Genomic DNA, 55922 nt, shown 5'->3' with positions numbered 1-55922 from the left:
TCGTCGGAGGAGTACCAGCGGTAGGGCACCTGGTTGCGGGCCAGGAACTCCCGTACGTCCGAGGAGCGGGCCGACCAGCGGTGCCCGACCACCTTCGTCGCGGGCACCGGCCGGTAGTCGCTGGTCCGCCAGGCCTCCAGCAGGTCGTCCAGGACCGGGTAGAGCTTCTCCTCCGGCGGGTCCCAGGGCTTGAGCAGATAGTGGTCGAGATCGACGACGTTGATCGCGTCGATCGCCGCGTTCGTGTCCGCGTACGCGGTCAGCAGCACGCGCCGCGCTCCCGGGTACACGTCCAGTGCCTGTTCGAGGAAGTCGATGCCGTTCATCTGCGGCATGCGGTAGTCGGCCAGGATCACGGCCACCAGCTCGCCGCGCAGCTTCAGCTCGCGCAGCGCCTCCAGCGCGGACTCGCCGGACTCCGCCCGCACGATCCGGTACGAGGCGCCGTAGCGGCGCCGCAGGTCACGGGCGACGGCCCGGGAGACCCCCGGATCGTCGTCCACGGTCAGGATGACGGTCCGCGCTGTTTCGGCGGCCTGTGTCATACGTCTCCCACCCCGAGAGCGGTCAGGACTCGCCGGCGCACGGCGAACCCGGCGCCGGCTCCGCCCATCGTATGTTCGATCGCCCCGGTCCGCTCAGGGATGGCGCAGACCGTGCGCTGCGGGTTCAGAGCGGAGCACACACGGTCAAGGCGACCGCCGCGCGGCCAGCACGCAGAACTCGTTGCCCTCGGGGTCGGTCAGCGTCACCCACGACTGCTCGCCCTGCCCCACGTCCGCGTGCCGCGCCCCGAGGGACAGCAGCCTGCTCACCTCGGCCCGCTGGTCGACCGGACGGAAGTCCGGGTGCAGCCGGTTCTTGACCTGCTTGCCCTCCGGCACGTGGACGAAGAGCAGGCCCGGCAGCCGGTCCGGCGCCGGGCGGATCTCGTACTCGTCGGGATCGTTGTTCACCACCACCCAGCCGAGTGCCTCCGCCCACCAGCGCCCGAGCGCCACCGGATCGTGGGCATCGACGACCACCTGTTCCCATTCCAAGACCATGACCGGCAGCGTAGTGAAGACTGGCCCGGTACGAAGTGATCACGACACAGGAGGCAGCGGGATGACGGGCCCGATCACGGCAGGGGTCGACGGGACGGACGAGAGCCTCGCCGCGCTCGCCTGGGCGGCCCGGGAGGCCGTACGGCGGGACACGGCGCTGCGGGTGGTGCACGCGTGGAAGCACCAGCCGGACACCGCACCCGAGGTCGCCAACCGGGACGCCCAGCGGGCGTGGGTGCGCGACGCCGTCGAGCAGGCCGTCGCGACGGTCACCGAGCGGCACCCGGGGCTGACCGTCACCACGGACGTCCTGGAGGGCCACCCGGTCGAGACGCTGGTCGCCGCCGCGACGGAGGCGGAGCTGCTGGTGCTCGGCTCACGCGGGCACGGCGCGGTCGTCGGGTTCCTGCTGGGCTCCGTGGGCCAGCAGGTGATCGCCGAGGCCGGCTGCCCGGTCGTCCTCGTCCGGGCCGGCGACAAGCCGTCGTCGGAGGTGGCCGGGCACGAGATCGTCGTCGGCCAGCAGGGCGAACCCGAGGACAGCGCTCCCGCGCTGCGGTTCGCCTTCGAGACCGCCGCCGCGCGCGGCGCGAGCGTGCGGGTCGTACGGGCCTGGACGCTGCCGCCGGTGTTCGCCTACAGCCCCGGCTCGCTCAAGCTGCTCGACGAGGCCGGCGGACTGGAGCCGTTCGAGAAGAAGGCCCTCGCCGACGCCGTGGCGCCGTGGCGCGAGCGGTTCCCGGACGTGCACGTCGTGGAGCACGTGGAGATCGGCAGCGCCGGCCAGGTGCTGCTGTCGGTGTCCGGGCGGGCGCAGCTGATGGTCGTGGGCCGGCGCGCCCACCGCACCGCCGTGGGCGCCCGCATCGGCTCCGTCGCGCACGGCGTCCTGCACCACGCCGACTGCCCGGTCGCCGTCGTCCCCCACGACTGAACCGGGCACAGCAGGCTCACTCGGGCACGGTGGGCTCCAATGTCTCCCGTGCCCGGGGCAGGATGTTCTCGATGTAGTCCTCGACCGCCGTGTCGAGCCCGATGTCGTGCTGCGCCTGCTCCGACAGATACCAGCGGTGCTCCAGCAGCTCGTGGTAGATCTCCGCCGGATCCATGGAGCCGCGCAGTTCCAGCGGTACGGCGCGCACGGTCGGACGGAACACGTCCCGCACCCACCGGTGCGCCAGGACCTCGGGCCGGGCGGCGAGAGGGTCGCCAGGAGCGTAGTCGTCCTGGGTCGCCATCCAGCTCTCCAGGTCGTTCAGCAGCCGCCGGGCCTGGTTCTCCTCGGTGTCCAGGCCGGTCAGCCGCAGCAGTTGCCGCTGGTGGTGGCCCGCGTCGACGACCTTCGGCACGAAGGTGACGGTGTCGCCGCCCGCGGAGTGCTCGATCTGCATCTCGGCGACGTCGAAGCCCAGGTCGTTGAGCCTGCGGATGCGGCGCTCGATGTAGTGGTATTTGCCCGCCGGGTACACCGAGGTGCGGGTCAGCTCCTCCCACAGCGCGCCGTAGCGGGCGCAGATCTCCATGCCGAACTCGATCGGGTCCACCGAGGGGTGCAGCGCCCCCGACGCCTCCAGGTCGAGGAGTTCGCCGCTGATGTTGACCCGGGCGAGATCGAGGTCGTACTCCCGCTGCCCCGGGCTGAGCTGGGGGTGCAGATCGCCGGTCTCGGCGTCCACGAGATAGGCGGCGTAGGCGCCCGCGTCCCGCCGGAACAGCGTGTTGGACAGCGAGCAGTCGCCCCACGCGAACCCGGCGAGATGCAGCCGCACCAGCAGCACCGCGAGGGCGTCCATCAGCCGGTGCATGGTCGCCGGACGCATCGTCGTCTCGAACATCGACCGGTACGGCATCGATCCGCCGAGGTGCCGGGTCACCAGCACCGACTCCAACGGGTCGCCGGAGCCGTCGGCGCGCCCGGTGACCACGGCCAGCGGGTCGACGGAGGGGATGCCCAGCCGGTCCAGGTCGCGCAGCAACTCGTACTCGCGCAGCGCCGGACGCTCGGCCAGCTCCTTGACGGCGATCACCTCGTCACCGGCGCGCGCGTAGCGCACCACGTGACGGGAGATACCGCGCGGCAGCGGGACGAGGACCTCCTCGGGCCACTCCTCCAGGGGCACGTCCCAGGGCAGCTCGAGAAGGAGGGCCGGGTGCTCCGGGTTCGTGGCGCTGATCTGCAAAGCCATGGCCCGACCTTAGACGGCGCGTTCGCGGGCCTGCTGGGCGGCCGCCTTCACGGACCCCCGGTGCAGTGGTCCGTGCCCCGGCAGCAGGACATCGGCGTCCAGCCTCTCGATCACGTCCAGCGAGGCCACCGCGCGGGCCCGCTCGTGGTGGAACATGTCCGGCAGCAGCTGGGGGCCCCGCACCCGGGACGTCCGGTGACCGCTCACCAGGGCGTCACCGGAGATCACCACGCCCGCGTGAGGGAGATGGAACACGGTGTGCCCGTCGGTGTGGCCCGGCGTGTGCACGGGAACCGGCCGGCCCGGCAGATCGAGGGGGCCGTCGGCCACCGGGAACGCCTCGGGGGAGGTCACCGGGTGCTGCTCGGCGCCGCGGACCTTCAGCACGTGCACCAGCCAGGGCACCACACCCGGCCGCCAGGCGTTCTTCAGGATCGCGCCGACGGTCACCTGCTGGAGGAACTCCCGGCGGGCGTGCGGGACCTCGGCCTCGTGCAGATGGACCGGGGTGCCGTAGGTCGCGCGCAGGTACTCGGCCGATCCCAGGTGGTCGTTGTGGGCGTGCGTGATCAGTACGGCCGCGACCGCCTCCGGTGAACTGCCCACCGCGGCCAGGGAGTCCAGGACCTGCTGCCGGTCGCCCGGGTAGCCGGTGTCGATCAGCGTGACGGCGTCCCCCTCGGTGAGGATCACCCAGTTGGTGTTGGAGCCGTGCACGAGGTAGATGCCGTCCGCGACCTGCCGTACGTCCGCGCCCATGATCGTCGTCCCGAGTTGTGAGGAGCCTGTCCGACGAGCACAGCAAAGCAGATCATGACGGGGGCACCGACGTCGGGTCGACCTCGCCGCCGCCCAGTGCCTCGGTCGCGACGATGACCACGGTGGGCACGAGGAACAGGGGCCACGTCGTGGATCGTCTGCGCAGTGCCGCGGCGCCGAAGTGGACGAGCGCCGCGGGCGCCAGGTCCACGCCCTCCTCCACGTCGAACGCGATCAGCGAGGTCGCCGCGATCCCCGCCCCGGTGGGCCGGCGGCGCAGGAGCGCCGACCGGATCGGGACCGGGGGCGCGGGATCCGTCGGGTTCGTCATGCGACGGACGTACGTACGCCCTCCGGGCCGGGGAACGAGTGGCGCGGACTCCGTTTCCGGTGCCGTCCGGGCCCTCAGTCGGTTACCCGCAGCAGCAGCTTCCCCGTCGACGTGCGCCCGCCCATCAGCCGGTGCGCCTCGGCCGCGTCGGAGAGCGCGAACTCCGCCGTGACCGGAAGGCTCACGGTGCCGTCGGTGACCTTGGCGAAGGCGCGCTCGGCGAGGGCGCGCAGCGCTTCGGGCGCGGACTGGGCGAGAGCGAGGATGGAGAAGCCCCCGACCGAACGGCCCTGCGCGTACAGCTCGGGCTGCCCGATCCGCCACGGCTCGGCCCCGCTCGCATTGCCGAAGGACACCAGGCGCCCGAAGGCGGCCAGCGCCCCGAGACCTCGGCGCAGGGTGTCGCCGCCCACCGGGTCGAGCACCAGGTCGACCCCCCTGCCACCCGTGGCGCGGCGGACGTCGTCGTCGAAGGCGTCGGCGGTGAACACCTCGTCGTAGCCGTGCTTGAGCGCGTGGTCGGCCTTGGCCGCCGAGGAGACCACGCCGTACACCGCTGCGGCGCCCGCCGCCCGGGCCAGTTGCCCGGCCACCGTGCCGATGCCGCCGGCCGCGCCCTGCACCAGCACGGTCTCCCCGGCCCGCAGCCGCCCCACCTCGTGCAGCAGGGCGTGCGCGGTCGGTACCACGGTGGGCAGCGTGGCGGCGGTCCGCAGGTCCAGGCCCTCGGGCAGGGGGAAGGCGGTCACGGCGTCGGCCACGACGACCTCCGCGTACGCCCCGCCGTCGACGAGGGCGGCGACCTCCTGCCCCGGGCGCAGTCCCTCGACACCGTCGCCGACGGCCCGGACCCGGCCGGAGACCTCCAGCCCCGGCCGGAACGGCAGTGACTGCACCCGGTAGCCCTCGGCGCGGGCCTTGAGGTCGGCGAAGTTCACCCCGACGTAGGCGGCGTCGACGGTGATCTGACCCGGCCCGGGCTCGGGGGTCTCGGCCTGGACGACCTTCAGCACCTCGGGAGTGCCGTATTCGTGGAACTCGACTGCGCGCATGACGGATCACCGCACCCTTCGATGAGTGTTCAACGGGAAGCGAACACTGGGACTGTAAGATATCCGTCGAACACTCGACAACCGGCCGGGACGCACCACGCGAAACCCGTCGGGGAACGCGGGGCGACGGGAGAGGCATGTCGAACCAGGCCGCGGGCGGCAGTCACCGTCCGGCACCGGTGCACACGGACCCCACGGAGGTGCCCGTGCTCACGGCGCTGTCCGCGGTCGCCGACCCCGTGCGCATCCAGCTGATCCGCGAGCTGGCGGGCTCCGCCGACTGGACACGCAGCTGCGGCAGCTTCGACGTGCCCGTCGGCAAGGCGGCGCTCAGCCATCACTTCTCGGTCCTGCGCGGCGCCGGTCTCGTCGAACAGCGCGACGAGGGGCCCAAGCGGGTCAACCGGCTGCGCCGCGAGGAGTTCGACGCCCGTTTCCCCGGACTGCTCGCCCTGCTCCTCCGCGACGGCGCCGACGACTGAGCCGTCGGCGCCCCACAGGTTGTGCGGGAGCGTCAGGGCTGCGCCTGCGCGAGGGGGGTGACGGCGATGCGGTCGACGACCGGTGCGTACGGCGACCGCTGGTCGTACGGGTTGTAGGTGTCGCCGTTGAAGTCGGGCAGCTCCTGCGCCGTGAAGGTGAGCCGGTTCGTGCCCTTCCTCAACGTGACGGGGACGGTCAGCTCCCAGAAGTTGTTGAAGTGGAAGGTGGTCGGGAACAGCACCCGGCGGGCCGGTCCGCCGTTGACCGACAGGTCGGCGTGGCGGGCGATGGGGTCCGGGTTGTAGTGGGTGGCGGGCGCCTGCTCGGCGTTGGCGTAGCGGATGGTCACGGCGTGCCGTCCGGACCGCCGGGCGACCACGTCGAAGGTGAGGGCGTTGTCCGTGCCGTCGCCGATGTCGGTGACCGCCCTGCCGCCGGAGGCGAAGGTGTAGGCGTCCGTCACCCTGGCGGCGCCGGTCAGGGTGCCGTCCTCGGCCTGGTACACCCTGGTTTCCTTGGCGCCGTTCGACGGGGCCACCCTCAGCCGGTCCAGCACCAGCTCACGGGAGGCGCCGGTGACGGTGATCTTGTTGATGCCGCCGGACAGGAACATCCGGACACGGTCGGTGCCCTTCCTCGCCCCTCCGACCTCGGGCACGTCGAGCTTCTCGCCGTTGAGGGAGAGCGCCGCCCGGCCACCGCCCAAGTGGTCGACGGACACGGTCGATTCACCGTCGGTGGGGGAGTGGACCCAGAAGGTCGCCGAGTCGCCCCTGCCCAGCGGTACCGCGCCGGGACCCGAGGCGCCGGGACGGTCATAGGCGGGCCGTGCTCCGGAGAGCGTGGCGTATTCGGCCTCGTAGATCGCCGGTGCGGTCACCCGCCCGTCGCGCAGCGCGAGATCGATCCTGTCGATGATGGCATCGCCCTTGGTGACGCCCAGGTCCGCGTCCTTCGCGGCGAGCGTGATGCGGTGCCTGCCGGCGGTCAGTTCCACCGTGGTGTCGGTGTGGCCCCAGACCACCCACTTGTAGCCGAGCGGCAACCGCAGCTCCTGCGGATCCGCGCCGTCGACACGCAGGAAGACATTGGTGGGGCCCTGCTCCTTCACCAGGCCGTACAGGTTGTAGGAGTTGGCGAAGACGCTCAGGTCGTACGTCCCGTCCTGCGGGACCTCGACGTCGAAGGCGAGGACGCCGTCGGAGCCGGTGCGCAGGCCGCCCACGTTGTAGGTGCCGGAGGTCGCGAACCCGCCGACGTTCGAGGGCGTGCCCTCGGGACCGTTCCTGGAGTAGCCGCCGCCGGTGTAGCTCGCGCTCTCCGCCTCGTACGTCCCACGCCAGCTCACCGACGGGTCGGCCGGTACGCCGCCGTTGCCGCCGGGGGAGAGGATGACCTGGTAAGCCGACATCTCGTTCATGCCGGTCATCGGGAGCGTCACCGAGCCGTCCGGGCCGACCGAGAGCTCCCGGTCGGCCAGGCGCAGCGGCTGCGCCGAGTCGCCGACCTGTCCGGTCCAGGGGATCTCCTGGACGGTGGCGCGCACGGTCGTGCCGAACACGTCCGGGTCGACGTTCTCGAAGACGACGTCCGCGTCGCCGCTCTTGCCGCCGAAGAGGGCCCTCGACTGCCTCTTGTCCTCGTCGAGGGTGGCGACGCCCTGGAGGGTGTACTGCTGGTTGGGGTGCGGGGCGGTCACCCGAACCGTGTGGCCGGACATCTGGCCGTAGGCGTTGAACAGCCACCACTGGCCGTTGCCCTTGTTGGCCTCGACGGCGGAGTCGTTGAGGTTGCCGTCGATGTTCCAGTACGCGAGGTCGGCGTCGATCTTGGACTCCTCGATCGCGGAGACCCACTGGACGATCTGGCCGGGAACGGAGAGATGGTAGTTGTGGCCGTACTCGTTGACGTTGATCGGCAGCGGCCCGACGCCGACGTCCTTCTCCATCTGCCGGTACTTCGCCACGTTGGTGCGGACGGCCGCGGGTGACGACAGCTCGTGCCAGGTCATCACGTCCGGGACGACGTCGTTGGCCTTGGCGTACTGCAGGAAGCCCTTGACCTGGTCGTAGAGGACCGAGGTGTTCGGGCCGGCGATCCGCGCGTCCGGGTCCAGGTCCTTGATGAGCCGGTAGACCTCCTTCCAGGCCGCGAAGTAGTACTGCGGGTCCTTCAGCCAGGAGACGTTGTTGTAGCTCCACTCGCCCGTGCCGAACATGTTCCCCTCGGGTTCGTTGAAGGGGACGTAGACGACGTGGTCCTTGTAGGTGCCCATGGTCTGCACCTGTTCGACCTGCTTCTTGATCTTCTCCTTGAAGTCGGCGAGCTTCGCCGGACCGTCGGCTCCAGGCCACTGGTACGGGAAGCCGCGGTAGATGTCGGTCATGTAGATGTAGACGTCCTCGCCGCCGGAGTCCACGAACGGCGGCAGCATCTCCAGGGCGTCCGCGCCCGGGTGCTGGGGGCCGTCCTGTGCCTTCGTGGACACGGTCCTGAGGTGCATGCCCTCGAGGACGGTGCGGCTGGGTACGCCGTCGCCGTAGACGCCGTACAGCGATCCGGACGCGCCGCCGTGGAAGGCGCCGGTGTCGGTGGCGAGGTCGATGGTGAGCCGTTCGGGTTCCGCCGCGCGGGCCGTGCCGCCGGCGGCGGGTACGGCGAGGAGGGCGGCGAGGGCGGTGACGGCGGTGGCACCGGCCCCGGCCCTTGTTCTGCTGCGGGTGCGTCGCACTGAGGTCTCCGTGGGGTGATCCGTCAGAAGTGTCGAACCGGTTCGAAGAATGCGTGCCGGAAGCTAGCACCGCCAAAATGGGGCCAGCAAGACTCCAGACGCTGATTGGGTGCTGTTTACCGGAAGCCTGCGCAAGGCATTGACAGCGACCTCCGTCGCTCCTACCTTCCAGTCACGCGAACCGGTTCGACAAAGGAGTGCCGCTGTGAACATCGGGGAGATCGCCAAGCGGGCCGGTGTCTCGCGGAGCACCGTCTCCTACGCCCTGAGCGGCAAGCGCGCGGTGTCGGAGGAGACCCGCAGGAAGATCCAGCGGGTCATCGACGAACTGGGGTACCGGCCCAACGCCAGCGCGCGGGCCCTGGCCAACGGCCGGACCAGCACCCTCGGCCTGGTCTTCCCGCCGGCCGGAACCCACTACACCGGCATGCAGCTCGACTTCATCGGCAGCGTGGTGGAGGCCGCCGCGGCCTTCGACTACGACGTGCTGCTCTCCCCGAGCGGCGTGGACAGCGACCGCTCGTTCCAGCGACTGCTGGGCGAGCGCCGCGTCGACGGCGCGATCCTGATGGAGATCAGGCTCCAGGACGACCGGGTCGACCACCTCCTCGCCGAGAACTTCCCCGCCGTCTGCATCGGCCGCACCGCGAACGCCGACGGCGACTGGTGGGTGGCACTGGACCACACCGCGCTCGTGGAGGCGTGCGTCAACCACCTCGCCGACCTCGGGCACCGCAGGATCGCCTTCGTGAACCGGCCCGAGCACCTGCTGCGGTCCGGCTACGAGTCCGCGCACCGCGGCCTGGACGGCTTCACGAAGGCCGCGGCCGAGCGCGGCCTCACCGTGCGGACCTACTGCTGCGGCGACGACGCCCCCTCGGGACAGGCCTGCGTGGAGCGGATCCTGCACGACGACCCGGACACCACCGCCCTGGTCACCCTGAACGAGGCCGCGCTCGGGGGGCTCTACCGGGGGCTGACCGTGGCCGGCCGCCATGTGCCACGCGACTTCTCCGTCACCGGGGTGGTGGCCGGCCGCTGGGCGGAGACGGTGACCCCGCAGCTCACCGCGGCGGACGTACCGGCCGAGCAGATGGGACGCCTCGCCGTGGAGCTGCTCGTCGAGCGGCTCGACCATCCCGACGCGGCACCGCGCCACCGACTCCTGGCACCCCCGATCTCCCTGCGCGCCAGCACCGGCCCCGCCCACTGGCCCACGACCGACGGCTGAGACCCCGACTCCCTTCACCTACACGGCCCTTGTCACCCTCGGCCGCCCCTTCACCGGCATTCCCCGGCCGGCCGCCTCTCCGCTGCTTGCCGGGCTCGCCGTGCCGAAAACCCGAAGGAACCGCCATGAACGGAACCGCCATGACCAGAACCACCGGACGACGGTTCACCGCCGCCGCCCTGACCGTCGTCGCCCTCGCCACCGGCACCACCGCCTGCTCGTCCGACGGCAGCTCGTCCGCGCAGGACGAGGACAGCGGCACCTACACCGTCTGGGACCCCTACCCCCAGTTCGCCAAGGACTCGGCCTGGGTGAAGCTGCTCGACGGCTGTGGCACCAAGGCCGGTGTGAAGATCGAGCGAACCGCCTTCGACACCAGCGACCTGACCAACAAGGTGCTCCTGGCGGCCCAGCAGGACAACTCGCCCGACGTGCTCATCGTCGACAACCCGGTCGTGTCGACCCTGGCCGAGGCCGGCGTCCTCACCACCACCGACGACAACAAGCTGGACACCTCGAAGGTCGACCCCAACCTCCTCGCGGCCGGCCAGTCGGGCGGGAAGACCTACGGCACCCCCATCGGCGCGAACACCCTCGCCCTCTACTACAACAAGGACGTCCTCGAGGCCGCGGGCGTCGACGTCGCCTCGATCAAGGACTGGTCGTCGCTGACCGCGGCGCTGGAGCGGGTGAAGAAGGCCGGCAAGAAGGGCATCACCTTCTCCGCGATCGGCACCGAGGAGGGCAGCTTCCAGTTCCTGCCGTGGTTCTGGGGCGCCGGCGCGAAGCTCACCGAACTCGACTCCTCCCAGGGCGTGTCGGCGCTGTCGCTGTGGACCGACTGGCTGAAGAAGGGCTACGCCCCCAACTCGGTCATCAACAACACCCAGACCACCAGCTGGCAGGAGTTCGCGAGCGGCGACTACGCCTTCGCCGAGAACGGCACCTGGCAGCTGGCCAACGCGGAGAAGGCCGGCTTCGACTACGGCGTCCTGCCCATACCCGCCTCGGCCGGCGGCGACGCGGCGGCTCCCACCGGCGGCGAGTTCGTCACCCTCCCCGTCCAGGGCGACACCGGCCGCTACACCACCGCCCAGAAACTGGTGACCTGCCTGACCAGCACCGAGAACCTCTACGCCACCGACACCACCCTCTCCTACGTGGCCCCCACCGCCGAGGTCCAGAACAAGCAGGTCGCCACGAACGCCGGGTTGAAGCCGTGGGTCGAGGCGGTCAAGGCGGCCAAGGGGCGCACCAGCGACGACCTGGGCACCAAGTACCCCAAGATCTCCGAGCAGCTGTGGAAGGCGGTCCAGTCCGCGCTCAGCGGAGCCAAGTCCCCGAAGGACGCGCTCACTTCGGCGCAGTCCGCCGTCAAGTGACGTGGACCCGATGAAGCAGACGACCTACCCGCCGGACCCCCGGACCGGGCCCCGTCGGACGGGGGCGGCCACCGCCGCTCCGCCCCCGGCGCACCCCGGGCCGCGCCGCCGCCCCACCTCCCCGCAGTGGGCCGCCTGGGCCTTCCTCACACCGGTCACCCTCTACCTCGTCCTCTTCTACGCCTATCCCCTCTACCGCAACGTCGATCTGAGCCTGCGGAACTACACCGTCCGCTCCTTCGTCCGGGGTGACGCCCCCTTCACGGGCCCGAAGAACTACCAGACCGTCCTCGACGACCCGACCTTCGGGCCCGCGCTGGTGCACACGGTGGTGTTCACCGCCGTGTGCCTGTTCTTCCAGTACGCCATCGGCCTGGCCCTCGCCGTCTTCTTCCACCAGCACTTCCGGTTGTCCGCGACCCTGCGCGCCCTGTTCCTCGTACCGTGGCTGCTGCCGCTCATCGTGTCGGCGTCCACCTGGTCGTGGATGCTCAACAGCGACTCGGGCGTCGTCAACGCCCTGCTGAGCGCCGTCGGCATCGAGCCACTGAACTGGCTCACGTCGCCGTCCTGGTCGCTGACCTCGGTGATCATCGCCAACATCTGGATCGGCGTCCCCTTCAACCTCGTCGTGCTGTACAGCGGTCTGCAGTCCATCCCCGGCAGCCTGTACGAGGCGGCCGCCCTCGACGGCGCGGGCGCCTGGCGACGCTTCTGGAGCGTCACCTTCCCGTTGCTCCGTCCCGTCTCCGCCATCACCCTGCTGCTGGGTCTCGTCTACACGCTCAAGGTCTTCGACATCATCTGGATCATGACCAAGGGCGGCCCGGCGGACTCCTCCACGACCTTCGCCACCTGGTCCTACCAGCTCGGCTTCGGCAACCTGCTGCCCGCCTTCGGCCCCGGCGCCGCCGTCGGGAACCTGCTCGTCGTCGCGGCCCTGGTCTTCGGCCTGGTGTATCTGAGGGTCCAGCGAAAGCAGGCCCTGTCGTGATCCGAACCTCCCGTACGTGGGGGAAGACGGCCATCGGCCTCGCCCTCACCGCCGTCATGCTCTCCCCGGTCTACTGGATGCTCAACGTGTCCTTCACCCGCGACCAGGACATGCGCAAGAGCCCGCCCGACCTGTTCCCCGTGCACGGCACGCTGGAGGGCTATCGGGCCGTCCTGGACCAGCAGCTGCCCTACCTGGGCACCAGTCTCGTCATCGGTCTGGGCACCGTCGTCGTCACGGTCGCGCTGGCCGCGCCCGCCGGCTACGCACTGGCCAAGCTGCGGCCACGCGGCGGCGGTGTCGTGAGCTTCCTGTTCCTGGTCGCCCAGATGATCCCCGGCATCATCATGGCGATGGGCTTCTACGCCGTCTATCTCAGCCTCGGACTGCTCCGGTCGGTGCCCGGCCTGATCGTCGCGGACTCCACGCTGGCCGTGCCGTTCGCGGTGCTGATCTTCACCGCGTTCATGTCCGGCATCCCGGAGGAGCTGCTCCAGGCGGCGAAGACCGACGGCGCCGGACCCCTGCGCACCTTCCGCTCGATCGTGCTGCCCATGAGCCGCAACGCCGTGGTCACCGTGTCGCTGTTCGCGTTCCTGTGGTCCTGGTCCGACTTCGTCTTCGCCAGCACCCTCGTGGGCGGCGGCGCGCACGAGCCGATCACCCTCGGCATCTACCACTACATCGGCAACAACAACCAGGAGTGGAACGCCATCATGGCCACCGCCGTCGTGGCCTCGCTGCCCGCCACGGCGATCCTCGTCCTCGCCCAGCGCTATGTCGCCGCCGGCGTGACCGCCGGAGCGGTGAAGGACTGACCCCTCCTGGCAGACAGCTGTCGTTCCCCTGGAAGAAACGAGTAGCCCTTTCATGACCGCCGTCCGCCCCGGCCCGGCCTTCTCCCTCCACGACATCCCGTTCAGCACGCGCGGATCCTGGTTCGACATCTCCCCGGTACTGGCGGAGAACACGCTCGCCGACGACCTCCACCTGGTCTCCCACCAGAACGGCATGCACGCCGTCCTGCGCCTCGTCCCACTCGAGCCGACCACGGGCGACCGGGCCGGGACCCGGGTCGCGGCGACCGCGAGTGTGCTCGGCTGGACCCACGAGAGCGGGCACGTCGACCTCGCGTACGAGGCCGCCGACACCGTACGCCTGCGCGGCACCGGACTCGGTCTGCGCGTGACGGCGGCGGCACGGGCCCTGACGCCCTTCACGGGCACGTACTTCTACCGCGACCCGGTGGACGGCTCGTACGTGTTCACCTCGTACGAGACCGGTCGCCGTTACCGGGTCACCGTCCTGTCCGGCGTCGTGGACGACGTCGTCGGCAGCCAGGCAATCGGCGAGACCGAACGCGGGCTCACGATCGCCGCCGGGGCCGACGGCGGATGGGAGGCCGCCGTCGAGGAGTTCGACAGCGCACGCCGCCCCTACCGCGCCCGGACGACGTTCGGCGGCGTTGTGGCCGCGGCGGAGCAGGCCTTCGCCGGCTTCGCCGACGCGGTGGCCCCCTGGCGCTCCTCGAGCGCCCCGGCCGCCGAACTCGCCGTCTACGTCCTGTGGTCGGCGACGGTCGACCCGGCGGGGCTGGTCACCCGGCCGGCGGTGCTGATGTCCAAGCACTGGATGGACAAGGTCTGGAGCTGGGACCACTGCTTCAACGCCCTCGCCCTGGCACCGGGCGTGCCCGCCCTGGCCCGGGACCAGTTCTCGCTGCCGTTCGACCACCAGGACGAGAGCGGGGCGCTGCCCGACTCGGTGACCCATTCGGAGGTTCTGCGCAACTTCGTCAAACCCCCCATCCACGGCTGGACACTCTCCCGCCTGCGCCGCCGCCTGCCCGAACCCCTCGACCACCTCGAACTCGCCGACACCTACGACCGGTTGAGACGCTGGACGGACTTCTGGCTCACCGCGCGCCGCGCCCCGGACGCCGCGCTGCCCCACTACCAGCACGGCAACGACAGCGGCTGGGACAACGCCACGACCTTCGACCCCGAGCGCGTGGTGGTCACCGCCGACCTGGCCGCGTTCCTCGTCCTCCAACTGCGCGAACTCGCCGTCCTGGCAACGGAACTCCGCCGGGACGACGACGCCCGGGACTGGACGAGAACCGCGGACGCGACCCAGGCGGCCCTGCTCGACGAACTGTGGACGGGGGAGCGGTTCGTCGCGCGAGGCGCCCACAGCGGCGAGACCTGGAGCAGTTCCAGTCTCCTCGACCTGATGCCCGTCGTGCTGGGCGAGCACCTTCCCGAGGACGTGGCCAAGACGCTGGCCGCCCGCATCGAGGCCCATCTCACCCCGTACGGCCTCGCCACCGAACGGCCCGACTCGCCCCACTACCGCCCCGACGGCTACTGGCGCGGTCCCATCTGGGCACCCGCCACCGTCCTCATCGAGGACGGCCTGCGCCGCTGCGGCCACCAGCGGCTCGCCGACGAGATCAGCGCCCGCTTCCGGTGGCTGTGCGAGACCCACGGCTTCGCCGAGAACTTCGACGCGCTCACCGGCCGGGGCCTGCGCGACCGCGCCTACACCTGGACCGCGGCCGCCTACCTCCTGCTCACGGAAGAACACGTCCGCCGGGAGGCCTCTCCGGCCACCGACCCGGGCGCGTGACGCAACGCTGCCCGGAGGCGGTTCACTGCACGCCGCGCGGCCGGAACTGGATGCTGATCCTCGGTTCGGTTGCGCGGGTCGACTTCGGGATGCTGTGCTCCCAGGTCCGCTGACAGGAGCCGCCCATCACGATCAGGTCGCCGTGGCCCAGCGGCCGCCGCACCGTCTCGCCGCCGTGGCCGTGCGCCGGGCGCAGCAGCAGGTCGCGCGGTGCGCCCACGGAGAGGATCGCGACCATCGTGTTCTCCCGGGCGCCCCGCCCGATCCGGTCGCCGTGCCAGGCGACGCTGTCCCGGCCGTCGCGGTAGTAGCAGAGTCCGGCCGTCACGAAGGGCTCGCCCAGCTCCTCGGCGTAGTGCGCGCTCAGCGCCCGGCGGGCCTGCGCCAGCAGGGGGTGCGGCAGCTCCTCGTCCGCCGCGTAGAAGGCCAGCAGCCGCGGTACGGCGACGACGTTGTCGTACATCTTCCGGCGCTCCGCGCGCCACGGCACCTCGGTCACCAGGTGTTCGAACAGCGCGTCGGATCCGGTGAGCCAGCCCGACAGTACGTCGATCCAGGCGCCGGCGCCGAGCGTGGTGCGGCGCAGCCCGGTCAGGGGGCCGAGCCGTGGCTCGTCGGTCTGGTCGAAGAGGGAGCCCTGCAGGTGGTGCGCGGTCATGGTCCCAGCGTACGCCTTAATCGAAAATATGTTCCATACGGATGATGCGCGCTGATCCGGCTGATCCGGTCTGACGGATTCCGAGCGAGCCTGCCCGAGATCTTTCGATACATCGATGTATCCGATACATTCGCGTATCGAACGGAGGTCCGGCAGTGGCGGCGGAGCAGACGGAACAGAGCGAGCGGGCGACCGGGCGGGTCACCAGGCGCCGGGTGCGGACCCGGGCCAACCTGCTCGACGCCGCGTTCGCCGTGTTCGCCGCCAAGGGCTTCGGGCGGGTCTCCATCGAGGAGGTCTGCGAGGCCGCCGGCTACAGCAGGGGTGCCTTCTACTCCAACTTCGCGACCCTGGACGAGCTGTTCTTCGCGCTCTACCGGGAACGCGCCGACCTGATCGCCCAACAGGTCGCCGACGCCCTCGCCGGCGACGGCCCGGACCTCGACGTACCGGCCTCCGTGGACCGCGTCACCGAGGTGCTGCTCCTCGACCTCGACTGGCTGCTGGTCAAGACGGACTTCCTGGTGCACGCGGCCCGTGACCCGGCCGTCGCGCAGACCCTCCTCGAACACCGGGCCAGGCTGCGCCGCGCGATCGCCGACCGGCTCGCCCGGGCCCGCGGCCACACCCCCCTGCCCGCGGTCCTCGGTGACGCCGACGCCGCCGCTCACGCGGTGGTCGCCGCGTACGACGGCGTCACCACCCAGCTGCTGCTGGACAAGGACGTGGACGGGGCCCGCGCCTGGCTCAAGCAACTGCTCACCGCGCTGCTGACCGACGGCAGCACCCCGGAATAGAACCTCCCCCAGTCAGAGAAAGGCAACGGTCGCCATGGACGCGGACGTCATCGTCGTCGGAGCGGGCCTCGCGGGCCTCGTCGCGGCGCACGAACTCACCAGCAGGGGCCGGCGGGTCGCCCTGGTCGACCAGGAGAACGCCGCCAACCTCGGCGGCCAGGCGTTCTGGTCCTTCGGCGGACTGTTCCTCGTGGACTCCCCGGAGCAGCGCCGCCTCGGTATCAAGGACTCCCTCGACCTCGCCTGGAACGACTGGCAGGGCAGCGCGCGGTTCGACCGCACCGAGGACGAGGACTCCTGGGCGGTGCGCTGGGCCCGCGCCTACGTCGAGTGGGCGGCGGGGGAGAAGCGGGACTGGCTGACCGGGCACGGGATCTCCTTCGTGCCGACCGTCGGCTGGGCCGAGCGCGGCGATCTGCGCGCCGACGGCCACGGCAACTCCGTCCCGCGCTTCCACGTCGCCTGGGGCACCGGCACCGGGGTCGTCGAACCCTTCGCGCGGTACGCCAAGCAGGCCGCGAAGGACGGGCTGCTGACCTTCCACCACCGGCACCGCGTCGACGAGCTGGTCCTGACGGACGGCGCCGCCCGCGGGGTCCGCGGCACCGTCCTCGCCCCCGACGACTCGGCCCGCGGAGTCGCCTCCAACCGCGACCCGATCGGCGAGTTCGAGCTGACCGCGCAAGCCGTGGTCGTCACCAGCGGCGGCATCGGCGCCAACCACGAGATGGTCCGCCGCTACTGGCCCGAACGCCTCGGCACCCCGCCCGCCGAGATGGTCACCGGCGTCCCCGCCTACGTCGACGGCCGCATGCTCGAGATCAGCGCCGAGGCCGGCGCCCGGCTGGTCAACCGCGACCGCATGTGGCACTACACCGAGGGCATCCAGAACTGGGACTCCATCTGGCCCGGCCACGGCATCCGCATCCTGCCCGGCCCGTCCTCGATGTGGTTCGACGCCCTCGGCCGCCGGCTGCCCGACCCGTGCCTGCCGGGCTACGACACCCTCAACACGCTCAAGTACCTGCGCACCACCGAGGACATCGCCGGACACGACCACTCCTGGTTCGTCCTCAGCCAGAAGATCGTCGAGAAGGAGTTCGCGCTCTCGGGCTCCGAGCAGAACCCCGACATCACCGCCAAGGACCGCAAGGCCGTGCTCCGCGACCGGATCCTCGGCAAGGGCGCCCCCGCCCCGGTGCAGGCGTTCCTCGACCACGGTGCCGACTTCGTCGTCGCGGACACCCTCGACCGGCTCGTCGAGAAGATGAACGCCCTGACCGACAAGCCCCTGCTCGACGCGGACGGGCTGCGCCGCCAGATCCGGGCGCGCGACCTGCAGATCACCAACCCGTACAGCAAGGACGCCCAGGTGCAGGGCATCCGCAACGCCCGCCGCTACATCGGCGACCGCCTCGGCCGGGTCGCGACCCCGCACCGCATCCTCGACCCGCAGGCGGGCCCGCTGATCGCGGTCAAGCTGCACGTCCTGACCCGCAAGACCCTCGGCGGCATCCAGACCGACCTCGACTCGCGCGCCCTCGGCACCGAGGGGCAGCCGATCGAGGGTCTGTACGCGGCGGGCGAGGTGGCCGGCTTCGGCGGCGGCGGCGTCCACGGCTACAACGCCCTCGAAGGCACCTTCCTCGGCGGCTGCCTGTTCTCCGGCCGCGCGGCGGGCCGGGCGGCGGCGCAGCAGACGGCCTAGCGGCACAACCCAGCGGTACGGCTCAGCCGAGCAGGCCCAGCAGTACGGCCGCGTGGCTCTCCTCCGGGGACTTCGCGGCCGTCAGCAGGGTCACCGGGCCCTCGCCGACCAACGTACGGACGTGGTCGAGGAGTTCGGCCGCCTCGGGAGCGGCCAGCTCCGCCTCGTAACGGCGGGCGAACTCGTCGTACGACCCCTCGCCCGTGTGGTACCACTTGCGCAGCTCCGACGAGGGGGTCATCGCCTTCGGCCACTCGTCGATCCGCGCCGCGTCCTTGGCCAGGCCGCGCGGCCACAGCCGGTCGACGAGGACCCGTACACCGTCCTCGGGTTCGGGCGATTCGTACACGCGACGCACACGGACACTCATGCGGCCGAGCCTAGGACCTGTCCGGCCGATCATGCCGCAGACGCGGGGTGTGTCACGCGCATCTGCCGCGTTGTCGTCGGTCCCCGACGCTCCGCGTCGACTCCCTCCTCCGCCTTGCAGCTGCACGCACCACACCCCGCTCACCGGCACTTCGCAGACACCGCAGCTTTCCTGCGACTTGATCGGCCGGACAGGTCCTAGTCATGGCCGCCCGGCGACGCCGCGCGGCTTGACCTGAATGAGGGCGATTCCCGGCAGCCGGTTCCCTAGTCTGAGGGACGTTTGATCACTCGCCACCCCCCAAGGAGCGCACGTGACCCACCCCCGCAGACGCCCCGCCCTGCTGCGTCGCGAAGCCGTCGTCGTCACCGTCCCCGTCGCCGTGGCGGCTCTCCTCACGGCGGCCGGGCCCGCCACCGCCGCCGGTTCGGTCGGTGCCCCCGGCGTGGGCGATCCGTACTTCCCGCTCGCCGGAAACGGCGGCTACCACGTCTCCCACTACGGACTGACACTCGGTTACGACCCGAGCAGCCGTCACCTCACCGGCAAGGCCGTCCTCACCGCCCGCGCCACCCAGCGGCTCACCCGCTTCGACCTCGACCTCAAGGGCCTGAGGATCACCGGCCTGACGGTCGATCACCGCAAGGCCGCCTACCAGCGCGACGGCCAGGAGCTCGTCGTCACCCCCGCCCGCCCCCTGCGCAAGGGCCAGTCCTTCCGCGTCGCCGTCACCTACGACGGCAAGCCCGGCCCGGTCACCGACCCCGACGGCTCCCTCGACGGCTGGATCCCCACCGACGACGGCGCCTTCGTCGCCGGCGAACCGCAGGGCGCCATGACCTGGTTCCCCGCCAACAACCACCCGCTCGACAAGTCGTCGTACGACATCACCATCACCGTCCCCAAGGGCCGCACCGCCGTGTCCAACGGCGTCCTGCTCGGCCAGAGCACCAGGAACGGCAAGACCACCTTCCACTGGCGCCAGAAGGAACCCATGGCGGCCTACCTCGCCACCGCCACCGTCGGGACGTTCCAGGTCAACCAGTACACGACCCGCGACGGCATCAAGGTCTACGACGCCGTCGACGCCCGCGAGGCCACCGCCGCCGCGCCCGTGCTGAAGATGCTGCCCTCCGTACTGGAGTGGGAGAGCAAGCTGTTCGGGCCCTACCCGTACCGCGCCGCCGGCTCCATCGTCGACCACGCGCCGAACGTCGGCTACGCCCTGGAGACCCAGACCCGGCCCGTGTACGACAGGGCCCCCGAACTGAGCACCCTCGTCCACGAGAGCGCCCACCAGTGGTTCGGCGACTCCGTCTCCCTCACCTCCTGGAAGGACATCTGGCTCAACGAGGGCTTCGCCACCTACGCCGAATGGCTCTACTCCGAGCAGCACGGCGGCGACAGCGCCCAGAAGTCCTTCGACGCCCTGTACGCCCGCCCCGCCACCGACGGCCTGTGGGCGTTCCCGCCCGCCAACCCCGGCAGCGGCGCCAACATCTTCGGCACCCCCGTCTACGCCCGCGGCGCCATGACTCTGCAGGTCCTGCGCAACGCCGTCGGCGACCGCGTCTTCCTGCGCATCCTGCGCGCCTGGGCCCAGCAGCACCGCTACGGCCACGGCACCACCGCCCAGTTCGAGCGCCTCGCGGAGCGGGAGTCCGGGAAGGACCTCGGGGTGCTGTTCCGGACATGGCTGTACGAGCCGGGCAAGCCCAGCACCCCGTAGCCGAACGGGTGCTCGGACCTGACGAGTTCCACACAACTGTCGGCCAGGGTCGACCCATGATCAGGTACCGCCCGCACGCGGCGCTGCTCGCCGCATCCCTCCTGCTCACCGGATGCGGCGGCGGCGCCGCGGCCTCCGCCGACGCCGCGCACTTTGGAGGGCGAGGCCGCTGGAGGGATCCTTCGACTACGTTGTCGCCATCAACTACCACCGGAAGTCCGGCACTTCGAATCGCCCGCTGAGAAAGGGCTGTCTCCCGCGTGTGCGCACATGTACTCGTCGCCGAGGACGACGCGATGCAGGCCGAGCTGATCCGACGCTCCCTGCTCGCCGAGGGCCACACGGCCACCGTCGTCCACGACGGGCCCGCCGCCGTCGAGGCGGCCCGCAGGCTCGGCCCCGACCTGGTCGTCCTCGACCTGATGCTGCCGGTCCTCGACGGGTACGCGGTCTGCCGGGCACTGCGCCGCGAGGACGACGGCATCCCGGTGCTCATGCTCACCGCCCGCGCCGACGAGGAGGATCTGCTGCTCGGCCTGGAGGTCGGCGCCGACGACTACATGACCAAGCCGTACAGCCCGCGCGAGCTGATGGCCCGGATCCGGACCGTGCTGCGGCGCAGCGGACGGGCGGCGGCGCGGCGCGAGGAGCCTGCCGTGCGCGCGGGCGGGATCGTCGTCGATCCGGTGCGCCACGAGGTGCTCTGCGAGGGGCGGCCGGTCGAGTGCACGCCGGCCGAGTTCCAGATCCTGCTCGCCCTCACCGGCGAACCCGAACGGGTCTTCTCCCGGCGGCAGTTGCTCCAGAGCACCCGCGGTTTCGACCGGTCATCCACCGAACGGGCCATCGACGTGCACATCATGAACCTGCGCCGCAAGATCGAGGCCGACCCGCGCAGACCCGTACGCCTGGTCACCGTCTTCGGTGTCGGCTACAAGCTCAGCGGCGGTCGTGGATGAGCCGGATACCCCTGCGTAAACGGCTGCTGGTGCGGATGGTGTTCACCTCCGTCCTGATCGCCGTCTGCTCCGTCGCCGCCACCGCCTGGCTGGCCGTCGCCACCACCACCCGCGCCCTGCGCGAGGAACAGGGCCAGGCCCTCGCCGACGACATGGACATCCTCGCCGAACTCAGCGGGTACGCCGCCGGCCACCCCGACTGGACGGGCGTCGAGAAAACCGTCCGCTCCCTGTCCGAGAAGACCGGCCGGCGCATCGCCCTGACCACCGAGGACCGCACGCCGATCGCGGACTCCGCACCCCGCGGCGCCTCCCTGCCGCCCATCGCCGCCGCCACCGTCGACCCCCTGCGCAGCGACACCTACACCGAACGCGGCGCCCAGCTCAGCGGGATCGACCCGCGTGTGGTCGGCCCCTACCGGCTCACCTCCGACGAGCGGGCGAAACTGGATGCCCTGGCCGCGAAACAGCGGACCTGCGCCGCGCAGCGCGGCTACGAAACGACCCTCACGCACACCCCCGGCGGACGGCCGGTGCTCACCGCCGACGACGGCTCCACGGAGCCGCCCTACGTTGCCGAGGCATGCTTGGCCACCGATGCGCTCCTCGCTCCGACGCCCACGGAGCAGAAGGCCCTCGGCGAGCTGCGGGAACAGGCCAAGGACTGTTTGCCCGGAGAGGGCGAGAAAAGCTACGCGCCGCTCGTCGTCGCCGAGGTCACCGGCGGCTCGGGCGCGACCCTCTCCGTGAGCCCGAACGTCGGCGACAAGGAGAGGCGCGTCCTGCAGAAGTGCGTCGACGCCGCCCGGATCGCACAACTCGAGCCGTATGTCGCCCCCGCCGCCGAACTCTTCCTCGGCGGCGGCGACAACCCCGCGACGCCCCGCTGGAACATGTCCCCGGCCAACAAGACGAAGGTCGTCGGCACGGCCGGCCTGGTGCTCGCCGTCACCGTCGCTGTGTCCGCCGTCGTCGCCACCCGGCTGGTACGGCCCCTGCGCGCCCTCACCGCGGCCGCCCAGCAGCCCCCGGACAGCCACGCGCGCGTGCCCGTCACCACCCGCGACGAAACCGGCATCCTCGCCGAGGCCTTCAACGACCTCGCCGAGCGCCGGGAACGCCTGGAGGCCCAGCGCAAGGCACTCGTCGCCGACGTGGCCCACGAACTGCGCAGCCCGCTCACCAACATCCGCGGCTGGCTCGAGGTCACCCGGGACGGCCTGGTCGATCCCGACCCGGTCCTGCTCGGCGCCCTGCACGAGGAGGCCGTACTCCTCCAGCGGGTCATCGACGACCTGCGCGATCTCGCCGCCGCCGACGCCGGGACGCTGCTGCTGCACCGCGAGCCCGTCTCCGCCGACGACCTCCTCGCCCAGGTGAGCGCCGCCCACCGGGTCGCCGCCAAGGAAGCCGACGTCACCCTGCGCACCGATACCGACGGCAGCCTCTGGCTGGACGCGGACCCGGTCCGGCTGCGGCAGGCCCTCGGCAACCTCGTCACCAACGCGGTACGGCACACCCCGCCGGGCGGCACGGTCACCCTGAGCGCCCGGCGCGAGGGCGAGGCGGTCGTCCTGGCGATCGCCGACACCGGCACCGGTATCGCGGCCGAGGACCTGCCGTATGTGTTCGACCGGTTCTGGCGCGCGGAGAAGTCCCGTAGCCGCCGCACCGGGGGCAGCGGCCTCGGTCTGGCGATCGTCCGTCACCTGATGGCCGCCCACGGAGGCACCGCCGAGGCCGCGAGCACCCCCGGGACCGGCAGCGTCTTCACCCTGCGACTGCCCGCCGCGGCGGCGCCCGCGGAGGACTGAGCGGGGGCGCGGGTCGAAAACCCCTGTCCACGGCGGTCATGAACCCCGGCGCACCTTGGCGCGCCGCCTGATCGCGCGCCGTTCCGTCTCGCTCGTGCCGCCCCACACCCCGAGGGTCTGGTCCGTGTTCATGGCCCATTCCAGACACGGCTCCCGCACGGGGCAGCGCCGACAGACCGCCTTCGCCTGTTCCGTCTGCAGCAGGGCCGGTCCCGAGGTGCCGATCGGGAAGAAGAGGTCGGGATCCTCGTGGCGGCATGCTGCTCGCTGTCGCCAGTCGTCCATCGAAGTCACCTGCGATCGAAGTCGTATGCGCTCTTCCGGATGCATTGCTCCCGAGCGGGTCACCGGAGGGACGCGGGTGAAACGACTCCGCAGGGCCATTTCACTGCTCCCGCATGCCCCACGGGGAGCCGTACGCCGTCAGCAGGTCGAGGAACGGGCGGGCCGGGAACGCCTCGGGGCCGAGGACACCGGTGCCGGACCAGGCGCCCGTGGCGAGCAGTTCGAGGGCGACGACCGGATTGACGGCCGTCTGCCAGACCACGGCCTGGCTGCCGTACTCGGCCATGGACCACTGGTTGTCGACCACGTGGTACAGGTACACCTCGCGCGGCGCCCCGTCCTTCACGCCCCGCACCCAGGTGCCGGCACAGGTCTTGCCGTGCATGCGCTCGCCCAGCGTCGCCGGATCGGGCAGACAGGCCGCGACGACGTCACGGGGCGAGACCGGCACCGGGCCCGCCGCGCTGGGCACGGTCACCGGCGCGGTGCGGTCCAGCTCCAGACGGTGCAGCGTCTTCAGCGTCTCCACGAACTCGCGGCCCAGGCCGTACTTGAAGGTGACCCGGCGCGCGTCCACCCAGCGGGGGACGAGCAGGACCTCCTCGTGCTCCACGTTCACGCACTCCACCGGTCCGATGCCCTCGGGGAAGTCGAACACCTCGGGCTCGCTGAAGGGTTCGGTGGTGAACCAGCCGCGGTCGGCCTCGTAGACCACCGGAGGGTTGAGGCACTCCTCGATCGTGGTCCAGATGTTGAAGGAGGGCGCGAAGTCGGTGCCGTCGACGGTGAGGTTCGCGCCGTCGCGGATGCCGATCTCCTCGATCTCGTCGAAGAGTTCGTCGGCGGCGTACCGGGCGAAGACGTCGGACAGGCCCGGCTCCACGCCCATGCCGACCAGGGCCAGACCGCCCGCCTTCTCCCACTCCTGCGCCCGCGCGAACTGCGCGTCGCCGAGTTTGACCCCGCACTCCTCGTACGGCCGCTCCGGGTGCGGCCGGGACAGCGACATCGCCATGTCGACATAGGTGGCGCCGGCGGTGCGCGCCGCGCGGAACAGGGGCATCACGAAGCGCGGGTCGGTGGCGTTGAGGAGCACGTCGCAGCGGTGCCGGGCGAGCAGCCCGGCCACCGCGGCCTCGTCGCTCGCGTCGACGCGCTCGGCGTGGAAGCGGTCGTCGCCGTCGAGCGCGGCGACGGCGGCCGAGGCCCGGTCGGGGTCGTAGTCGGCGACCACCATCGCCTCGAAGAACGGACGCCGGGCGGCGATCCGGGTGACGGCGGTGCCGACGCCGCCGGCGCCCACGAGCAGAACACGCATGACGAGAACTCCCTCGGTCGGAGGTGTGCGAGTGAAGGGGCCCTGCCGGAGATACAACGCCCTGCCCTCACGTAAGGTCAATGGCGTTGGCATAAGGACACCCAGACGCGGGAGCGGCCATGCCGAAGACGGTCGTACCGGAGGAGAAGCGGCGCAGACGCCGGCCCACGAAGAGCGGTACGCTGCTGTCCGAGCCGCTGATCGTCGAGGCGGCGCTGCGCCTGCTGCGCGAGCACGGCAGTACCGGTCTCACCGCGCGCCGACTCGGCCTCGCCCTCGACTGCGACCCGAGCACCCTGTACCGGTACTTCCGGGGCATGGACGAGCTGACCCTGGCCATCGGTGACGCGCTCATCGGCGAGGCGCTGCGCGGCTGGGCGCCGACGGGCGAGTGGCGGGCGGACCTGCACGCGATCGGCCTGCGCATCCACGCCGCGTACGTCGCCCATCCGCAGGCCGCCCAGCTCACCGCGAGCCGGGTCACCGGGCGGGCCAACGAGCTGGCCGCCGACGAGGCCGTCCTGGACGTGCTGCGCACCGCAGGCTTCCCGCTGCCGGAGACGGTCCGGATCTACCACGCCTTCATCGACCAGACCCTGGCCTTCGCCGCCCTCGACGCCGCCTCGCTGGCCCTGCCCCGGGCCTCGCAGCGCGCCGACGACGCGAAATGGGCCTCGACGTACGCCCGCCTGCCCGCCGCCACCCACCCCCGGATCGCCGAGGCGGCCCCGCTGCTGTCCACCCGCATGGTCACCAGCGCCTATCCGACGGCCCTGCGGATGCTGCTGGACAGCGCGGCGGCGACGCTGACGCGGCTCGCTTCCTGAGTCAGTTCCTCAATGCCTGCGCCGCCGCCGTCACCACCGCGTCCGCCACCGCCGCCAGGGCCGGCGAGTCGAGTTTCCACTGCTGCCAGTACAGGGGGACGTCCAGAGGGCGGTCGGGTGCCAGGGACACCAGCCGGCCCGACCGCAGCAGGTCGTCGGCCTGCACCACGGGCACCATGCCCCAGCCGAACCCGGCGGCCACCGCGTCCACGAAACCCTCCGAGGTCGGCACGGCGTGTCGTACCGGACTCGCGCCGCCGGAGCCCCGCCGCAGCCCGCGCACGAACGCGTCCTGGAGGTCGTCGCTCCGGTCGAACGTCATGACGGGGGCCCGGGCCAGCGTCTCGTGCAGCGGGCCGTCGTCGAGATGGCGGGCCACGAAGTCCGGGTTCGCGGCGGCCAGGTAGCGCATCGTGCCGAGGGTGCGCACGGAACAGCCGGTCACCGGCTCCGGCGAGGAGGTGACCGCGGCCATGACCAGCCCCTCCCGCAGCAGTTCCGCCGTGCGCGTCTCGTCCTCCCGGTGGAGTTCGAAGCAGAGCGGCGGCTCCTGCGGCACACGGCTCAGGGCCGGCAGGAACCAGGTCGCCAGCGAGTCCGCGTTCACCGCGACCGTCACCCGCGTCGGCTCACCGGCTCCGCTCATGCCCAGCTCGGACCGCGTGTCGCGCTCGAGCCGGGCCAGCTGGCGGGCGAACCGGACGACGATCTCGCCGGACTCCGTCGGCCGCACCGGCTTGGTGCGCAGCAGCAGCACCCGGCCCGTGCGCTGCTCCAGGGCCTTGACCCGCTGACTGACCGCCGACGGCGTCACGTGCAGGGCGGCCGCCGCCGCGTCGAAGGTGCCCTCGTCCACCACCGCCAGCAGGGTCCGCACCTGGTCCAGAGGAAGGTCGGTCATCACGAGTGCTAATGATACGTAAGAATCTTTAGCTGTACGTGCAGTGATCGCCTCCCTAGCGTGGAGGGCATGTCCACCGCACTCGCCGCCGCGGCCGCAGGCTTCGGCACCGGTCTCTCGCTCATCGTCGCCATCGGCGCCCAGAACGCCTTCGTCCTGCGCCAGGGGATCCGCCGGGACGCCGTCCTGGCCGTCGTCGGCATCTGCGCCCTGTCCGACGCCGTCCTCATCACCCTCGGTGTGGGCGGGGTGGGCGCCGTGGTGGTGGCCTGGCCGAAGGCGCTGACCGTGGTCGGCTGGATCGGCGGCGCGTTCCTGCTCGGGTACGGGCTGCTCGCGGCCCGCCGGGTGGTCCGGCCCGGCGCGGACGCCCTGCGCACCGACGGCGAGGCCGCGGGCTCGCGCCGCCGGGCCGTGCTCACCTGTCTGGCGCTGACCTGGCTCAACCCGCACGTCTACCTCGACACCGTCTTCCTGCTCGGCTCGATCGCCGCCGACCGCGGCCCGCTGCGCTGGACCTTCGGCCTCGGCGCCGCGCTCGCCAGCCTGTGCTGGTTCGCCGCCCTGGGCTTCGGCGCCCGGTTGCTCGGCCGTTTCCTGACCCGGCCCTCCGCCTGGCGCGTCCTGGACGGCCTGGTCGCCGCCACGATGATCACCCTCGGCGTGCTGCTCATCACAGGGGCCTGATGTCCGCAATCTGAGATTGCATGTCCAAAAGAGCCGCGAAACCACAGGAGGTACTGGGATAGTGGCCCCCGGAACCGAAAGATGTAACGAGCAACCAGGAAGCGTGTGGACACCAGCGAGAGCAGCACCGCACCCGAGGCCGAGGCCGACGACGGTCCGAGTCCGCACGGGGGCGCCCGGCGGGGTTGGCGCCGCTGGGCGATGGACACCCGCCCCCTGCGCAGGCCCGCCTACCGCAGGCTCTGGTCCTCGACCATCGTCACCGCCGTCGGCAGCCAGCTCACCGCCGTCGCCGTGCCCAAGCAGATCTACGACATCACCGGCTCCTCCGCCTGGGTCGGCTACGCCAGCCTCGCCGGGCTGGTGCCGATGGTGCTGTTCGCCCTGTGGGGCGGCGCGGTCGCCGACACCATGGACCGGCGCAGGCTGCTGCTGATCACCAACAGCGGGATCGCCGTCACCTCGGTGCTGTTCTGGCTCCAGGCGGTCTCCGGGCTCGACTCGGTGGGCGTGCTGATGCTGCTGCTCGCCGCCCAGCAGGCGTTCTTCGGCCTCAACGCGCCCGCCCGCAACGCCTCCATCGCCCGGCTGGTCCCCGCGGAGGAACTCGCCGCGGCCAACGCCCTCGGCTCCACCGTCATGCAGACCGGCCTGGTCGCGGGCCCGCTGCTGGCCGGCGCCCTGATCCCGGTGATCGGCCTGCCCGAGCTGTACCTCGTCGACGCCGTCGCGCTGTGCGTGACGCTCTGGGCCGTCGTACGCCTCCCCGCGCTGCCGCCGCTCGCCGCCGCCACCGCCCGGCGGGCCGGCGTGCGCGAGATCGCGGAGGGCTTCCGCTACATCGCCCGCCACAAGGTCCTGCTGCTGTCCTTCCTCGCGGACATCATCGCGATGGTCTTCGGCATGCCCCGCGCCCTGTTCCCGCAGCTCGCCGCCGAGACGTACGCCTCCTCCGGCGAAGGCCTCGCCCTCGGCCTGCTGTTCGCGGCGATCCCCATCGGCGCCGTGCTGGGCGGACTGTTCTCCGGGACGTTCTCGCGGGCTCGCCGGCACGGCTGGATGGTGATCGGCGCGGTCGTCGCCTGGGGTGCCGCGATCACCGGGTTCGGGCTCAGCGGCAGCCTGTGGCTCGCGGTGGTGTTCCTGGCCGCCGCCGGCATCGCCGACATGGTCTCGATGGTCTTCCGGGGAGCGATCCTCCTGTCCGCCGCCAACGACGAGATGCGCGGCCGGATGCAGGGCGTCTTCACGGTCGTCGTCGCGGGCGGACCGCGCCTCGCCGACGTCCTGCACGGCACGGCGGGTGCCGCCTTCGGCCCCCGGGCGGCGGTCGCCGGCGGCGGTCTGCTCGTCGTCACCCTGATGCTGGGCCTCGCCGCCGCGCTACCGGCCCTGCGCCGCTACCGCGTCTGAGGCGGCCGCCACGGCGTCCGAGGCGTCCGAGACCGGTGCGGGCGCGCTACAGCGCCCTGCGCCGCTGCGTCCCGTACTGCTCCAGCAGTCTGTTGCGGGTCATCTCCAGCCGGTGGGCGAGGATCTCGGCCACGATCCGCACCAGGGTCACCCCCAGCGCCGGGTCCTCCTCGCAGAGCTTGAGCACCGGCCGCGCCTCGAACTCGTAGGCGCGGACCGGGCTGAAGGCCTCGGCGCCGAAGTCCCACCGGTACGGCGGGAACAGCCAGGACCAGCCGAGCAGGTCGCCGGCGCCGAGGCTGGCGACCGTGACCCGCTGTACCGAGGTCACCGGCTGGACGAGGGAGACCGCGCCGGAGCGGATGACCCAGAAGCGGTCGGCCACGCCGCCCGCCTCGAAGATCCGGGTGTCCTCCGGGAAGGAGACCTCCCGGGCGAGTTCCATCAGACGATGGCGCTGGGGCGGGGGAAGGGCGGTCAGCAGTTTGGTCGCTTTGGTCATGGCGCGGTGCTCCTCGCCGGGCGATCGGTCGCGGTGCTTTCTCCACAGCCCATTTCAGCCGCTGCCGGGCCGCCGGGCACCTCGGAGGAGGTGACTTTCGGCGCGAGGGCAGGAAAAAGCCCTGGCTGGACGGGGGAAGCCAGCCAGGGCTGTCAAGGAAGGTGCACGGAGGAGGATTGTTCTCGACCCCGCTCACCGCCTATGGATGAACCGTAAACCATCCACGGAGATTTCGCGTAACCAGAACCCGGCCACGTGACCTGTTTCACTTTCTCCCACCCCGCGGACACCCACGATCAACCCCGGACGACCCTGATCGTCCGCAGTTCGGGATCGGTCGGATCGGGAAGGTTCATCCCGCCGTCCAGGCCGGTGCGCAGATACCGCAGTACCGGTTCGGTGAGCCGCTCACCCGGCAGGACGGCCGGGATGCCGGGCGGATACGGCGTGATCATCTCGGCCGCGAGCCGTCCGGCCGCCTCCTCCAGCGGCACGCTCTCGGCGGGCCCGAAGAACGCGTCCCGGGGCAACTGGGCCTGCGCCATCCGCAGTTCGGCCGGCTCGGGCACCTCGATCCGGGGAGCGGGCCGCAGTTCCGGTGCGGCGTGTGCGAGTTCCTTGAGGGCGGCGAGCAGTTCGCCGGCCGTCCCGGAGTCGTCCCCGTGGGTGATCTGGGCGCCGATCCGGCGATGGTCGGAGAGGTGCATGTCGACGGCCCGGTGCTCGCGCAGCCAGTCCGCCGCCTGGAAGCCGCTGATCCCCAGCCCCGTGAGGTCGATGACCACCGGCAGCGGGTCCAGGTCGTTGGCGAGCCCCGGACCGCAGAAGTCATCACGGCCGTCGACGTGCATCCCGTTGATCTGCTCGATCGCGGCCCGCGTCTCGGCCGCCAGGGTCAGGGCCCCGCCCATCAGCTCCTCGCCGTGCAGGGCCATCTGCCGGCGCCAGCCGTCGAGCCCGGCGTACAGCAGGACCGAGGGGCTGGTCGTGCCCAGCAGGTCGGCGCGCATCCGCAGCACCTCCGGCGGGACGAGACCGCCCCGCAGATGGAACACGGAACCCTGTTCCAGACCGCTGCCCATCTTGTGGATGCTCGTGACACAGATGTCGGCCCCCGCGTCCATCGCCCAGGACGGCAGGTCCGGATGGAAGGGCAGATGCGCGCCCCAGGCCTCGTCCACGACCAACGGCAGCGAACGGCGGTGGCACACCTCGGCCACGGCCCGCAGGTCCGCGCAGGTGCCGTACGGCGTCGGGCTGGTGATCAGTGCGCCCTTGGCGTCGGGGTGGGCCGCGAAGCCCCGCTCGAAGCTCTCGGCCGACGGCGGATGGGCGAGGCGCCGCACCGGGTCCCAGCGCGGCTCGATCCACACCGGCTCGATCCCGGACAGGATCAGCCCCGACACCACCGACTTGTGCGCGTCCCGCCCGATCAGCAGCTTCTCGTGCGGACCGGCCACCGCGAGCATCGCGGCCTTGACCGACAGCGAACTGCCGCACGTCGTGAAGAACGTGTGCTCGGCATGGACCGCGTCGGCCATCAGCTCCTCGGCGCGCTCCAGCACCCGCCCACGGGTGAGCCGGTCGTCGAGCCCGCCCGACGCGAGCACGTCCCCGAGGAACACCGCGTCCCCCAGCACCGCCCGTACGTCCGGGTCGGCGCCGCGGGCCTGCTTGTGCCCGGGCGGGCTGAACGCCAGCCGTCGCTTGCGGTGATAGTCGGCGAGGGCTTCCAGAACGGGGGCTCGGGTGTGATCGGCAGACATGGCCGCCGGGTTCCCGGCAGCCGTCCCGCCAATCCGACCCGGCCCGCTCAGCACTCCACCGGGTGCTCAGTGCTCCACGGGGTGCCGGCCGGGCGTCACTATCTCGTCCAGAACCCTGAGCACCGCCTCGTACGCCAGTCCCCGCATCCGCGCCTCGCGCGCCGCGTCGGGATCGGCCCGCTCCAGGTCCCCGCTCCGGGCCCGCCAGGTCCGCAGCTCGTCCCGCGCGCAGGCCCTGGCGCGCTGGATGCGGCGCAACAGTTCGTCCGAGTCCACGACATCGGTCATGCCCCACGGGTACCCCTGCCGGGCCGGCCGACGACTCCCGCCCGGCAGGTTTGACGTCGGCGCGGGCGGCCAGCCGAACAGAAGAGGACCGTGCCGCCCGGCGGGGGAGAGAGCGCCGGGCGGGGGAGCGGCGGCGGGCGCGGAGACGGCCGCAGGACCGTGGACCGACGATCCGGCCCGCTCACCGTGCCCTCACCTCAACCACCCAGACGGGAACTGCCAGGGGAGCGAAAGGATGCGTGTCAACCACTCGACCGACCGCGCGGACGCACCGACCGGGCCCGACCCGTGCGCGCCACCGGGGCCCTGCCGGCCCGCCGACGTCCGCAGGGCCGTATGGCGGGCGGTGGCCGGACGGTGTGGCGCCACCGGCTGTCCGTACGACGAGGAGGCCCTGTCCGACGCGCTGCTGGTCGCCTCGGAACTCACGACCAACGCCATCCTCCACGGGGGCGGGGTCACCGCGTACGACGTGGACGTCCACGGGCGGGCCGTACGGGTCTCCGTGAGCGACCGCAGCGACCGGATGCCGGTGGCCGCCGAACCGGTCGACGAACACGGGCGACATCGCACCGGCGGCCGGGGCTGGCCGATCGTGTGCCGGCTGTCCCGGGACGTGAGGGTGTCCGACCTGCCCTCCGGCGGCAAGCGCATCACCGCCGTCGTCCCCGTGTTCTGAACTTCCCTCCGCGCTCCGCCGAGCCGGACCGCGACGCCTTTCCCCGGGCGGAGTTTGTTCCTCCGGGTGCAGGGCAGACGGAGGTTCGTGCTTCGGACCGGAGGCGCGCCGACGGGAGTGGTGTGTCCGCTCCGGGGCGCTCCCACCGCCCCGGACGGCAGCGGCCCTCCCGTGGTCAATCCTTGAGACGACCGTTCAGGAGCGATTCCGCATGCTCATCGACATGTCGACAAGCCGTCCCGCAGCATCCGCCCGCTCCGCCGCGCAGACCCGGCGGACCCACGACGACGCCCCCGACACCGCGCGCCGGTTCGAGCGGCTGAACAGCCTGGAGGACGGTCCCGAGCGGGACGCCGTGCGCGACGAGATCGTCACGGCCTGGCTGCCCATGGCCCACCGGATCGCCAGCCGGTTCCGCGACCGTGGCGAGGCCGTCGAGGACCTCCGTCAGGTGGCCGCGCTCGGCCTGGTCAAGGCCGTCGACCGCTTCGACCCCGAGCGCGGCGCCTTCGAGAGCTACGCCGTGCCCACCATCACCGGCGAGATCAAGCGCCACTTCCGGGACCGCATGTGGGCCCTGCGCGTGCCCCGCCGGGTCCAGGAACTGCGCAACAAGGTGCGGCTCGCCCGCCGGGACCTCACCCAGAACCCGGGCTCCCGTGAGCCCTCGGTCGCCGACCTCGCCGCCCACACGGGCCTCACCGAGGAGGAGGTCGGCGCCGGCCTGGAGGCCCTGGAGAGCTTCAGCACGCTGTCGCTGGACGCCGAGCTCCCCACCGGCGACGACGGCTACAGCCTCGCCGACACCCTCGGCGGCCCGGACGCCTCGTACGACACCGTCATCGACCGGGAGTCCGCCAAGGAAAGCCTGCGCAGCCTCCCGGAACGCGAACGCGCCATCCTCTACATGCGCTTCTTCGAGGACATGACGCAGAGCCGGATCGCCGACCGGCTGGGCATCTCCCAGATGCACGTCTCCCGGCTCATCAGCCGCAGCTGCGAGCGGGTGCGCCAGGAGGCCCTGGGACATCGGCACGACGGCGACGCATGAACGACGTACCGATCCGGACCAGGACCAGGACCAGGGAGAGGAAGAGACCCATGCTGAGGCCCCACCCCGCCGTGCTGCGCGCCCTCGTCGAGGAGTACGAGACGCTGACGGCCCCCGGCACCCCCGAGGCACGGGCACGGGCACAGGATCTCGCGTACACCCTGTGCGTCTCCACCGGAACACGGGACGTGGGGCCTGCCCTGGAGGCGGCGAGGGGCTGGCTCACCGCGGCCGAGGCCGCAGATGTGGCGATGGCCGCGGAGGTGGCGGTGGCCGTGACCACTGCCCCGGCACGGGACATGGCCGGCGATGTAGCCCCGTGTCCGTACCGGGACGAGGGTCCGCACGTGTATGCGTGAGCGGCCGGGGCAGGCGAGTCACAGCAGCCGCGTGTGCGCGGTTGTGCCACGCCGACCGGACGGAGGTTCGATGACCGCGGCCGCACCACGAACGGCGGACGAGGACCCGGAGCGCGACGAGGTGCTGCGGCTGCGCGCCGAGGTGCGCGCACTGCGCGCCCGGGTCCGCGCCCACCCGCTGATCGCGCAGGCCCAGGGCATGCTGCAGGAGCGGTACGCGCTGCCCGACTCGGACGGCGCGTTCACGCTCATGCGGCGGACCTCGCAGCGGTTCAACGTCAAGATGCGCACGCTCGCCGCGGTGCTCGTGACCACCCCGCGGCCGGACGACCGGACGGCACTGTGGTTCCCCCGGCGGGTCCGCCACCCCGAGCCGGCGCTCGGCTTCATGCCGCAGGACCCGCCGGGCGGCCGCAGCCGGGGCGCGGTGCTGGGCGCCGTACTGAACCGCACGCTCACCGTGGTCGGCACCGACATGGGCAATGTACAGACCGTCGACCGCGTCGCCGGAGGCCTGCGGATCGAGCGGCACACCGGGCTGACGGAGGAGTTCCTCGACTTCTTCGCGCACGTCGGCGAGGAGGGCACGGCCTGCGCGAAGGCCGCCCGCGACGTCGCCCAGGTCACCGTGCGGGACGTGGAGGAGGACCCGGTGTTCACCGAACCGGCCCGGGAGGCCATCCTCGCCGCCGGAAGCAGGGCCTGCCACAGCGTGCCGCTGACCGCGTCGTCCGGCGCCTGCGTCGGCATGGTCTCGGCCCACGCCGACCACCGCCTGGACACCCTGGAGGCCTCCCAGCTCAGGACCCTCGACGCGCTCGGCGCGGAAGCTGGCCGCTGGCTGGCCTGGCACGAGCGCACGGTCCTCCTGGACGCCCTGGAGCACCTGCACGCCCTGGGCCGGCTGGAAAGCGGGACGGCACGGCACGGCAGGACGTGAGAGACGGCCGGTCCGCCCCCCGGCGGCGGGTGGCTGGCCGTCCCCGGGGCAGTCGCGGTCACGAGGGCTAGTAGGGGAGGACGGCATGAACACGAGTGCTCTGGCGCACGACGGCAGGATCGAGGCCGAGCGGGCCGCGCGGGGATCCGTGGTGAAGGGGGCCGCGCGGGCCGGGTTCGTCGCCCGGGGCGTGATCTATCTGCTCGTCGGGGTGCTGGCCCTGCAGATCGCCTTCGGGGAGCGGAGCCGCCAGGCCGACCGGCAGGGGGCCCTCGGCGAGATCGCGCAGCGGCCGTTCGGCGCCGTGGTGCTGTGGGCGCTGGGCATCGGCCTGGCCGGGATGGCCCTGTGGCGGCTGTCCGAGGCCGCCTTCGGCGCGGCCGGACCGGCGGGACGCACCGCGAAGAAGCGGCTGCCGGCCCTCGCCCGGTGCGTGTTCTACGCCTTCGTCGCCTACTCCGTCCTGTCACTCGCCGCGGGCTCGGGAGACGGGGGCGGCTCCAGCGACGAGCAGTCCAAGGACGTCACCGCCCGACTGCTCGACGTGCCCGCGGGTCAGTGGATCGTGGGCGTGGCCGGCGCCGGGATCGTCGTCGCCGGGGTGTGGATCGGCGGCCGGGCCGTCACCCGGGCCTACCACGACCGACTGCGGTTGGGCGAGATGTCCCCGCGCACCCGGCGGCTGGTGGACGTCACCGGCGTGGGCGGCGGCGCGGCGCGCGGCCTGGTGTTCGCCGCCGCGGGCGCCTTCGCCGTACGCGCCGCCGCCGACTACGACCCCGGCCACGCCAAGGGGCTCGACGACACGCTCCGCTCGTTCGCCCACACGCCCGTCGGACCGGGGCTGCTGGCCTGCGTCGCGGCCGGTCTCGTCCTGTTCGGACTGTTCTCCTTCGCGATGGCGCGCTGGCGCGACGTCTGACCTTCGGCCGACTGGGAACCCGGAGCACATGAACGAATCCGAGTTCCCGCCGGACGGACGGCCCGTCGACATGTACCTCGACCTCCTGCGCGTCCGCATGGACAGCGAGGACTACCGGCTGCTGATGAAGGTCGTGGCCCCCGCGCTGCGTGCCCTCGACGAGCAGCCACCTGAAAGTCTCGACTTCGCCCTGGACCCGGACGACGGCGACGACCTGCCCCAGGAGATCCGGGACGAGGCCGCCCTGGTCATCGCCACCGCCCTCACCGGCCGCCTGGACAACCAGCTCGTCGAGATACACGTCGACGGCACGGGCCCGGTCCGGGTCGTCACCGACGCGGCCACCGCGAAGGACCCCACCCGCCTCGCCGAGATCGCCGGCTGCATCCGGCAGCGGCAGAGCGACACCGAGGAGTTGCGCGGCATCGCCGCCGCCAGCGACCTGCCCACCGACTTCTGACCGTCACGCCGCGCGGGCCACCTTCACGCCGAGCGGCCGCGCCAGCCCCAGCACCGCCTCGTCCAGCCGCTGGAGATGCCGCAGCACCCGGTCGGTGACCCGCCCGTAGCGCGGTGTGCCGTACTCGCCCGGCTTCAGCAGCGAGGCGATGCTCGGTCCGCTGAGCACCTCGGCCGTGGCGGGCTCCCCCGCGACCCGGGCGGCGATCGCGCCGATGTTGTGCAGGATCCGCTGCCCGACGCCGCGCAGCCGGGGATCCGCCGCGATCGACGGATGCGAGGGCAGCAGCTCCGCCGTCGCCGCCAGCGACCGGGCGTGGTACGCGCAGGTCTCGAGCAGCGCGACCACGTACCGGGCCGTGTCCCGCCGGGTCCGCAGCGGCGTCACGGGATGCGTCAGCGGCTGGGTGGCCGCCCGCAGGTCCGCCAGCGCCTGGTCCAGGTCGCGCGCCCGGTCCAGCAGATCCGCCGGCGGCCCGCCGCTGAGCTGGTCGACGGCGGCCGAGGTGACGTCCGTCAGCCGGTCCAGCACGGTCGTCAGCAGCTCGTTCGTCCGCCGGTCCGTGCGCACCGGCAGCACCAGCGCCGCCGCGAGCGCCCCGCAGACCGCCCCCAGCGCCGTCTCCTCGATCCGCAGCACCAGCACCGACAGGCTGTAGGTGTGCAGCAGCGTGTACAGCACCCCCAGCGCCGCCGTGACGAAGAACGACGACAGCGTGTACGACAGCGGCGCGGTGTAGAACATCGCGAACACGCACAGCAGCACCACCGCGAACGCCGTCCACGTGTGATGGCCGACGACCCCCGCGAGCGCGATGCCCGCGACCACCCCGAGCACGGTCCCCAGCAGCCGGCGGTAGCCCTTGACCAGGATCTCCCCGGTGGACGCCGTGTTCAGGAACACGATCCAGCAGGTCAGCACCGCCCAGTACCAGCGGTGCGAGGAGAGCAGCTCGCCCCCCACCATCGCCAGCGACGAGCCGACGGCGACCTGCACGGCGGCCCGCGTGGTCGGCCGCCGCAGCCCCGTCTCGGCCTCCTCCTGTTCGGCGCCGATGGCCGCGTCCTCCGCGTCCAGCTCCTCCCGGGAGCGGGCCGTCTCGGGACTGTCGTCGGACTCGTCCAGCGGCCCGTCCAGCGCGATCCGCAGCCCCAGCACGGACCGCGCCGCCTCACCCAGACCCCGGAAGACGTCCTGCACGGCCGGCGACGCCTTCGGCAGGTTCTCCTCGTCCCGGTACGCGAGCAGCCGGTTGCGCACCTGCGCCGTGCCCGCCCCCTCCGCCTCGGGATGCCGTACGAGCAGTTGCAGGGCGGTCAGATCCCGGCGCAGGACGTCGAGCGCCTCGTCCCGCACGGGCAGCTGACCTCCTTCCGGCACCGGCGCACCCGGCAGATGCAGGGTCAGCGTGTCGGCCCGCTCGGCGCTGCGCGCGGTCAGCAGCAGCAGACCGAGGCGCTCGGCGGTGATCTCCGCGTCGGCGATCCGGCGCTGCACCAGCCGGGCCACCGCCTCGTCCGAGGTGCCCTCCTCCAGCCGGCCCTGGATCATCATGGCCGTCTCGTGCAGCCGCGCGGTGCCCTCCCGCAGATGCTCCAGCGCCTTGTCCACGTCGTCAGGGCCGGCGTCCAGCAACTCCAGCTGGGCGTCGATCAGCTGCGCCAGCCGGGCCCGGAACGCCTGCCGCAGCCGCTCCAGGATCCCCGCCGGGGTCTGCGGCACCAGCACGAACCGCGCCACCGCCCCGCACCCGAACGCGAGGACGATCACCCCGCAGAACCCCGCCAGGTCCTCCGTCGTGACACCCACGAACAGGGCCAGGAAGTAGACCTGGAAGCCGATCAGCCCCAGCGCGGTGCCCCGGTCGCCGAACCGGCGGCCGTACACCGCGCAGAAGATGAGCACGACGAAGAAGACGTCGCCGGCCACCTGCCGGGAGGCGAGCACCGCGGCCAGCGACACCGACGCGAGCGCCACCGGCAGCCCCAGCGCCAGGGTGACCGCCTGCTGCGGGCGCTGCTTCTCCCGGATGGCGAACGTGGCGACCATCGCCGCGATGGCCCCCGCGACCAGGTGCTGGACGTCCGCCCCCAGCAGCGAGAGCACGGCCAGCGTGAGCGAGATGGCGGCCACCGTCCGCAGTCCCGCGGCCAGCCGCAGCAGTCCGGGATCGGACGCGGCGACCCGGTCCCGCCACCGTGCCGCCGCGCTCACCCCCGCTCCCGTCACCCGGACCCGGAGTCCGTGCCCTCGACGTGCGCCCGCACCTGCTCGGGTGTCAGATAGCTGTCGGTGTACTCGAAGTCCTTCAGCTTGGCGGCCCGGCGCGCCTGGAACCCGGTGCGGACGAAATCGTCGCCCGCCACGGCGTTCAGCGTCCAGTTCGTCAGGACACGCGCCTTGGCCACGCCCGTGCGCAGCGCCGACCAGTGGTAGCCGCGCGCCACGACCTGCGCGGGCAGCCCCCGCAGCTCGATGCCGAGCGGCTTGGACACGGCGTCGGTGCCACCGAGGTCCACGACGAGACCGAGGTCCTTGTGCACGTACGGCCGCATCGGCTGCCCGCGCAGCTTGGCGATGACGTTGTCGGCGACGACCCTGCCCTGCCGCATGGCGTGCTGCGCGGTCGGCGGGCAGACCGCGCCCTCCTCACCCTTCGCGGCCTTCGCCTCGTCCGGAACGGCGGCCGCGTCGCCCAGCGCGAACACGCCGTCGTGGCCCGGCAGGTCCATGTTCGAGGTGACGGCGAGCCGCCCGCGCACGGTCTCCGCGCCGAGCGTGGCGATCAGCGGGCTCGCCACCACCCCGGCCGTCCAGATCAGCGTGCGGGTGGGGACCACCCGTCCGTCGGTGAAGGTGACCTCCTCCGGTCCTGCCTTGGCGATGGACACCCCCAGCGAGATGTCGATGCCCCTCTTGCGCAGCACCTCCTGGGCGCTGTGGCCCAGCTTGTCGCCGAGCTCCGGCATCAACTTGGGCGCGATGTCGATGAGATGCCACTTGATGAGGTTCGGATCCAGCCTGGGATACCGCTTGACCGCGTTGTGCGTGAGCATCTGCAGACAGGCGGCGGTCTCGGTGCCCGCGTAACCGCCGCCCACCACCACGAACTGCAGCCGGGAGGCCCGCTCGTCGGGGTCGTGACTGGCGTCGGCGAGGTCGAGCTGGGTGATGACGTGGTCGCGGACGTACGCGGCCTCGGCCAGCGACTTCATCCCGAAGGCGTGGTCGGTCAGCCCCGGGATGTCGAAGGTACGGGTCACGCTGCCGGGAGCCAGCACGATGTAGTCGTACGGCACGTTCACGATCTCGTCGGTGATGGTGCGGACGACGCAGACCTTCGACTTCAGGTCGACGCCGATGGCGCCGCCCGGGATGATCCGGGTGCGGTACTTCTTGCTGCGGCGCAGTGACAGGGCGATCGACTGGGGCGTCAGCACCCCGGAGGCGACCTGCGGCAGCAGCGGCAGATAGAGCTGGTAGGCGAACGGCGTCACCAGAGTGATCTCGGCTTCCGAGTCGGCGAGCTTGCGTTCCAGACGTCGAACGCATCCCACTCCGGCGAAGCCCGCGCCCACCACCAGGATCCTGGGTCGTGTCACGGTGTCCATCCCTTTCTGCGGCTCCAGGCGGTCTGCCCGACGTCATGCGCGTGCCCTCCCGCGAGCGCTTCGCACCTCATCGATCCCACCGCGCCCGGACCGGTTGCGCCAGCCGGGCGAGGCATGCAGACGAACGTTTCTCCTGAGGCTCCCGTCGTACCCCGCGCAAGCGTCGTGTACGCCCGGGACCTTTGGGAAGGGTCGTGTACGTCCCGGACCTTCGGGTAGGCCGACGTACATGACACATGCGGTGGCCGGAGGGGACTGACGTGGTGTGCGCGGAGGGCTCCGACGACCGGGGGGTGCGGGAGGCGGCGGCGCGGCACGTCGTCGACGCGGTGGAGTCCCTGGTGGCCTGCTGGTTCGCGGCGGCCGAGGAGGCCGCGCCCCGGCTGCCGGCCCGGCAGCTGCTCGCGCTCAGGACGGTCCGGCGCAGACCGGAGCTCAATCTGACGGCGCTGGCCGAGCACCTCGGCATCGGCGTGCCCACGGCCAGCCGCCTCTGCGACCGGCTGGAGGCCGCGGGCCTGCTGGAGCGGACCGTGCAGCCACGCAACCGGCGCGAGGTGCAGCTCGTGGTCACCGCGTACGGACGGCGGGTCCTCGCGGACGTCACCGAGCGGCGGGTGCGCCGCCTCGCGGCCGTGTTCGCCGGCATGACCCCGGCCCAGCGCACGGCTCTGGAACAGGGGCTGTACGCCTTCCACCGGTCGCACACGGCGCAGGGCCGGCGGCGGCCGGAGGCCGAGGACGGCTGACGCCCCCTCAGAGGTCCCCGGCCGCCCCGGAGGCGGTGCCGCCGAGGTGGCACAGCAGCAGACAGACGTCGTCGTCGCGCTCCGAGTCGCTCAGCATCGGATCCAGGATGCGCTCCGCGGACCCGTCCAGATCCCGGTCCAGTTCCGTCGTACGGAACGCGCCGAGCGCCGCCGCGAGCCGTGCGATACCCGGGTCTATCCCCTGGGCGCGGCGCTCGACCAGCCCGTCCGTGTACAGCGCCAGCGTCGAACCGGGCGCGAGCGGGACCGTGTGGTCGGCGATCTCCTGCTTCAGCGGGATGCCCAGCATCGCCCCGGGCTTGGCGTCGAGCGTGCGCACCCGCCCGTCCGGACCGCGCAGCACCGGAGGCGGATGCCCCGCGGCCGCCCAGGTCAGTGACGGCTCGCCGGGCTGGAAGCGGGCGATCACGGCGGTCGCGTACAGATCGGGCTGCAGATGGTGGAGGAAGAGGTGCAGCCGGGTCAGCAGCTGCCCGGGGCTGCCCCCGTCGACGGCGTAGGCGCGCAGCGCGGTGCGCAACTGGCTCATCATCACGGCCGCGTGCAGCCCGTGCCCGGTGACGTCCCCGATGACGACGATGAGACTGCCGTCGGGCTGGCGGAACGCGTCGTACCAGTCGCCGCCGACGTTGAGCCCGTAGGTGGCGGGCAGATAGCGGGCGGCCAGCCGCAGACCCGGCGTGCTGGGCAGATCGGTCAGCAGGGCGCGCTGGAGCGTCTCGGCGATGTCCCGGTTGTGCTCGAAGCGGCGCGCGTGGTCCAGGGCGGTGCTCGCCCGCCGGGTGAGCTCCACCAGCATGACCGCGTCGTCCGCGTCCCAGCGCTCACCGGGCGGGGTCAGGGTCAGCACGCCCAGCGGCGCGCGCCGGGTCGCCAGCGGCACGCACAGCAGCGGCCGGGCGGGATCCAGCGCGGACGGCGGATGGTCGTCGATGCCCGGCAGCCCGCCGGGGCGGGGCGAGGCGTACTGGGGCCGTCCGGTACGGGCGGCGAGCACGGCCGCCGCCGGGTGCGCGGTGGGCCGCTGCCGGTCGTCCTCGGCGTCGAACAGCCAGACGTCGACCGTCCGGGCGTACTCGGGGACCAGCAGCTCGGGCAGCCGGCGCACGATCTGCTCCTGGTTGAGGGACGCCGTCAGCGCGGCGCTGGCGTCCGCCAGGAAGGTCAGCCGGCGCCGCGCGCTCTCCGCCTCCCGGCGGGCCGTGCGTTCCGCCGAGAACGCCTCGCGCTGGGCCCGCCCGGCGGCGTCCAGCTCCGCGTGCAGCGCCAGCACGCCCTGGTTGGTCTGGTGCAGCTCCTCGCGGTGGAAGTCGACCAGCTCCTCCTGCTCGGCGAGCCTCTCCAGGACGAGCGAGGTGTCCTCGTCGGCGCCCAGCAGTGCCTCCGCGAGCAGCGTCGCGTCGTCCGCCACGTCGGCGCAGACGGCGGCCTCCGACGGCTCCGGGCAGGGCGCCGACGTCCGCCACGCGGGCTCCTCGGCGCCGGAGGCCGGCAGCACCTCGAGGCCGAGCAGCCCGTCGGCCGCCCGCACCGTGAGCCGCCAGTCGCCGCCCTTGGTCAGACACTGCCGCAGCCGCCCGCTCAGCGCGGCCGCGAGGCGGGTGCGCTCCAGGGGCGGCACACCGTACGCGGCCGCCAGCCGGGCGGTGGCGATCCGGGCGCGGGCCGCGTCGGTGACGGTGGTGATCTGCCAGCTGCGCGTCATGGAAGGTCCGGCGGGTCGGGGGACAGGACGGCCACCGCGGTGTCGTCGCGCACCGGACGCGCGGAACTGCCGGCGTCGCGCACGGTGACGGCCGCGGTGACGGCGGGGTCGGCGGTCAGCAGACCGGGGCCGGAGGGCGGCACCCAGCGGCTGGGCAGCCCGTCGGTGTGCAGGACCAGCAGCCGGTCCGCCGCCCAGGGCAGCTCGGTCTGCGGCACCGTCGCGGGCCGGTGCACACCGACGATGCCCGGCCGGGACAGCAACGGCCGCCAGCCGCCGCCCTCGTACAGCCGGGCCCCTATGTTGCCGATCCCGGCGAACCGCAGGCACGCGGCCCGCGGGTCGAGCTGCGCCACCGCGACCGCCGCGCCCCGGGTGCCGCGCAGTGCCCCGTCGAGGCGGCGCAGGAGATCGGCGGGGGACAGATGGGCGCTGCGGCGCAGCTCCCCGGCCGCCGCCGTCGAGGCGCGGGCGGCCTCGGGGCCGTGGCCCAGCCCGTCGGCCAGCATCAGGGTGAGCCGGCCGGCCGCGCGGACACAGGTCCACAGGTCCCCGGAGTACTCCGCGCCCGCGAACGGCACATTGATCCCGCCGGCCCGCGCGCCGACGGCGGGCGCCTTCGGTACGGCGCCGATCCGGGCGAGTGCCACCGTGCCGCGGCCGGGCGCGCCGTGCACGCCGAAGTCGTCGGCCAGCCGGCGGCAGGTGCCGAGCCCGGCGCCGAGCGAGCCGGTCGTGGAGAACCCGTCCACGAGGGCGGCCGGCACGTCCGCGATGCCCGGACCGTGGTCGACCGCGGCGATCTGCGCCACCACGGCCCCGTCGTGCCCGGTGGGCGGCGCCACCACCTCCACGAGGAGCCGGCCCCCGCCCGCGTGCTTGAGCAGGTTGGTGGCCAGTTCCGTCGCCACCAGGGCGGCGGCCGCGGTGCGCGACTCGTCCAGACCGGCCAGCGCCGCCGCGCCCTCCGCGGCCACCCGGGCGTCGCGCACCCGCGTCGAGTCGTGCACCGGGACGTCCCAGACGCGTGCCATCACGACCCCCCGCGCTGCCGTGGCGTCCGGGCCGTCCACGAGATCACCGTGACGGTGGTCCCGACGCCGGGCGTGCTGTCGATGGCGAACTCGTGGACCAGCCGTCGCGCCCCGCCCAGCCCCAGGCCCAGCCCGTCGCCGGAGGTGTACCCGTCGCTGAGCGCCTGCTCCAGGTCGGGGATGCCCGGCCCGCGGTCCGAGAACGTCAGCCGCAGCCCCTCCCGCCGCGCGTCGGCGACCCGGGCCGACTCCATCTCGCCGCCCCCGCCGTACACCAGGGTGTTGCGGGCCAGTTCGCTGGCCGCGGTGACCAGTTTGGTCTGGTCCACCAGACCGAATCCGAGCGTGGCGGCCGACTGACGGACATGCTGGCGGACCCAGACCAGGTCCAGGTCGGAGCGGATGGGCAGCCGGGCCTCGACGCCCGCGGCGGCGGCGCTCACCGCGGGTCCCGGTGCGGGCCGCCGGACCGGACCGCGTCCGCCCGGCCGAGCAGCTCCAGGGCCGCCTCGGCGCTGAGCGCGGTCCGCAGGCCCGGCAGGGTCAGCCCCAGTTCCACCAGCGTGAGGGCGACCGCGGGCCGCATGCCGGCCACCACGGTCTGCGCGGCCAGCAGCCGCGCGTGCGCCGCGATCTCGGCCAGGACCCGGCCGAGGAAGGAGTCGACGATCTCGACCCCCGAGATGTCGATGACCACGCCGGCCACCCGGCTGCGGACGATCGCCTCCGCGATGTCCTGCTGGAGCCGCGCGGCCATCCCGTCCTGCAGATCGCCCTGGAGGGTGACCAGCAGGACGTCGCCCAGTCTGAGCACCGGTACGGAGGCCGTGGCGGCGCGGGGGAAGTCGTCGTTCACCGCGGACCCGCACCACCGGGCGTCGACTGCACGATGTCCGCGCCCAGCCGGTGCAGGGCGTACCCGAGGGCGTCGGCCAGGCTCGCCCGGGTGAGCACCGTGCCCAGATCCAGACCGAGGTGCACGATGGTCTGCGCGATGGCGGGCCGGATACCCGAGACGACGCACTCCGCGCCCATGAGCCGGACGGCCGCCACGGTCTTCATCAGGTGCTGGGCGACCAGGGAGTCCACCGTCGGCACCCCGGTGATGTCCAGGATCGCGAACCGGGCCTGCTCGTCCACGACGGAGTTCAGCAGCGTCTCCATGACGACCTGGCTGCGGGCGCTGTCCAGCGTCCCGATCAGCGGCACCGCGACGATCCCGTCCCAGAGCCGGATGACCGGCGTGGCGACCTCCAGCAGCTGCAGCCGCTGCCGGTCGATGAGCGCCTCGCCCTCGTTGAGCGCCGTCCCCAGCACGACCAGTCGCAGGGTGCCCATCAGGACGGTCAGCGCGGTCGTGCACTCCCGCACCCGGTCCGCGGGCGCGTCCGGCAGGTCCGCGACCAGAAGGTTCACGGCGGGGGCGCGCAGCGCGTCCACCTCGGTCGACACCTGGGACGGGGTGAGACCGACGCGGGCGCGCGCCGCCGCCATCCGGGCCAACTGCTCGCGCACCAGGGTGAACCCGGCACTCTCCGGGTCCTCCACCCGTTCCGTCGCGGCCACTTGGGCGAGGGCGTCGACCACGACCCGCCCCGCCTCCACCGCCTCGTCCCGGGACACGGTGAACACCGAGCGGAACAGGGGCTCGTCGGCCCACCGCTGGGCGAGCTGCTCCTGCCGTCGGCGCAGGAACGCCCCGACCTCGTCCTCGGGTGCCCTGTGCTGTGCGGCCGTGTGGTGCTCCGGCAACCTGCTTCACTCCTCGGTGCGTTGTGCAGCCGCGGTCCCGCCGGGGGCGACGGGACCGCCTGGTGACCCTTGCCGGGCGACAACCCTAACCAGGCGTCGGCCCCGGCGTCAGGGGGCCTCGGACGGGGACGCGGGGGGCCTGCCGAACCAGTCGAGACACACCACCAGCGCGTCGTCGTCCGGCTCGGGTCTGCCGCGGTGGCGCGAGAGTTCGCGCAGGACCGCGGCCGGCACCTCCGCCGCAGGCAGCAGCGCGGCGGAGTTCACCGCCCGGGCCAGCGCGCGCTCGCCGTAGATCTCGCCGCCGGGCCCGGGCACCGCGTGGACCCCGTCGCTGACGAACAGCAGCCGGTCCCCGGGGAGCAGGGTGAACTCCTGGGCGACGTAGTCCGTTTCCTCGAACATGCCGAGCGGCAGCTGCGCCTCCAGGTCCACGGCGGCCAGTACCCGGTCGCGCAGCAGCAGCATCCGTGGCGACCCCGCGTCGACGACCCGCATCCGGCCCGTGGACAGCTCGATGTCCACCAGCAGGACGGACAGATGCGCCTCGCCCCGGTAGTGGGCGTGGATCGCCTGGTCGGCCAGGGCCGCCTGGTCCGCGATCGGGATGCCCGCGCGGCGGGCGTTGCGCAGCGCGTTGATGCCGAGGCTGGTGAGCAGGGACGCCTCGATGCCCTCGCCCATGCCGTTGGTGACGTACACCATGAGATGGTCCGCGGAGGCCGACCAGTCGAAGTTGTCGCCGTGGATCGCGTAGGCGGGTTCCAGCTGGGCGCCCAGCGCGTACACGTCCCGGGCGCAGGAACGCGCCGGGAGGAGCTGCCACTGCATCTCCGCCGCGAGCGTCAGCCGGTCCGTGCGGCGGGCCTGGAGATAGCGGTCGGTGTCGCGCTCCGCGACCAGCAGCTCGTGGCCCAGGAGCCGTGCCACCTCGGCGAGTTCGGCGAGCCGCGCGGCGTCCGCCGCGTCGGCGGGCAGGGTGACGGACAGCACGCCCAGCCGGTCGCCGCGCACGGTGACGGGCAGATGCGCGCGCACCCGGCCGCCGTCGAGCCGCTCGACGTACGGCTCCTGGGCGCCGTAGGCCCGTCCGGGAGCACCGGCGTGTACGGGGACGGGCTCGGGTCCGGTGCCGTGCGGCGCGGGGGAGACGGGCAGCAGGACGGCCGCGCCGTAGTCGGCGAGGCTCAACTCGGCCGTCTCGGCCGCGTAGTGGGCGCACAGCACCTCGTGCAGGGCCTCGGGCACCTCGTGCGCGGCCGCGGAGCGCAGGGCGCGCCCGGTGGTCACGAGCCGGTTCACGATGTCGGTCACGCCTTTCTCCGGGAGGGGTCGGGACAGGGCGATGCGGCCGCGGCCGCCCGCTCCACGGGCCGCCGCTCGGGCGCGGGCGGCAGGGGGCGAGCTGACAGCGTCGGCGAAGCCTGCGAGAGTGGGTCCGTGATGTCCCCCTCCTCGCGCCCGCGGCCCCATGAGGTCGCGCGGGTGACCTCGGAGGCGGCGGAGCTGCTGGAGGTCCTGTGGGGCCGAGCCTCCACCGCCCCGGTCTCCGCCTCCCAGTTGCGCGTGCTGTTCATCCTGGAGCACAACGAAGGCATCAATCTGCGGACACTCGCCGACCACCTGGGCTCGACACCGCCGTCCACCAGCAGGCTGTGCGACCGGCTGCAGGCCGTGGGCTTCGTCGAGCGCAGGGCCGCCGAGAACAGCCGCCGCGAGCTCCAGCTGTTCCTGAGCCGGCGCGGCCGTGCCTTCCTCAGCGACCTGCGCGCGCGCCGCGAGAGCGCGCTGCAGGCCGTGCTGGAGCAGATGCCGGCCGCGGAGCGCGGTGCGCTGCTGCGGGGCCTCGAGGCCTTCTGCGCCGCCGCGGCCGCGCAGATCCACGAGACCGGTTCCGTCGACGCGGCCACGGCCTGAGGATCTCCGGCACCCGGTGCGGGCCGCCGCGGCGCGCCACGGGTGGTCGTCCTCGCCCACCGGCACATCCGTGATCCCTCCCGCGTGACTGCCCCGCACACTTTGTTGCCTCACGCTCATAGTTGTCAAATGGCAACTGTTGCTCCGAGGTGGTCGCACACCTGCGCGTTTCACGGGTGTTCGGCGCCGCCCGGCGGATCAGGCCCCCTGGTCCGCCTCCTCCGCCCCCTCCTCACCCCGGTCGATGAGCGCCAGGGCGTCGTCCACCTTGTCCGAGACCGGCACCGTGAGGCTGACCCCGGTCAGGTCCAGCACCCGCCGTACGGCGGGCGTCGGATCGATGACGTGGACGCTGCCCGGCAGCCCGCGGGCCTCCTGGTACACGCGCAGGATGATGTTCATCCCGGACGAGTCCATGAACGGGACGGCCGAGAGGTCGAGCAGGAAGTGCCGTCGGCCGTGGTGGAGCTGGTTCGCCAGCTGGGCCTGGAACTCGGTCGCGGTGTCGAGGTCCAGATGGCCTTCGACCGTGACCAGGGCGATGTCCTCGCGGACCACGTCGACCTCGACGGAAAGGGGGTTCTGGGCGGTGGACACGAGTACCTCCGAAAGCTGACGGTCAGGGCCGGTTGCCCCGGCGGACGGCCGCGCGGCGAGGACGGGGGCAACGGGTGGGACGGATTCCTCCGGCGGGCCGCGGCCTTTTCGCCGCGCCCAGCGAATACCCCGGAACCCGCCCCTCATGCCCACGGCCGCGATCACCGGCGGGCCTGTGACGGCGCTCCCGCGGCCCTCGCCGGCCGCCCCGGTATGCGGACGCGACGGCCGGGTAGCCGGTGGCATGGAGCGTGAGAAGGGAGCGGCGTGACCATCGACGGAATCTGGTCGTACGCGATGCGGAGCGGTCATGAGGAGGGGGAGGACCTGACGGACTGGACGGTCGTCGCGGCCGACGGCGCCATCGGGCACGTCGAGCGCGAGGCCGCGCCCCACGGCCTGCGGCATGTGGTGGTCGACACCGGGGTCTGGCTCTTCGGCAGGAGCGTGGTCGTCCCCGTGGGCCTGGTGACGGGCATCGACCGTACGGCCCGCACGGTTTCCCTGTCCTGCACCGGCGACCGGGTCCGGGAAGCGCCCCGGTTCCGCACCGACGGCGAGACCACGGACCGCCGGTACCTGGCCGAGGTCGGCGCGTACTACGAGCGGCTCGGCTCCTCCGGCACGGAGCCGCGTTGACCGGCTCAAGAGGCTGTCCGACGTGAGGGGGGACGAACTCGCCCCGACGCAGCCGGCGGTCGTGCCGGTGACGAGCGCCGCGTCGGCCCGCGCCCACGCGCGCGCGGTGGTCGACGCCCACTGGGGCGACCGCGGGCGTCCGGTGCGCGAGCGGGACGTCATCGACCTGCTGCTGGTCGTCTCGGAACTGGTGACCAACGCGATCCGGCACGGCGGCGGCCTGGCCGGATTCGAGGTGACGCCCGTGCCCGACGGCGTCCGGCTCCGCGTGCACGACCACAGCGACGCGCTGCCCGCCGTCGCCCACGACGCCGGGGAACTGCCCGCGGGCCACCGTGTCAGCGGCTACGGCTGGCCCCTGATCGTCCGGCTCAGCCACGAGATCGCCATCGAGGCGCGCCCGGCCGGCGGGAAGACGATCCGTGTGCTGGTACCGCTGCGCCTCACCACGGCAGGAAGACGTGAACCTGCTTCCCCGCCGCGTCCGGCACCACGCTGACCTGGGTGCACAGCGTCTGGATCAGATACCAGCCGATGCCGCCGCCCCCGCTGTCGGGCCGGAAGGGCCGCGGGGACGGCACGACGCCGCTGGTGTCGTGCAGCGTGACGTGCACGCCGTCGAAGGTGGGACGCAGGCCCAGCTCGAAGGGGCCGGGCGCGTACTGGACGGCGTTGGAGGCCAGTTCCGTGACGATCAGCACGATGTCGTGCCAGCACTCCGGCGCCGAGGGCGGTGCGGCCAGGGCGAGCTCGTCGAGGAACTCCTCCGCGGCCAGCCGCGCCCCCGTCACGTCGTGCGGTTCGCCCTCGAAACGTACGGTACGGCCCCGGACGGCCGGGGAGGCCGATGAGTCGTCGCCGCGCGGCTCGATCGCCATGTCGTGGGTGCGGGCCCGGTGGCGAGCCGGGACCGACGTCCTTTCTTCGTACGGATCTTTCGCGTCGCCACTCACTGGGTTCCCGGCGCCGCCCGGCCTACGCGTCCCGCACCCCAGCGTCCCGCGATCACTCCGCGTCGCGCACCGGCCACAAGACGACGCCGGACACGGGGGACCGCGGGCCCGCTCGGTCGATCCGCACCGACGGCATGGCTCAGCGGAACACGTCGTCCGCGTCGTCCCAGCTCAGCACCTCTTCCGGAGCGCTCTGCCGGGGCAGCCGCGCCCTCGCCTGGTACATCGCCTCGATCTCCGCCGCGTAGTGCGCCACGATCGAGTCGCGGCGCAGCTTCATCGACGGGGTCAGCAGACCGTTCGTCTGGTCGAAGGGCTGCGGCAGGATGCGGAAGGCGCGGATGGACTCCGAGCGGGACACCGTGCTGTTGGCCGCGGCCACCGCCCGGGCGATCTCCTCCCGCAGCGCGTTCTCCTCGCGTGCCTCGCGGCTGTCGCCGTGCAGCGTCAGATTCCCGCGCCAGTGCGCCAGGAACTCGGGGTCCAGGGTGATCAGCGCGCCCACGCAGGGCCGGTTGTCGCCCACGACCACCGCCTGGTGGACGAGCGGATGCATCCGCAGCCGCTGCTCCAGCGCGGCCGGTGCCACACTCTTGCCGCTGCTGGTGATGATGACGTCCTTCTTGCGGCCCGTGATGGTGAGATAGCCGTCGTTGTCCAGGAAGCCCAGGTCTCCCGTGGCCAGCCAGCCGCCCCGCAGCACCGCCCGGGTCGCGGCGTCGTCGTTGACGTAGCCCTGGAACACCGACGGGCCGCGCACCAGGATCTCCCCGTCGTCCGCCACCCGGATGTCCGTGCCCGGCAGGGCCTGCCCGACGGTCCCGGACTTCTCCCGGCCCAGCGGCTGCATGGTGACCCCGCCGCTGGTCTCCGTCAGGCCGTAGCCGTCGTGGACGTACACGCCGATGCCCTCGTAGAACAGGGACAGGTCGCGGTGGAGCGGGGAACCGCCCGAAGTGGCGCGGTGGACACGCCCGCCCAGCGCCGCGCGGAGCTTGCGGTACACCGTCCGCTCGAACAGGGCGTGCTGGAGCCGCAGATCGAAACCGGGACCCGAACCGCGGCCCAGCCGCTGCCGCTCGACGGCCGCCGCGAAGTCCCGCGCGGTCTCCGCGGCCCGCTCGAACAGCGCCCCGCGGCCCGCCTCCTGGGCCGCCCGCAGGAAGTTCTTGTAGATCTTCTCGAAGACCGAGGGGACCGCGTACAGATAGGTGGGCCGGAAGGACTGCAGTGCCTCGGAGAGCGCCGCCGCGCTCAGCTCGGGCTGGTGGCCCATCACGATGCCCCCGCGCAGGCACAGCCCCTGGATCATCAGGCCGTACACATGGGAGAAGGGCAGGAACGCGAGGACGGAGGCCTGCTCACCCGCGGGCGCCGCCGTCTGCCCCCAGCCGGCCAGCAGGGTGTCGCAGGGACTGGCCAGGCTCCGGTGGCTCAGCGCACAGCCCAGGGGACGGCCCGAGGTGCCGGAGGTGTACGCGATCACCGCGGTCGAGTCGGGCAGCACGATACGGCGCAGTGAGTCCACGGTGGTCAGCGGGATAAGCTCCCCGCGCTGCGCGAGCTCCTCCAGCGCCCCGGTGTCCAGCTGCCAGACGTGCCGGAGCATGGGCAGGGTGGCGCACACCGACCCCACCGTCATGACGCTCTGTTCGTCCTCGACGACCACGCCCACACAGGCCGAGTCCCGCAGGATCCACTCGACCTGTTCGCGCGAGGACGTCGGGTACACGGGCACCACCTCGGCGCCCACCGCCCACAGCGCGTAGCTGAGAACGGTCCACTCGTAGCGGGTGCGCGCCATGATCGCGACGCGGTGACCGGGGGATATCCCGGACGCCACGAAACCCTTGGCCAGGTCCACCACCTCGTCGCGCAGCTCGACGGCCGTCACCTCCTCCCAGGTGGGGGAGCCGGGGGCACGGCGGGCCAGCACGGGCAGCGTGGGGGTACGGGCCGCTGTCTCGAAAACGCTGTCGGCGAGCCCTGCGGTCAGGGGCGGAACGGCTGGGGGAGCGACAGCGAAGTCGCGCATACGCTGCTCCTGACGTGTACGAAGGGTGACCCCGTCGACGAGAACTGTTATCGACGCTGGCGAATGTAGCCCAGGTGGGACCGGTTGTGGCCGGGAACGGATTAAGTAATGAGCGTTGATGATCTCGGCCGTGTCGGGGAGGCGGGACGGAAATGAGCCACGCCTCAGGTCTGGGTGTGCCGTACGCAGGTGGTGACCACCTCGCGCAGGTTGCCCGTGCGCTCGTACACCTCCCGCTGCACCTGCGACCCGTTGCCGTTCCGCAACAGTGCCGCGCAGGCCTCCCGGGCCCGCTCCAGGTCTCCGCTGTCCGCCAGCGCGTCCTCGACATGCTCCAGCAGAGCCCGTACGACCGTCTCGGCGGGCGCGTTCCGCATGGTCACGGGGTCGACCAGGTCCCCGGTCAGCCCGGAGCGGGCGGCCCGCCAGTCGGCCAGCCGCAGCGTGCTGACGCTGTGGTCCACCGGCTCCGTACCCGCCTCCCAGGCGCGGGCGGCCGTCTCGACGAGTCCGCGGGCCAGCGTGGCCACGAGCACGGCGTTGTCCGCGTGCAGACACACGTCCGACACCCGCACCTCCACCGTGGGCCAGCGCGCGGACAGCCGGGCGTCGAAGTAGACCATCTTCTCGTCGAGGATCGTCCCCGTGGCCAGCATGTCCGCCACCCGCCGGTGGTACCGCTCGGCCGACCCGAACAGCTCGGTCGGACCGGCCGACGGCCAGCGCAGCCACACCCGGCTGCGATAGCTGCTGTACCCCGTCTCCCGGCCCTGCCAGAAGGGGGAGTTGGCGCTCAGCGCCGTCAGCACCGACAGCCACGGCCGGATCCGGTCGATGACCGCGACGCCCTCCTCGTCGGAGCCGATGGAGACATGCACGTGACAGCCGCACACGATCTGTTCCCGGGTCGCGATGCGGTACTGCTCCGCCATCCACCGGTAGCGGCTGCCGATGCTGACGGACGGCCGCACCGCCAGCGGGGACGTGGCGAGCGCGGCGACGGCGCACCCCGCCTCCTTGGCGTGCTGTGCCGCCTCCGCGCGGATCCGGACGATCTCCTCGCCGAGCTCACCCATCCCCGACTGGGGATGAGTGGCGAACTCGACCATCTGGTTGTGCAGTTCCTTCTGGAAGACGGGCTCCTGCTCCGCCTTCTCACACCGCGCGGCGCGGGCGAGAACAGCGGCGGACAGCGCCCTGGGCTCCCCGGTCTCGGGATCGACCAGGAGGAGTTCCTCCTCCACTCCGACGGTGCGCACGCGATGCGGCCTTTCTCTGCGCCCGGATGGTATGCAACCGACTGCCCCTGGAGGCGCCTTCTCACACGGACGACGGCCTCAGCCACACCGTGGCCAGCGGCGGCAGGGTGAGCGTCAGCTCCCCGTTCGCCGCCTTGACCGGGTCGGGATGCGTGACGTCGCTGCCGCCGTACCGTTCGGCGTCGGTGTTGAGGACCTCCTCCCAGACCGGGGCGTCGCCGGGGACGGCGAGGAGATAGTCGTGGCGGACGACGGGCGAGAAGTTGCTGACCGCGAGCAGCGGGGAGCCGGCGGCGCCGTACCGCAGGAAGGCGAAGACGTTGTCGTCGGCGGCGTCCCCGAGCACCCACCGGAAGCCGGCCGGGTCGGTGTCGCGCTCCCACAGGGCCGGGGTCGCCCGGTACAGCGTGTTGAGGTCCCGGACCAGGTCCCGCATCCCCCGGTGATCACCCGCGGACGCGTACCCGGGATCGAGCAGCCACCACTCGGGACCGTGCGCCTCGGACCACTCGGCCCCCTGCGCGAACTCCTGCCCCATGAACAACAGCTGCTTGCCGGGATGGGCCCACATGAACCCCAGGTACGCCCGGTGGTTGGCGCGGCGCTGCCACCAGTCGCCGGGCATCTTGGAGACCAGCGCCTGCTTGCCGTGCACGACCTCGTCGTGGGAGATCGGCAGGACGTAGTTCTCGCTGTAGGCGTACACCATCGAGAAGGTCATCTCGTTGTGGTGGTACTTGCGGTGCACCGGCTCCTTCGACACGTACTGCAGCGAGTCGTGCATCCAGCCCATGTTCCACTTCAGCCCGAAGCCGAGACCGCCGCTGTCGGTCGGCCGGGTCACCCCGTCCCACGCGGTCGACTCCTCCGCGATGGTGATGACACCCGGGTTGCGCCGGTACACGGTCGCGTTCATCTCCTGCAGGAACGCCTTGGCGGCCAGGTCCTCGTTCCCGCCGAAGACGTTCGGCTCCCACTGCCCGGAGTCCCGCGAGTAGTCGAGGTAGAGCATCGAGGCGACGGCGTCCACCCGCAGCCCGTCGATGTGGAACTCCTCGCACCAGTACGTGGCGTTGGCGACGAGGAAGTTGCGCACCTCGGTCCGCGCGTAGTCGAACTCGTACGTCCCCCAGTCCGGGTGCTCGGCCCGCCGCGCGTCCCCGGGTTCGTACAGCGGATCCCCGTCGAACCGGGCCAGCGCCCAGTCGTCCTTGGGGAAGTGGGCCGGCACCCAGTCCACGATCACCCCGATGCCGGCCCGGTGCAGGGCGTCCACCAGGTACTTGAAGTCGTCGGGCGTACCCAGCCGCGAGAACGGCGCGTAGAAACCGGTGACCTGGTAACCCCAGGAACCGGCGAAGGGATGATGGGCGACCGGCATGAACTCGACGTGGGTGAAGCCGAGGTCCTGCACATACGCGGGGAGTTCCTTGGCCAGCTGACGGTAGGTCGATCCGGGGCGCCAGGAGGGCAGATGGACCTCGTACACCGAGAACGGCGCCCGGTGCACGGGAAGGGCGCCGCGCTGCGTCATCCACTTCTTGTCACGCCACCTGTGGCGCGAGGTGTGCACGATCGACGCCGTGTCCGGCGGGACCTCCGCGTACCGTGCCATCGGGTCGGCCTTGAGGAAGCGGTCGCCGTGGCGGGAGGTGATCTCGAACTTGTAGCGGGTGCCCTCGCCGATGCCGGGCAGGAACAGCTCCCACACCCCAGCCGCGCCGAGCGACCGCATCGGGAAGGCGGTCCCGTCCCAGCAGCAGAAGTCGCCCGTGACCCGCACCCCCCGGGCGTTCGGCGCCCACACCGTGAAACGGGTGCCGGTCACCCCCTGGTGGGTCATCGGCTCGGCACCCAGCGCCTTCCACAGCTCCTCGTGCCGGCCCTCCCGGACGAGATGCAGATCGAGGTCACCGAGCGCCGGCAGGAACCGGTACGGGTCCTCCACGGCGTGCGTGTCGTCGCCGTAGGCCACCAGCAGCGTGTACGCGGGCACCGCGTCGAGCGGGAGTACGGCGGCGAAGAGGCCGTCCTCCTCCGAGGCGAGCGGGGTGGCCGCGCCGTCGACCACCACGCTCACGGAGTCGGCGAAGGGGCGCAGGGCCCGGAAGAGGACGCCCTCCCGCACCCGGCGCGCGCCCAGCAGGGCGTGCGGGTCGTGATGGGCGCCCGACAGCAGGCGTCGGCGGTCGGCGGGGTCGAGCGCGGGCGCCGCGAGCGACCGGGGACCGGCCGCTTCGGGGAGGGCGGTGTCGCGCAGGGCCATGGGTCAGCCTCCTCGGACGGCGAGTCGTTCGATCGCCGCCATGGGTACAGGTAGCCAGTCGGGCCGGTTGCGGGCCTCGTAGAGCACTTCGTAAACGGCGCGATCCGTCTCGTAGGCACGCAGAAGCGCGTGCTTCTTCCGCGGATCCCAGCCCGCCCGGGTCGCGTACCCCGCGCAGTAGGCCTCCCGGCAGCGGCGCGCCCACTCCGGACGCCAGGGGCGGCGCTGCCGGGCGGCGTAGTCGAAGGAGCGCAGCATGCCGGCGATGTCCCGGACCGGGGAGTGGGCGAGCCGCCGCTCGGCCAGCGGACGGGACGGTTCGCCCTCGAAGTCGATGACGAACCAGTCGCGTCCGGCCCGCAGCACCTGCCCCAGGTGCAGGTCGCCGTGGATGCGCTGGGCGGGCGGACCCTGGTCGCACACCGCGAGCGCCGCGAACGCGGTGGTGAGACCCGGGACGAAGGGCCGCAGCGCGGGCACGTGGTGCGCGGCTGCCTCCAGCCGTTCCGTCATCGCCGCCGCCGTACGCCCGTCCTCGGCGTCCGGACCGGCGGGGAGGGCCGCCGCCAGCGCCAGGTGGACGTCGGCCGTCGCCCGGCCCAGCTCCTGCGCCTCGGCGGTGAAGTCCTCGCCGCGGGCCAGCGCCTGCAACGCCAGCGTCCAGCCGTCCGAGGCGTCCGGCAGGAACGGCTGCAGCACACCGAGCGTGGCCTCCTGGGGGTGCGTGGTCCGGAACCAGGCCACCGGCGCGGGGACCCGCCCGCACCCCTGCCCGGCCAGCGCCACCGGCACCTCCAGGTCCGGGTTCACCCCGGGCTGGATGCGCCGGAAGATCTTCAGGATGTACGCGTCGCCGTACACCAGCGAGGTGTTGGACTGCTCGGCCTCCAGCAGCCGGGGCGCGAGCCCGGCGGGCAGCGAGACGGACGGGTCCGATTCGAAGCACAGGGGACCGAGTGTGCCCGGGTGCCGCATCCGCTCCAGGAGCAGTTGCGCCGACCGCGGGTCCTGCAACGCGTCATGGACCGTCAGCCCGGCCAGCGGGCCCTCCTCGACCCGGCCGATCAGGGCCCGGCCCAGCCGCGGCGACAGATGCTCCTGGAGACCGAGCAGCAGCTGGTAGCAGTCGCCGGCCGGGGGAGTGCCCCCGGGGGTCGGTACCCCCGACTGCCCGGCGTGCACGAGCAGATGGAGACAGCCGGGATACAGCTCCGTCATCGACAGCATGCGCAGATCGGTGAGGGGCCGGTCCTTCCCGGCGAACCAGCGCTGCCGAGGCAGCCACTCCCGCAGCAGCGCGACGAGCGGCCCGCCGGAGTGGAAGGCACTCGGGGTGCTCGGTCTGAGAGAGGCGGTCTTCATCACGGTGACCCATCCTTTCCTCGGCGCACGCTCACCGGCGTCGGCCGACCCGGGCCGCGGCTCGGGTGAGCCGGAACCAGTAGAAGCCGTGGCCCGCGAGGGTGAGCAGGTAGGGCAGCTCACCGACGGCCGGAAAACGCACCCCGCCGAAGAGCTCGACGGGATGACGTCCGTCGAAGCGGCGCAGGTCGAGTTCGGTGGGCTGGGCGAAGCGCGAGAAGTTGTGCACGCACAGCACCAGGTCGTCCCCTCCATCCTCTGTCGAGGGGGCTTCGCGCAGGAACGCAAGAACAGCGGGGTTCGAGGACTGCAGCTCGGTGAAGGAGCCGAGGCCGAAGGCCGGGTTCTGTTTGCGGATCTCGATCATCCGGCGCGTCCAGTGCAGCAGCGAGGACGGGTCGGACATCGAGGCCTCGACGTTGGTGACCTGGTAGCCGTAGACGGGGTCCATGATGGTCGGCAGGAACAGCCTCCCGGGGTCACAGGACGAGAAGCCCGCGTTGCGGTCGGGTGTCCACTGCATGGGGGTGCGGACGGCGTCGCGGTCGCCGAGCCAGATGTTGTCGCCCATGCCGATCTCGTCGCCGTAGTAGAGGATCGGCGAGCCGGGCAGGGACAGCAGCAGGGCGGTGAAGAGCTCGATCTGGTTGCGGTCGTTGTCGAGGAGGGGTGCGAGGCGGCGGCGGATGCCGATGTTGGCGCGCATCCGCGGGTCCTTCGCGTATTCCGCGTACATGTAGTCGCGTTCCTCGTCCGTCACCATTTC

55 protein-coding genes (1 of these 55 running past the window's edge) are annotated in these 55922 nt (G+C 72.4%); 25 read left to right on the top strand and 30 right to left on the bottom strand.

The genetic code is table 11. The features are described from left to right. Window positions 1-545: the start of an FAD-dependent oxidoreductase gene (locus tag ACIRF9_RS27055; RefSeq protein WP_403827260.1), read on the bottom strand. Its footprint begins 1132 nt before the window's first position; 545 of the gene's 1677 nt are visible here — the first part of the coding sequence; the start codon lies at window positions 543-545; the stop codon falls past the left edge of the window. 144 nt (window positions 546-689) lie between these two features. Then, a complete protein-coding gene (locus ACIRF9_RS27050) occupies window positions 690-1046 on the bottom strand; it encodes a VOC family protein (protein WP_403827258.1) in 357 nt (118 codons plus the stop codon). A 61-nt stretch (window positions 1047-1107) separates the two neighbouring features. Between ACIRF9_RS27050 and ACIRF9_RS27045 the strand changes: the two genes are divergently transcribed. Further along, the gene (locus tag ACIRF9_RS27045) at window positions 1108-1980 is read left to right on the top strand and encodes a universal stress protein (protein WP_403827256.1); all 873 of its coding nucleotides are present in this window, start codon (window positions 1108-1110) and stop codon (window positions 1978-1980) included. A gap of 16 nt (window positions 1981-1996) precedes the next feature. Here ACIRF9_RS27045 and ACIRF9_RS27040 read toward each other — a convergent pair whose 3' ends face one another. From ACIRF9_RS27040 to ACIRF9_RS27025, 4 genes are all read right to left on the bottom strand, one after another. Further along, window positions 1997-3232 (bottom strand): DUF4032 domain-containing protein, encoded by a 1236-nt coding sequence (locus ACIRF9_RS27040; RefSeq protein ID WP_403827254.1) that lies wholly within the window; start codon window positions 3230-3232, stop codon window positions 1997-1999. Window positions 3233-3241: 9 nt separating this feature from the next. Continuing rightward, entirely contained in the window at window positions 3242-3991 is a 750-nt protein-coding gene (locus ACIRF9_RS27035) for an MBL fold metallo-hydrolase (protein ID WP_403827252.1), read from the bottom strand. Between the two features lie 52 nt (window positions 3992-4043). Beyond that, a complete protein-coding gene (locus ACIRF9_RS27030; protein WP_403827250.1) occupies window positions 4044-4322 on the bottom strand; it encodes a hypothetical protein in 279 nt (92 codons plus the stop codon). Between the two features lie 74 nt (window positions 4323-4396). Then, on the bottom strand, window positions 4397-5374 hold the full coding sequence (locus ACIRF9_RS27025; RefSeq protein WP_403827248.1) for a zinc-binding alcohol dehydrogenase family protein: 978 nt from the start codon (window positions 5372-5374) through the stop codon (window positions 4397-4399). A gap of 137 nt (window positions 5375-5511) precedes the next feature. On the opposite strand from ACIRF9_RS27025, the gene ACIRF9_RS27020 reads away from it, so the two are divergent. Continuing rightward, entirely contained in the window at window positions 5512-5856 is a 345-nt protein-coding gene (locus tag ACIRF9_RS27020) for an ArsR/SmtB family transcription factor (RefSeq protein WP_403827246.1), read from the top strand. A gap of 32 nt (window positions 5857-5888) precedes the next feature. On the opposite strand, the gene ACIRF9_RS27015 is transcribed toward ACIRF9_RS27020, so the two are convergent. Continuing rightward, window positions 5889-8588 (bottom strand): cellulosome protein, encoded by a 2700-nt coding sequence (locus tag ACIRF9_RS27015; RefSeq protein ID WP_403827244.1) that lies wholly within the window; start codon window positions 8586-8588, stop codon window positions 5889-5891. A 205-nt stretch (window positions 8589-8793) separates the two neighbouring features. On the opposite strand from ACIRF9_RS27015, the gene ACIRF9_RS27010 reads away from it, so the two are divergent. The 5 genes from ACIRF9_RS27010 (at window position 8794) to ACIRF9_RS26990 (ending at window position 14823) form a co-directional block, all read left to right on the top strand. Then, window positions 8794-9819 carry a LacI family DNA-binding transcriptional regulator gene (locus ACIRF9_RS27010; protein ID WP_403827242.1) on the top strand — a complete coding sequence of 342 codons (1026 nt, stop codon included), beginning with the start codon at window positions 8794-8796 and terminating at the stop codon, window positions 9817-9819. Between the two features lie 140 nt (window positions 9820-9959). After that, on the top strand, window positions 9960-11201 hold the full coding sequence (locus ACIRF9_RS27005; RefSeq protein WP_403827741.1) for an extracellular solute-binding protein: 1242 nt from the start codon (window positions 9960-9962) through the stop codon (window positions 11199-11201). A 10-nt stretch (window positions 11202-11211) separates the two neighbouring features. Further along, window positions 11212-12195 carry a carbohydrate ABC transporter permease gene (locus ACIRF9_RS27000; protein WP_403827240.1) on the top strand — a complete coding sequence of 328 codons (984 nt, stop codon included), beginning with the start codon at window positions 11212-11214 and terminating at the stop codon, window positions 12193-12195. Between the two features lie 56 nt (window positions 12196-12251). Then, window positions 12252-13013 (top strand): carbohydrate ABC transporter permease, encoded by a 762-nt coding sequence (locus ACIRF9_RS26995; RefSeq protein WP_403827739.1) that lies wholly within the window; start codon window positions 12252-12254, stop codon window positions 13011-13013. A gap of 52 nt (window positions 13014-13065) precedes the next feature. Further along, window positions 13066-14823 carry an amylo-alpha-1,6-glucosidase gene (locus ACIRF9_RS26990; protein WP_403827238.1) on the top strand — a complete coding sequence of 586 codons (1758 nt, stop codon included), beginning with the start codon at window positions 13066-13068 and terminating at the stop codon, window positions 14821-14823. A gap of 22 nt (window positions 14824-14845) precedes the next feature. Here the strand turns inward: ACIRF9_RS26990 and ACIRF9_RS26985 are convergent, their stop codons facing one another. Further along, the gene (locus tag ACIRF9_RS26985) at window positions 14846-15481 is read right to left on the bottom strand and encodes an alpha-ketoglutarate-dependent dioxygenase AlkB (protein ID WP_403827236.1); all 636 of its coding nucleotides are present in this window, start codon (window positions 15479-15481) and stop codon (window positions 14846-14848) included. 155 nt (window positions 15482-15636) lie between these two features. Here ACIRF9_RS26985 and ACIRF9_RS26980 point away from each other — a divergent pair, with 155 nt between their 5' ends. Together ACIRF9_RS26980 and ACIRF9_RS26975 are read left to right on the top strand one after the other, a co-directional pair. Further along, window positions 15637-16278, top strand: a complete 642-nt coding sequence (locus tag ACIRF9_RS26980) for a TetR/AcrR family transcriptional regulator (RefSeq protein WP_403827234.1) — start codon at window positions 15637-15639, stop codon at window positions 16276-16278. A gap of 34 nt (window positions 16279-16312) precedes the next feature. After that, complete coding sequence (locus ACIRF9_RS26975; protein ID WP_403827233.1) at window positions 16313-17986, top strand: FAD-binding dehydrogenase; 1674 nt, start codon at window positions 16313-16315, stop codon at window positions 17984-17986. Window positions 17987-18008: 22 nt separating this feature from the next. Here ACIRF9_RS26975 and ACIRF9_RS26970 read toward each other — a convergent pair whose 3' ends face one another. Beyond that, window positions 18009-18356: a DUF488 domain-containing protein gene (locus ACIRF9_RS26970; protein ID WP_403827232.1), complete on the bottom strand. Its 348-nt coding sequence runs from the start codon at window positions 18354-18356 to the stop codon at window positions 18009-18011. A 313-nt stretch (window positions 18357-18669) separates the two neighbouring features. Here ACIRF9_RS26970 and ACIRF9_RS26965 point away from each other — a divergent pair, with 313 nt between their 5' ends. The 3 genes from ACIRF9_RS26965 to ACIRF9_RS26955 all read left to right on the top strand — a co-directional run bounded on the left by ACIRF9_RS26965 (window position 18670) and on the right by ACIRF9_RS26955 (window position 22858). Continuing rightward, window positions 18670-20085: a M1 family metallopeptidase gene (locus ACIRF9_RS26965; protein WP_403827230.1), complete on the top strand. Its 1416-nt coding sequence runs from the start codon at window positions 18670-18672 to the stop codon at window positions 20083-20085. A gap of 260 nt (window positions 20086-20345) precedes the next feature. Then, window positions 20346-21044 (top strand): response regulator transcription factor, encoded by a 699-nt coding sequence (locus tag ACIRF9_RS26960; protein WP_403827228.1) that lies wholly within the window; start codon window positions 20346-20348, stop codon window positions 21042-21044. After that, window positions 21041-22858: an ATP-binding protein gene (locus ACIRF9_RS26955; RefSeq protein ID WP_403827226.1), complete on the top strand. Its 1818-nt coding sequence runs from the start codon at window positions 21041-21043 to the stop codon at window positions 22856-22858. Before ACIRF9_RS26960 ends, ACIRF9_RS26955 begins: the two co-directional genes overlap by 4 nt. Window positions 22859-22894: 36 nt before the next feature. Here the strand turns inward: ACIRF9_RS26955 and ACIRF9_RS26950 are convergent, their stop codons facing one another. Together ACIRF9_RS26950 and ACIRF9_RS26945 are read right to left on the bottom strand one after the other, a co-directional pair. Then, window positions 22895-23143, bottom strand: coding sequence for a WhiB family transcriptional regulator (locus ACIRF9_RS26950; protein ID WP_403827224.1), 249 nt, complete (start codon window positions 23141-23143; stop codon window positions 22895-22897). 100 nt (window positions 23144-23243) lie between these two features. Beyond that, the gene (locus tag ACIRF9_RS26945) at window positions 23244-24461 is read right to left on the bottom strand and encodes a saccharopine dehydrogenase family protein (protein WP_403827222.1); all 1218 of its coding nucleotides are present in this window, start codon (window positions 24459-24461) and stop codon (window positions 23244-23246) included. Between the two features lie 119 nt (window positions 24462-24580). On the opposite strand from ACIRF9_RS26945, the gene ACIRF9_RS26940 reads away from it, so the two are divergent. Next, entirely contained in the window at window positions 24581-25288 is a 708-nt protein-coding gene (locus ACIRF9_RS26940; protein ID WP_403827221.1) for a TetR/AcrR family transcriptional regulator, read from the top strand. 1 nt (window position 25289) lies between these two features. Here ACIRF9_RS26940 and ACIRF9_RS26935 read toward each other — a convergent pair whose 3' ends face one another. Beyond that, window positions 25290-26189 carry a LysR family transcriptional regulator ArgP gene (locus ACIRF9_RS26935; RefSeq protein ID WP_403827219.1) on the bottom strand — a complete coding sequence of 300 codons (900 nt, stop codon included), beginning with the start codon at window positions 26187-26189 and terminating at the stop codon, window positions 25290-25292. 69 nt (window positions 26190-26258) lie between these two features. Here ACIRF9_RS26935 and ACIRF9_RS26930 point away from each other — a divergent pair, with 69 nt between their 5' ends. Both ACIRF9_RS26930 and ACIRF9_RS26925 read left to right on the top strand, forming a co-directional pair. Beyond that, a complete protein-coding gene (locus ACIRF9_RS26930) occupies window positions 26259-26876 on the top strand; it encodes a LysE/ArgO family amino acid transporter (RefSeq protein WP_403827217.1) in 618 nt (205 codons plus the stop codon). 105 nt (window positions 26877-26981) lie between these two features. After that, window positions 26982-28289, top strand: a complete 1308-nt coding sequence (locus ACIRF9_RS26925; RefSeq protein ID WP_403827215.1) for an MFS transporter — start codon at window positions 26982-26984, stop codon at window positions 28287-28289. 46 nt (window positions 28290-28335) lie between these two features. On the opposite strand, the gene ACIRF9_RS26920 is transcribed toward ACIRF9_RS26925, so the two are convergent. The 3 genes from ACIRF9_RS26920 to ACIRF9_RS26910 form a co-directional block, all read right to left on the bottom strand. Beyond that, on the bottom strand, window positions 28336-28791 hold the full coding sequence (locus tag ACIRF9_RS26920; protein WP_403827213.1) for a cyclic nucleotide-binding domain-containing protein: 456 nt from the start codon (window positions 28789-28791) through the stop codon (window positions 28336-28338). 296 nt (window positions 28792-29087) lie between these two features. After that, a complete protein-coding gene (locus tag ACIRF9_RS26915) occupies window positions 29088-30557 on the bottom strand; it encodes an aminotransferase class I/II-fold pyridoxal phosphate-dependent enzyme (protein WP_403827211.1) in 1470 nt (489 codons plus the stop codon). Between the two features lie 66 nt (window positions 30558-30623). Beyond that, window positions 30624-30845: a hypothetical protein gene (locus tag ACIRF9_RS26910; protein ID WP_403827209.1), complete on the bottom strand. Its 222-nt coding sequence runs from the start codon at window positions 30843-30845 to the stop codon at window positions 30624-30626. 235 nt (window positions 30846-31080) lie between these two features. On the opposite strand from ACIRF9_RS26910, the gene ACIRF9_RS26905 reads away from it, so the two are divergent. The 6 genes from ACIRF9_RS26905 (at window position 31081) to ACIRF9_RS26880 (ending at window position 35256) form a co-directional block, all read left to right on the top strand. Then, on the top strand, window positions 31081-31524 hold the full coding sequence (locus ACIRF9_RS26905) for an ATP-binding protein (RefSeq protein ID WP_403827207.1): 444 nt from the start codon (window positions 31081-31083) through the stop codon (window positions 31522-31524). Window positions 31525-31735: 211 nt separating this feature from the next. Further along, window positions 31736-32575, top strand: coding sequence for a SigB/SigF/SigG family RNA polymerase sigma factor (locus tag ACIRF9_RS26900; protein WP_403827205.1), 840 nt, complete (start codon window positions 31736-31738; stop codon window positions 32573-32575). 50 nt (window positions 32576-32625) lie between these two features. Continuing rightward, window positions 32626-32934 carry a DUF5133 domain-containing protein gene (locus ACIRF9_RS26895; RefSeq protein ID WP_403827203.1) on the top strand — a complete coding sequence of 103 codons (309 nt, stop codon included), beginning with the start codon at window positions 32626-32628 and terminating at the stop codon, window positions 32932-32934. 70 nt (window positions 32935-33004) lie between these two features. After that, entirely contained in the window at window positions 33005-33874 is an 870-nt protein-coding gene (locus tag ACIRF9_RS26890; RefSeq protein ID WP_403827201.1) for an ANTAR domain-containing protein, read from the top strand. Window positions 33875-33959: 85 nt separating this feature from the next. Continuing rightward, window positions 33960-34796, top strand: a complete 837-nt coding sequence (locus ACIRF9_RS26885) for a DUF1206 domain-containing protein (RefSeq protein ID WP_403827199.1) — start codon at window positions 33960-33962, stop codon at window positions 34794-34796. A gap of 28 nt (window positions 34797-34824) precedes the next feature. After that, window positions 34825-35256, top strand: coding sequence for a hypothetical protein (locus tag ACIRF9_RS26880; protein WP_403827197.1), 432 nt, complete (start codon window positions 34825-34827; stop codon window positions 35254-35256). Window positions 35257-35259: 3 nt separating this feature from the next. On the opposite strand, the gene ACIRF9_RS26875 is transcribed toward ACIRF9_RS26880, so the two are convergent. Both ACIRF9_RS26875 and ACIRF9_RS26870 read right to left on the bottom strand, forming a co-directional pair. Continuing rightward, window positions 35260-37470 (bottom strand): FUSC family protein, encoded by a 2211-nt coding sequence (locus ACIRF9_RS26875; RefSeq protein ID WP_403827195.1) that lies wholly within the window; start codon window positions 37468-37470, stop codon window positions 35260-35262. 11 nt (window positions 37471-37481) lie between these two features. Further along, window positions 37482-38867, bottom strand: a complete 1386-nt coding sequence (locus tag ACIRF9_RS26870; RefSeq protein ID WP_403827193.1) for an NAD(P)/FAD-dependent oxidoreductase — start codon at window positions 38865-38867, stop codon at window positions 37482-37484. A gap of 260 nt (window positions 38868-39127) precedes the next feature. On the opposite strand from ACIRF9_RS26870, the gene ACIRF9_RS26865 reads away from it, so the two are divergent. After that, the gene (locus ACIRF9_RS26865; protein WP_403827191.1) at window positions 39128-39616 is read left to right on the top strand and encodes a MarR family winged helix-turn-helix transcriptional regulator; all 489 of its coding nucleotides are present in this window, start codon (window positions 39128-39130) and stop codon (window positions 39614-39616) included. Between the two features lie 7 nt (window positions 39617-39623). Here the strand turns inward: ACIRF9_RS26865 and ACIRF9_RS26860 are convergent, their stop codons facing one another. The 6 genes from ACIRF9_RS26860 to ACIRF9_RS26835 all read right to left on the bottom strand — a co-directional run bounded on the left by ACIRF9_RS26860 (window position 39624) and on the right by ACIRF9_RS26835 (window position 45442). Beyond that, on the bottom strand, window positions 39624-41342 hold the full coding sequence (locus ACIRF9_RS26860) for a PP2C family protein-serine/threonine phosphatase (RefSeq protein ID WP_403827189.1): 1719 nt from the start codon (window positions 41340-41342) through the stop codon (window positions 39624-39626). Then, window positions 41339-42376 carry a SpoIIE family protein phosphatase gene (locus ACIRF9_RS26855; RefSeq protein WP_403827187.1) on the bottom strand — a complete coding sequence of 346 codons (1038 nt, stop codon included), beginning with the start codon at window positions 42374-42376 and terminating at the stop codon, window positions 41339-41341. Before ACIRF9_RS26855 ends, ACIRF9_RS26860 begins: the two co-directional genes overlap by 4 nt. After that, the gene (locus ACIRF9_RS26850) at window positions 42376-42819 is read right to left on the bottom strand and encodes an anti-sigma regulatory factor (protein ID WP_403827185.1); all 444 of its coding nucleotides are present in this window, start codon (window positions 42817-42819) and stop codon (window positions 42376-42378) included. Before ACIRF9_RS26850 ends, ACIRF9_RS26855 begins: the two co-directional genes overlap by 1 nt. Continuing rightward, window positions 42816-43232, bottom strand: a complete 417-nt coding sequence (locus ACIRF9_RS26845; protein ID WP_403827183.1) for an STAS domain-containing protein — start codon at window positions 43230-43232, stop codon at window positions 42816-42818. The genes ACIRF9_RS26850 and ACIRF9_RS26845 overlap by 4 nt, the downstream gene beginning before the upstream one ends. Beyond that, complete coding sequence (locus ACIRF9_RS26840) at window positions 43229-44128, bottom strand: STAS domain-containing protein (RefSeq protein ID WP_403827181.1); 900 nt, start codon at window positions 44126-44128, stop codon at window positions 43229-43231. The genes ACIRF9_RS26845 and ACIRF9_RS26840 overlap by 4 nt, the downstream gene beginning before the upstream one ends. 108 nt (window positions 44129-44236) lie before the next feature. Beyond that, window positions 44237-45442, bottom strand: a complete 1206-nt coding sequence (locus ACIRF9_RS26835; protein WP_403827179.1) for a PP2C family protein-serine/threonine phosphatase — start codon at window positions 45440-45442, stop codon at window positions 44237-44239. 129 nt (window positions 45443-45571) lie between these two features. Between ACIRF9_RS26835 and ACIRF9_RS26830 the strand changes: the two genes are divergently transcribed. Further along, the gene (locus tag ACIRF9_RS26830) at window positions 45572-46045 is read left to right on the top strand and encodes a MarR family winged helix-turn-helix transcriptional regulator (protein ID WP_403827737.1); all 474 of its coding nucleotides are present in this window, start codon (window positions 45572-45574) and stop codon (window positions 46043-46045) included. A gap of 198 nt (window positions 46046-46243) precedes the next feature. On the opposite strand, the gene ACIRF9_RS26825 is transcribed toward ACIRF9_RS26830, so the two are convergent. Further along, a complete protein-coding gene (locus ACIRF9_RS26825; protein WP_403827177.1) occupies window positions 46244-46642 on the bottom strand; it encodes an STAS domain-containing protein in 399 nt (132 codons plus the stop codon). A 267-nt stretch (window positions 46643-46909) separates the two neighbouring features. Between ACIRF9_RS26825 and ACIRF9_RS26820 the strand changes: the two genes are divergently transcribed. Continuing rightward, complete coding sequence (locus tag ACIRF9_RS26820; protein WP_403827175.1) at window positions 46910-47281, top strand: PRC-barrel domain containing protein; 372 nt, start codon at window positions 46910-46912, stop codon at window positions 47279-47281. 22 nt (window positions 47282-47303) lie between these two features. Beyond that, a complete protein-coding gene (locus ACIRF9_RS26815) occupies window positions 47304-47780 on the top strand; it encodes an ATP-binding protein (protein WP_403827173.1) in 477 nt (158 codons plus the stop codon). Here the strand turns inward: ACIRF9_RS26815 and ACIRF9_RS26810 are convergent. The 6 genes from ACIRF9_RS26810 to ACIRF9_RS26785 form a co-directional block, all read right to left on the bottom strand. Beyond that, window positions 47725-48159 (bottom strand): ATP-binding protein, encoded by a 435-nt coding sequence (locus ACIRF9_RS26810; RefSeq protein WP_403827171.1) that lies wholly within the window; start codon window positions 48157-48159, stop codon window positions 47725-47727. The two genes, ACIRF9_RS26815 and ACIRF9_RS26810, sit on opposite strands and share 56 nt — an antisense overlap. A gap of 214 nt (window positions 48160-48373) precedes the next feature. Continuing rightward, window positions 48374-50269: an AMP-dependent synthetase/ligase gene (locus tag ACIRF9_RS26805; RefSeq protein WP_403827169.1), complete on the bottom strand. Its 1896-nt coding sequence runs from the start codon at window positions 50267-50269 to the stop codon at window positions 48374-48376. Window positions 50270-50433: 164 nt separating this feature from the next. Continuing rightward, window positions 50434-51528, bottom strand: a complete 1095-nt coding sequence (locus ACIRF9_RS26800) for a glutamate--cysteine ligase (RefSeq protein ID WP_403827167.1) — start codon at window positions 51526-51528, stop codon at window positions 50434-50436. Between the two features lie 61 nt (window positions 51529-51589). Next, window positions 51590-53794 (bottom strand): 1,4-alpha-glucan branching enzyme, encoded by a 2205-nt coding sequence (glgB, locus tag ACIRF9_RS26795; protein WP_403827165.1) that lies wholly within the window; start codon window positions 53792-53794, stop codon window positions 51590-51592. Window positions 53795-53797: 3 nt separating this feature from the next. Further along, window positions 53798-55159 carry a maltokinase gene (locus ACIRF9_RS26790; RefSeq protein WP_403827163.1) on the bottom strand — a complete coding sequence of 454 codons (1362 nt, stop codon included), beginning with the start codon at window positions 55157-55159 and terminating at the stop codon, window positions 53798-53800. A 28-nt stretch (window positions 55160-55187) separates the two neighbouring features. Continuing rightward, the coding region (locus tag ACIRF9_RS26785) for an alpha-glucosidase C-terminal domain-containing protein (RefSeq protein WP_403827161.1) at window positions 55188-55922 on the bottom strand (735 nt) is incomplete at its 5' end.

This window comes from Streptomyces sp. NPDC096132, assembly GCF_044763345.1.
GTDB lineage: Bacteria > Actinomycetota > Actinomycetes > Streptomycetales > Streptomycetaceae > Streptomyces.
Note: the sequence above shows the minus strand (reverse complement) of the source record. Positions and strands in the feature narration are given on the sequence as shown.

Excerpts from the sequence above, each read along its gene's own strand:
- ACIRF9_RS26975 (WP_403827233.1), top strand. The coding sequence starts at position 16,313 with ATGGACGCGGACGTCATCGTCGTCGGAGCGGGCCTCGCGGGCCTCGTC.
- ACIRF9_RS26805 (WP_403827169.1), bottom strand. The coding sequence starts at position 50,269 with ATGCGCGACTTCGCTGTCGCTCCCCCAGCCGTTCCGCCCCTGACCGCA.
- ACIRF9_RS26915 (WP_403827211.1), bottom strand. The coding sequence starts at position 30,557 with ATGTCTGCCGATCACACCCGAGCCCCCGTTCTGGAAGCCCTCGCCGAC.
- ACIRF9_RS26910 (WP_403827209.1), bottom strand. The coding sequence starts at position 30,845 with ATGACCGATGTCGTGGACTCGGACGAACTGTTGCGCCGCATCCAGCGC.
- ACIRF9_RS26810 (WP_403827171.1), bottom strand. The coding sequence starts at position 48,159 with ATGGCGATCGAGCCGCGCGGCGACGACTCATCGGCCTCCCCGGCCGTC.
- ACIRF9_RS26955 (WP_403827226.1), top strand. The coding sequence starts at position 21,041 with ATGAGCCGGATACCCCTGCGTAAACGGCTGCTGGTGCGGATGGTGTTC.
- glgB (WP_403827165.1), bottom strand. The coding sequence starts at position 53,794 with ATGGCCCTGCGCGACACCGCCCTCCCCGAAGCGGCCGGTCCCCGGTCG.
- ACIRF9_RS26990 (WP_403827238.1), top strand. The coding sequence starts at position 13,066 with ATGACCGCCGTCCGCCCCGGCCCGGCCTTCTCCCTCCACGACATCCCG.
- ACIRF9_RS26900 (WP_403827205.1), top strand. The coding sequence starts at position 31,736 with ATGCTCATCGACATGTCGACAAGCCGTCCCGCAGCATCCGCCCGCTCC.
- ACIRF9_RS26860 (WP_403827189.1), bottom strand. The coding sequence starts at position 41,342 with ATGACGCGCAGCTGGCAGATCACCACCGTCACCGACGCGGCCCGCGCC.
- ACIRF9_RS26950 (WP_403827224.1), bottom strand. The coding sequence starts at position 23,143 with ATGGACGACTGGCGACAGCGAGCAGCATGCCGCCACGAGGATCCCGAC.
- ACIRF9_RS27005 (WP_403827741.1), top strand. The coding sequence starts at position 9,960 with ATGACCAGAACCACCGGACGACGGTTCACCGCCGCCGCCCTGACCGTC.
- ACIRF9_RS27030 (WP_403827250.1), bottom strand. The coding sequence starts at position 4,322 with ATGACGAACCCGACGGATCCCGCGCCCCCGGTCCCGATCCGGTCGGCG.
- ACIRF9_RS27040 (WP_403827254.1), bottom strand. The coding sequence starts at position 3,232 with ATGGCTTTGCAGATCAGCGCCACGAACCCGGAGCACCCGGCCCTCCTT.
- ACIRF9_RS27035 (WP_403827252.1), bottom strand. The coding sequence starts at position 3,991 with ATGGGCGCGGACGTACGGCAGGTCGCGGACGGCATCTACCTCGTGCAC.
- ACIRF9_RS27025 (WP_403827248.1), bottom strand. The coding sequence starts at position 5,374 with ATGCGCGCAGTCGAGTTCCACGAATACGGCACTCCCGAGGTGCTGAAG.
- ACIRF9_RS26830 (WP_403827737.1), top strand. The coding sequence starts at position 45,572 with ATGTCCCCCTCCTCGCGCCCGCGGCCCCATGAGGTCGCGCGGGTGACC.
- ACIRF9_RS26930 (WP_403827217.1), top strand. The coding sequence starts at position 26,259 with ATGTCCACCGCACTCGCCGCCGCGGCCGCAGGCTTCGGCACCGGTCTC.
- ACIRF9_RS26905 (WP_403827207.1), top strand. The coding sequence starts at position 31,081 with ATGCGTGTCAACCACTCGACCGACCGCGCGGACGCACCGACCGGGCCC.
- ACIRF9_RS26855 (WP_403827187.1), bottom strand. The coding sequence starts at position 42,376 with ATGGCACGCGTCTGGGACGTCCCGGTGCACGACTCGACGCGGGTGCGC.
- ACIRF9_RS26940 (WP_403827221.1), top strand. The coding sequence starts at position 24,581 with ATGCCGAAGACGGTCGTACCGGAGGAGAAGCGGCGCAGACGCCGGCCC.
- ACIRF9_RS27020 (WP_403827246.1), top strand. The coding sequence starts at position 5,512 with ATGTCGAACCAGGCCGCGGGCGGCAGTCACCGTCCGGCACCGGTGCAC.
- ACIRF9_RS26870 (WP_403827193.1), bottom strand. The coding sequence starts at position 38,867 with ATGGACACCGTGACACGACCCAGGATCCTGGTGGTGGGCGCGGGCTTC.
- ACIRF9_RS26970 (WP_403827232.1), bottom strand. The coding sequence starts at position 18,356 with ATGAGTGTCCGTGTGCGTCGCGTGTACGAATCGCCCGAACCCGAGGAC.
- ACIRF9_RS27050 (WP_403827258.1), bottom strand. The coding sequence starts at position 1,046 with ATGGTCTTGGAATGGGAACAGGTGGTCGTCGATGCCCACGATCCGGTG.
- ACIRF9_RS26890 (WP_403827201.1), top strand. The coding sequence starts at position 33,005 with ATGACCGCGGCCGCACCACGAACGGCGGACGAGGACCCGGAGCGCGAC.
- ACIRF9_RS26985 (WP_403827236.1), bottom strand. The coding sequence starts at position 15,481 with ATGACCGCGCACCACCTGCAGGGCTCCCTCTTCGACCAGACCGACGAG.
- ACIRF9_RS26945 (WP_403827222.1), bottom strand. The coding sequence starts at position 24,461 with ATGCGTGTTCTGCTCGTGGGCGCCGGCGGCGTCGGCACCGCCGTCACC.
- ACIRF9_RS26935 (WP_403827219.1), bottom strand. The coding sequence starts at position 26,189 with ATGACCGACCTTCCTCTGGACCAGGTGCGGACCCTGCTGGCGGTGGTG.
- ACIRF9_RS26995 (WP_403827739.1), top strand. The coding sequence starts at position 12,252 with ATGCTCTCCCCGGTCTACTGGATGCTCAACGTGTCCTTCACCCGCGAC.
- ACIRF9_RS26885 (WP_403827199.1), top strand. The coding sequence starts at position 33,960 with ATGAACACGAGTGCTCTGGCGCACGACGGCAGGATCGAGGCCGAGCGG.
- ACIRF9_RS27000 (WP_403827240.1), top strand. The coding sequence starts at position 11,212 with ATGAAGCAGACGACCTACCCGCCGGACCCCCGGACCGGGCCCCGTCGG.
- ACIRF9_RS26895 (WP_403827203.1), top strand. The coding sequence starts at position 32,626 with ATGCTGAGGCCCCACCCCGCCGTGCTGCGCGCCCTCGTCGAGGAGTAC.
- ACIRF9_RS27045 (WP_403827256.1), top strand. The coding sequence starts at position 1,108 with ATGACGGGCCCGATCACGGCAGGGGTCGACGGGACGGACGAGAGCCTC.
- ACIRF9_RS26920 (WP_403827213.1), bottom strand. The coding sequence starts at position 28,791 with ATGACCAAAGCGACCAAACTGCTGACCGCCCTTCCCCCGCCCCAGCGC.
- ACIRF9_RS26880 (WP_403827197.1), top strand. The coding sequence starts at position 34,825 with ATGAACGAATCCGAGTTCCCGCCGGACGGACGGCCCGTCGACATGTAC.